This window comes from Alphaproteobacteria bacterium, from assembly GCA_030739735.1.
Classification (GTDB): domain Bacteria; phylum Pseudomonadota; class Alphaproteobacteria; order UBA7887; family UBA7887; genus UBA7887.
The window spans coordinates 57,672-99,621 of the sequence record JASLYQ010000009.1; the positions used below are offsets into that span (position 1 = coordinate 57,672).

Annotated in this window: 39 protein-coding genes (1 of these 39 running past the window's edge); 27 read left to right on the top strand and 12 right to left on the bottom strand. The window is 61.7% G+C overall.

Features of this window, described 5'->3' with window-relative positions; all coding sequences use genetic code 11:
- Positions 1 to 108 carry the 3' end of a histidinol-phosphatase gene (gene hisN, locus QF629_06330; protein MDP6013146.1) on the top strand. It extends 708 nt beyond the left edge of the window, so the window shows 108 of its 816 coding nt (coding positions 709-816); its start codon lies beyond the left edge, outside the window; the stop codon is at positions 106 to 108.
- Here the strand turns inward: hisN and pcaD are convergent.
- Positions 95 to 889, bottom strand: coding sequence for a 3-oxoadipate enol-lactonase (gene pcaD, locus QF629_06335; GenBank protein ID MDP6013147.1), 795 nt, complete (start codon positions 887 to 889; stop codon positions 95 to 97). The two genes, hisN and pcaD, sit on opposite strands and share 14 nt — an antisense overlap.
- A gap of 90 nt (positions 890 to 979) precedes the next feature.
- Between pcaD and QF629_06340 the strand changes: the two genes are divergently transcribed.
- The 4 genes from QF629_06340 to QF629_06355 all read left to right on the top strand — a co-directional run bounded on the left by QF629_06340 (position 980) and on the right by QF629_06355 (position 4,510).
- Complete coding sequence (locus tag QF629_06340; protein ID MDP6013148.1) at positions 980 to 2,602, top strand: electron transfer flavoprotein-ubiquinone oxidoreductase; 1,623 nt, start codon at positions 980 to 982, stop codon at positions 2,600 to 2,602.
- Positions 2,603 to 2,759: 157 nt separating this feature from the next.
- Complete coding sequence (locus tag QF629_06345; protein MDP6013149.1) at positions 2,760 to 2,894, top strand: hypothetical protein; 135 nt, start codon at positions 2,760 to 2,762, stop codon at positions 2,892 to 2,894.
- Positions 2,895 to 2,904: 10 nt separating this feature from the next.
- Positions 2,905 to 3,471, top strand: coding sequence for a peroxidase-related enzyme (locus QF629_06350; GenBank protein MDP6013150.1), 567 nt, complete (start codon positions 2,905 to 2,907; stop codon positions 3,469 to 3,471).
- Between the two features lies 1 nt (position 3,472).
- Positions 3,473 to 4,510, top strand: coding sequence for a class I SAM-dependent methyltransferase (locus tag QF629_06355; GenBank protein ID MDP6013151.1), 1,038 nt, complete (start codon positions 3,473 to 3,475; stop codon positions 4,508 to 4,510).
- 4 nt (positions 4,511 to 4,514) lie between these two features.
- On the opposite strand, the gene QF629_06360 is transcribed toward QF629_06355, so the two are convergent.
- Entirely contained in the window at positions 4,515 to 4,907 is a 393-nt protein-coding gene (locus tag QF629_06360; GenBank protein ID MDP6013152.1) for a cupin domain-containing protein, read from the bottom strand.
- A 76-nt stretch (positions 4,908 to 4,983) separates the two neighbouring features.
- On the opposite strand from QF629_06360, the gene QF629_06365 reads away from it, so the two are divergent.
- The 6 genes from QF629_06365 (at position 4,984) to QF629_06390 (ending at position 11,544) form a co-directional block, all read left to right on the top strand.
- Positions 4,984 to 6,081: a sorbosone dehydrogenase family protein gene (locus QF629_06365; GenBank protein MDP6013153.1), complete on the top strand. Its 1,098-nt coding sequence runs from the start codon at positions 4,984 to 4,986 to the stop codon at positions 6,079 to 6,081.
- A gap of 85 nt (positions 6,082 to 6,166) precedes the next feature.
- Positions 6,167 to 7,786, top strand: a complete 1,620-nt coding sequence (locus QF629_06370; protein ID MDP6013154.1) for a thiamine pyrophosphate-binding protein — start codon at positions 6,167 to 6,169, stop codon at positions 7,784 to 7,786.
- A 2-nt stretch (positions 7,787 to 7,788) separates the two neighbouring features.
- Positions 7,789 to 9,231, top strand: a complete 1,443-nt coding sequence (locus tag QF629_06375) for a mannose-1-phosphate guanylyltransferase/mannose-6-phosphate isomerase (protein MDP6013155.1) — start codon at positions 7,789 to 7,791, stop codon at positions 9,229 to 9,231.
- On the top strand, positions 9,228 to 9,749 hold the full coding sequence (locus tag QF629_06380) for a thiamine pyrophosphate-binding protein (protein ID MDP6013156.1): 522 nt from the start codon (positions 9,228 to 9,230) through the stop codon (positions 9,747 to 9,749). Before QF629_06375 ends, QF629_06380 begins: the two co-directional genes overlap by 4 nt.
- Before the next feature lie 3 nt (positions 9,750 to 9,752).
- On the top strand, positions 9,753 to 10,322 hold the full coding sequence (locus QF629_06385) for a thiamine pyrophosphate-dependent enzyme (GenBank protein ID MDP6013157.1): 570 nt from the start codon (positions 9,753 to 9,755) through the stop codon (positions 10,320 to 10,322).
- A 13-nt stretch (positions 10,323 to 10,335) separates the two neighbouring features.
- On the top strand, positions 10,336 to 11,544 hold the full coding sequence (locus tag QF629_06390; GenBank protein MDP6013158.1) for an MFS transporter: 1,209 nt from the start codon (positions 10,336 to 10,338) through the stop codon (positions 11,542 to 11,544).
- A gap of 317 nt (positions 11,545 to 11,861) precedes the next feature.
- On the opposite strand, the gene QF629_06395 is transcribed toward QF629_06390, so the two are convergent.
- Both QF629_06395 and dksA read right to left on the bottom strand, forming a co-directional pair.
- Positions 11,862 to 12,548, bottom strand: a complete 687-nt coding sequence (locus tag QF629_06395) for a DUF599 domain-containing protein (protein MDP6013159.1) — start codon at positions 12,546 to 12,548, stop codon at positions 11,862 to 11,864.
- A 543-nt stretch (positions 12,549 to 13,091) separates the two neighbouring features.
- Positions 13,092 to 13,457, bottom strand: coding sequence for an RNA polymerase-binding protein DksA (gene dksA, locus QF629_06400; protein MDP6013160.1), 366 nt, complete (start codon positions 13,455 to 13,457; stop codon positions 13,092 to 13,094).
- Between the two features lie 97 nt (positions 13,458 to 13,554).
- Between dksA and QF629_06405 the strand changes: the two genes are divergently transcribed.
- Positions 13,555 to 13,719 (top strand): hypothetical protein, encoded by a 165-nt coding sequence (locus tag QF629_06405; GenBank protein MDP6013161.1) that lies wholly within the window; start codon positions 13,555 to 13,557, stop codon positions 13,717 to 13,719.
- A 693-nt stretch (positions 13,720 to 14,412) separates the two neighbouring features.
- Here QF629_06405 and QF629_06410 read toward each other — a convergent pair.
- From QF629_06410 to QF629_06420, 3 genes are read right to left on the bottom strand one after another with little or no spacing between them, the layout of a single operon-like run.
- Positions 14,413 to 15,216, bottom strand: coding sequence for an outer membrane lipoprotein-sorting protein (locus QF629_06410; GenBank protein MDP6013162.1), 804 nt, complete (start codon positions 15,214 to 15,216; stop codon positions 14,413 to 14,415).
- Positions 15,216 to 17,534, bottom strand: coding sequence for an MMPL family transporter (locus tag QF629_06415; GenBank protein ID MDP6013163.1), 2,319 nt, complete (start codon positions 17,532 to 17,534; stop codon positions 15,216 to 15,218). The genes QF629_06410 and QF629_06415 overlap by 1 nt, the downstream gene beginning before the upstream one ends.
- Positions 17,531 to 18,154 carry a TetR/AcrR family transcriptional regulator gene (locus QF629_06420; protein MDP6013164.1) on the bottom strand — a complete coding sequence of 208 codons (624 nt, stop codon included), beginning with the start codon at positions 18,152 to 18,154 and terminating at the stop codon, positions 17,531 to 17,533. The genes QF629_06415 and QF629_06420 overlap by 4 nt, the downstream gene beginning before the upstream one ends.
- 93 nt (positions 18,155 to 18,247) lie before the next feature.
- Here QF629_06420 and QF629_06425 point away from each other — a divergent pair, with 93 nt between their 5' ends.
- From QF629_06425 to QF629_06450, 6 genes are read left to right on the top strand one after another with little or no spacing between them, the layout of a single operon-like run.
- Positions 18,248 to 19,948, top strand: coding sequence for a SpoIIE family protein phosphatase (locus tag QF629_06425; GenBank protein ID MDP6013165.1), 1,701 nt, complete (start codon positions 18,248 to 18,250; stop codon positions 19,946 to 19,948).
- 56 nt (positions 19,949 to 20,004) lie between these two features.
- Positions 20,005 to 20,337 carry an STAS domain-containing protein gene (locus QF629_06430; GenBank protein MDP6013166.1) on the top strand — a complete coding sequence of 111 codons (333 nt, stop codon included), beginning with the start codon at positions 20,005 to 20,007 and terminating at the stop codon, positions 20,335 to 20,337.
- 10 nt (positions 20,338 to 20,347) lie between these two features.
- Positions 20,348 to 21,184 (top strand): ABC transporter permease, encoded by an 837-nt coding sequence (locus QF629_06435; protein MDP6013167.1) that lies wholly within the window; start codon positions 20,348 to 20,350, stop codon positions 21,182 to 21,184.
- 20 nt (positions 21,185 to 21,204) lie between these two features.
- Positions 21,205 to 21,987, top strand: a complete 783-nt coding sequence (locus QF629_06440; protein ID MDP6013168.1) for an ATP-binding cassette domain-containing protein — start codon at positions 21,205 to 21,207, stop codon at positions 21,985 to 21,987.
- Positions 21,988 to 22,005: 18 nt separating this feature from the next.
- Positions 22,006 to 23,007: an MlaD family protein gene (locus QF629_06445; GenBank protein ID MDP6013169.1), complete on the top strand. Its 1,002-nt coding sequence runs from the start codon at positions 22,006 to 22,008 to the stop codon at positions 23,005 to 23,007.
- Between the two features lie 47 nt (positions 23,008 to 23,054).
- Entirely contained in the window at positions 23,055 to 23,660 is a 606-nt protein-coding gene (locus QF629_06450; protein MDP6013170.1) for an ABC-type transport auxiliary lipoprotein family protein, read from the top strand.
- Here the strand turns inward: QF629_06450 and QF629_06455 are convergent.
- Complete coding sequence (locus tag QF629_06455; protein ID MDP6013171.1) at positions 23,657 to 25,072, bottom strand: aminotransferase class V-fold PLP-dependent enzyme; 1,416 nt, start codon at positions 25,070 to 25,072, stop codon at positions 23,657 to 23,659. The two genes, QF629_06450 and QF629_06455, sit on opposite strands and share 4 nt — an antisense overlap.
- Here QF629_06455 and QF629_06460 point away from each other — a divergent pair.
- The 5 genes from QF629_06460 (at position 25,071) to QF629_06480 (ending at position 32,192) form a co-directional block, all read left to right on the top strand.
- On the top strand, positions 25,071 to 25,805 hold the full coding sequence (locus QF629_06460) for a DNA-3-methyladenine glycosylase (GenBank protein ID MDP6013172.1): 735 nt from the start codon (positions 25,071 to 25,073) through the stop codon (positions 25,803 to 25,805). The genes QF629_06455 and QF629_06460 overlap by 2 nt on opposite strands.
- A gap of 97 nt (positions 25,806 to 25,902) precedes the next feature.
- Positions 25,903 to 27,054 carry an efflux RND transporter periplasmic adaptor subunit gene (locus QF629_06465; GenBank protein ID MDP6013173.1) on the top strand — a complete coding sequence of 384 codons (1,152 nt, stop codon included), beginning with the start codon at positions 25,903 to 25,905 and terminating at the stop codon, positions 27,052 to 27,054.
- Positions 27,055 to 30,291: an efflux RND transporter permease subunit gene (locus tag QF629_06470; protein MDP6013174.1), complete on the top strand. Its 3,237-nt coding sequence runs from the start codon at positions 27,055 to 27,057 to the stop codon at positions 30,289 to 30,291.
- A 236-nt stretch (positions 30,292 to 30,527) separates the two neighbouring features.
- The gene (locus QF629_06475; GenBank protein ID MDP6013175.1) at positions 30,528 to 31,853 is read left to right on the top strand and encodes an amidohydrolase family protein; all 1,326 of its coding nucleotides are present in this window, start codon (positions 30,528 to 30,530) and stop codon (positions 31,851 to 31,853) included.
- Between the two features lie 72 nt (positions 31,854 to 31,925).
- On the top strand, positions 31,926 to 32,192 hold the full coding sequence (locus QF629_06480) for a zinc ribbon domain-containing protein (protein ID MDP6013176.1): 267 nt from the start codon (positions 31,926 to 31,928) through the stop codon (positions 32,190 to 32,192).
- Between the two features lie 124 nt (positions 32,193 to 32,316).
- Here QF629_06480 and QF629_06485 read toward each other — a convergent pair whose 3' ends face one another.
- The 4 genes from QF629_06485 to QF629_06500 are packed head-to-tail and all read right to left on the bottom strand — an operon-like array spanning position 32,317 to position 39,050.
- Positions 32,317 to 34,383: a hypothetical protein gene (locus tag QF629_06485; protein MDP6013177.1), complete on the bottom strand. Its 2,067-nt coding sequence runs from the start codon at positions 34,381 to 34,383 to the stop codon at positions 32,317 to 32,319.
- 5 nt (positions 34,384 to 34,388) lie between these two features.
- Positions 34,389 to 37,154, bottom strand: coding sequence for a DUF4159 domain-containing protein (locus tag QF629_06490; protein MDP6013178.1), 2,766 nt, complete (start codon positions 37,152 to 37,154; stop codon positions 34,389 to 34,391).
- A complete protein-coding gene (locus tag QF629_06495; protein MDP6013179.1) occupies positions 37,151 to 38,032 on the bottom strand; it encodes a DUF58 domain-containing protein in 882 nt (293 codons plus the stop codon). The genes QF629_06490 and QF629_06495 overlap by 4 nt, the downstream gene beginning before the upstream one ends.
- 7 nt (positions 38,033 to 38,039) lie before the next feature.
- Positions 38,040 to 39,050 carry a MoxR family ATPase gene (locus QF629_06500; GenBank protein ID MDP6013180.1) on the bottom strand — a complete coding sequence of 337 codons (1,011 nt, stop codon included), beginning with the start codon at positions 39,048 to 39,050 and terminating at the stop codon, positions 38,040 to 38,042.
- Positions 39,051 to 39,087: 37 nt separating this feature from the next.
- Here QF629_06500 and QF629_06505 point away from each other — a divergent pair, with 37 nt between their 5' ends.
- The 4 genes from QF629_06505 to QF629_06520 are packed head-to-tail and all read left to right on the top strand — an operon-like array spanning position 39,088 to position 41,761.
- Positions 39,088 to 39,654 carry a DUF1285 domain-containing protein gene (locus QF629_06505; GenBank protein MDP6013181.1) on the top strand — a complete coding sequence of 189 codons (567 nt, stop codon included), beginning with the start codon at positions 39,088 to 39,090 and terminating at the stop codon, positions 39,652 to 39,654.
- 2 nt (positions 39,655 to 39,656) lie between these two features.
- Positions 39,657 to 40,262, top strand: a complete 606-nt coding sequence (locus QF629_06510; protein ID MDP6013182.1) for a CoA pyrophosphatase — start codon at positions 39,657 to 39,659, stop codon at positions 40,260 to 40,262.
- Positions 40,259 to 40,534, top strand: a complete 276-nt coding sequence (locus QF629_06515; GenBank protein MDP6013183.1) for a DUF6111 family protein — start codon at positions 40,259 to 40,261, stop codon at positions 40,532 to 40,534. The genes QF629_06510 and QF629_06515 overlap by 4 nt, the downstream gene beginning before the upstream one ends.
- Before the next feature lie 39 nt (positions 40,535 to 40,573).
- Positions 40,574 to 41,761: a CCA tRNA nucleotidyltransferase gene (locus QF629_06520; GenBank protein ID MDP6013184.1), complete on the top strand. Its 1,188-nt coding sequence runs from the start codon at positions 40,574 to 40,576 to the stop codon at positions 41,759 to 41,761.
- The last annotated feature ends 189 nt before the right edge of the window (positions 41,762 to 41,950 follow it).

A 41,950-nucleotide genomic window follows, 5' to 3' on the forward strand; every position in this document is an offset into this window, starting at 1 on the left:
GATGGCGGCCCGGCGCTCGGCAGCAGCCACATCCTCGCCTGCGGCGATGCGGCGTTGCACGCCGTACTGCTACCGCGCTTTGCTGCGGCGGCGCCTATAAGCGGCTAAGAAATTCCAACAGGGCCGCATTGAACGCTTCGGGCTGCTCGACATTGGAAAGATGCGCCGCCTCGCCGACTACCGCCAGCTCAGCACCGGGAATGCGTGACTGAATGGCCTCCGAGGCTTCCACTGTCGTCGCCGGATCGTCGGCGCCGACAATCACCAGAGTTGGCACAGAAATCGACGACAAACGCTCGAGAAAACCGATCTTGACGATCCCGATGGAAGCGCCGACATAGCCCGCCACGGGCGTATTGGCAATCATCTCCGCGACCGCGTCCAGCACCGCCGGGCGGCGCTCTCGGTAGGTCTTGGTGAACCAGCGCTCCAGTGTTGGCTCGACCAGTGGCCCCATGCCCGCCTGCTGGGCAGAGCGCACGCGCCCGTTCCAGATCGCCGTCACCCCATCCGGCCATTTGGCGATGGTGTCACAAAGCACCAACCCGGTGAGCCGTTCGCCGTGCGCGATGCCTAGTTGCTGGCCAGTCATGCCGCCCAGCGATAGGCCACAGAAGGCGCTTTTTTCCACACCGAGTGCATCCCATAGGCCAATCACGTCCCTGGCCAGCATATCCATGCTGTAGGCGCCCTCGCTGACGCCGCTGGCGCCATGGCCGCGGGTGTCGTAGCGCAACACGCGCCACGACGGGATGAGTGCCGGCACCTGCATGTCCCACATGGCGTAGCTGGACGCCAAGCTGTTGCTCAGTGTCAGCACGGGTGCGCCTTTCGGACCATCCCAGCGGTAAGCGATATCGATGCCGTTGACGGCTATGGTCTCTGTCATGCGTCTGCCCTCCCACGCCAGGATGTGCTATCAGACCCCCGCTGAGATTGCCAGAGAGGCCGACGAAGGGTGGAGATGGAAAGGGAATCGATGCCATTCGACGTGGTGATCGTCGGTGCCGGCCCTGCCGGCCTGGCGACTGCGATCCGGCTCAAACAGCTGGCGCCTGACCGCGAAGTCTGCGTGCTCGAAAAGGGCTCGGAGATCGGCGCCCATATCCTCTCCGGCGCGGTACTTGAATCGCGCGCCCTCGACGAGCTGATTCCCGACTGGAAAGACAAGGGCGCGCCGATCACAACCCCCGTTAGCGAAGAGCGGTTTTATTTTCTCACCGGGTCCAGTGGCTTCGGCTTACCGGGCCTCTTCCTGCCGCCGCCCATGCGCAACCGCGGCAACCACATTATTAGCCTCGGCAGTCTGTGCCGCTGGCTGGGCGAGCAGGCGGAGGCGCTCGGCGTCGAAATTTATCCCGGGTTCGCGGCGACCGAAACGCTGTATGACGAAGATGGTGGCGTCAAAGGCGTCGCTACCGGCGACATGGGCATCGCCAAGTCCGGCGAGCCAGGCCCCAACTACCAGCCCGGCATAGAGCTACACGGCAGGGTTACAGTATTTGCCGAAGGCTGTCGCGGCAGCCTCGGCAAGCAGCTCATCGCACACTTCGAACTCGCCGGCGACCAGCCCCAAACCTATGGCATCGGCCTCAAGGAGCTGTGGGAGATCGACCCGGCCAAGCACCGGCCGGGGCTGATCATACACACTGCCGGCTGGCCGCTGGATTCGAAGACCTATGGCGGCTCGTTCCTCTATCACCTCGAGGACAATCTGGTCTCGGTCGGCTTCGTCGTAGGCCTCAACTATGCCAACCCCTATCTCAGTCCCTACGAGGAGCTGCAGCGCTTCAAGACCCACCCCAAGGTGCGCAGGGTCTTCGAAGGCGGCCGGCGGGTAGCCTATGGTGCGCGCGCGCTCAACGAGGGCGGTGCCCAGTGCCTGACCAAGCTCGCCTTTCCGGGCGGCGTACTGGTGGGCTGCGAGGCCGGCACCCTCAACATGGCAAAGATCAAAGGCACTCATACCGCGATGAAGTCCGGCATGTTAGCGGCCGAAGCGATCTTCGAGGCCTTCGAAACCGGCACCGACGAGGAAGCGGGGCCGCTGACCCTCGACGGCTATGCCGAGGCCTTCCGCCAATCCTGGGCCTGGGACGAACTCTATCGTGCCCGCAACGTACGCCCCGCCTTCGAGTGGGGCCTGTGGGGTGGCACGCTCTATACTGGCATCGACCAATTACTGCTGCGCGGTCGTGCCCCCTGGACCCTGCGCCATACCCATACCGACCATGCTGCGACACGTCCGGCCAAAAATTTCAAGCCCATCGCCTATCCCAAAGCGGACGGCACACTAACCTTCGACCGCCTGACCAACGTCTCATTCTCAGCCACCAACCACGAGGAAAACCAGCCCTCGCACCTCAAGCTCGCCGACGAGGCCGTGCCCATTGCCACGAACCTCACCACCTATGCGGCGCTCGAGGAGCGCTACTGCCCTGCCGGGGTCTACGAGATCGTCGACGAAGACGGCGAGCAGCGCCTGCAGATCAACGCGCAGAACTGCCTGCACTGTAAGACCTGTGACATCAAGGACCCGATCCAGAACATCACCTGGACGGTGCCGGAAGGCGGCGGTGGCCCGAACTATCCAAACATGTAGCCTAACTTTGCCTACTAGAGCCCTTCAGGGTTAGATGGAGGGCTACAAATAGCATTCGGACAAGGCGTATGGCGACCGCAGTGAACGTGCGCAAGGTGAAAATCTTGCCGGGCTTGGCTTTGCCGATAGAAACAAGCGTGCCGGTGGTGTCGCCAGCGTGTTATTTCTCAAACTCGATAACGCGAACGTCGTCGCGCCTGAGGCCAAAGCCACGCGTGCCGTCATCGATCTCGCCATCGGCGATGTCGACCGAGATGGTTTCGCTCGCTGGATTGCCGTGAACTTAGCTTGAAGGACCTACGATGAACGGTACCGTCAGTCGTTTTCCTGTGCCGGATGTAGCTTCGCTTCCCGACGATTTGCGGGAGCGGATTCTCACGGTGCAAGAAAAAACGGAGTTCGTGCCAAACGTGTTTTTGGCACTGGCGCACAGGCCTGAGGAGTTGCGCGCCTTCCTAGCCTTTCATGATGCACTGATGGACAAGGAAGGTGGGCTAACCCAGGTCGAGCGGGAGATGATCGTGGTTGCTACCTCAGGGGCCAATGGTTGTCAGTACTGCGTTATCGCACATGGGGCGATTCTGCGCATCCGCGCCAAGGATCCGCTGGTGGCAGACCAGATCGCGATCAATTACCGCAAGGCCGACATCACGCCGCGCCAGCGCGCCATGCTCGCCTTTGCGCTCAAGGTAGCGCAGGACTCGGCGGCAATCGACGACGAGGATTACGCAGCCCTGCACGCACACGGCTTCTCAGATGAGGATATCTGGGATATCGGCGCCATCACTGCCTTCTTCGCGCTATCCAACCGCATGGCTAACCTCATCGGCATGCGGCCCAATGCTGAGTTCTACACGATGGGGCGTTGATATGAGTGAAACCTTCGCTGAGCGTATGGTCGATATCTATACAGGCAGCATGCTAACAAACATGCTCGACATTGGCTACCGCACGGGCCTGCTGGAGGCGGCGGCGCGAGGCCCAGCTACGAGCGCTGAGCTGGCGGCACGCGCGGGCCTCGACGAGCGATACGTGCGCGAGTGGCTAGGATCGATGGCAACGGGCGGCATCTTCACCTACGAGATCGAGGGCAAGATATACACCCTGCCGGAGGACCGCATCGCCGTACTGACGGGCGACCGCGCGGCCAACGTCGCGCCGGTCAGTGGCATCATGAACCATTTCGTCAAGCACGTGCCCAAGCTAGTCGAAGCCTTCCGTCGCGGCGGCGGCGTGCCCTACGAGGACTATTGGCCCGAGTTCACCTGCTTCTCGTCTGACGTCTGGCGGAGAATTTTCGATGAAAAACTGACCGACGGCTTCCTCAGCGCCGTGCCAGGGCTCAACGGTCGCCTGGCCGCCGGTATCGAAGTCCTCGACATCGGCTGTGGCGACGGCCACGCCGTCAATGTCATGGCCGAGGCCTTCCCGGCATCGCGCTTTCGTGGCTACGATATCACGGCCGCCGGGCTCGCGGATGCGACGGCCGAGGCTGAACGCATGGGTCTGAAAAATACACACTTCGAGCGGGTCGATGTGACAGCACTTTCCACTGAGCCAACGTTCGACGTCATTACCGCCTTCGATTCCATCCACGACCAGTTCGCGCCTGACGTGGTACTGCACCGCATTCGCGAGGCGCTAGCCGACGACGGCATCTTCGTGATGGTCGACTTCAAGTTCTCAAGCGACATCGCCAACAATCTCGACAACCGCTTTGCACCGATCCACTACGGCATCAGCGTCATGCACTGCATGACCGTCTCTCTGGCCCAGGGCGGTGCCGGCCTCGGCACCGTCTGGGGCATCGAGAAAGCTTGCGAGATGCTCGCGGAGGCAGGCTTCGGTGATGTCGAAGTCGTGGATTCTCCGCGGCCGCAAAACTGTATCTACATCTGCCGCGCCTGAAACCTCAGGCGGGTGGATCTACCACCCGCGTCTCGAAGTTCGCCGGTGCCACGATCTCCAGCACCTCGAAGTCGTCCGAGCAGACTATCTCGCGGTGAGGTAATTGCGGCGTCTGCAAAATCGCGTCACCCTTGCGGATGGTGTGCTCGCCCTGACTGGCATATTCGAAGCGCGCCCAGCCCTTAAGCACCATGACGAACTGGAAAGTGCAGTCGTGCACATGCCAGTTTTGCACCTCATCCTCCATCTTCCGCCCGTTGGTTTTGACGATATGGGCGATGTAATCGCCATTGGTCCCGGCTTCGATGCCGAGGTCGCGGTAGTCGAAGATGTTGCGCAGGCCCTCTTTCCACTCGGCGTTTGCAGCCTCGTTGTGAACAAAATTCCACTCGCTCATAGCATCCTCTCCCGTATGGTTTGAGGGCGATGCTATAGAAGATTGCGGAATCGACAAGTCGGGAAGAGAGCAGACCATGTTGTTGAGAACGTTTTTGCCGCTCACCTTTATTGCCGGCTGCACCACCGCAGCTGAGCTGCCGCTGGAGCGCATCCGCCTGCCCGAAGGCTTCTCGATCTCGCTCTATGCCGAAGGCGTAGACAACGCTCGGCAGATGGCACTCGGCGCAAACGGCACGCTTTTCGTCGGCTCACGTTCAGCCGGCAACGTCTATGCCTTGGTGGATCGCGACAGCGACCAGCGCGCCGACGAAAGTTTCGTCATCGATTTCGGCCTGCGCATGCCGACCGGTCTCGCTTTTCGCGATGGCGCGCTTTATGTCGGCGCGATCAGCCTGATCCTGCGCTACGACGACATCGAGGAACGCCTTGCCAATCCCCCGGAGCCGGTAGTGGTAAAAGGTGACCTGCCGCGCGATACCCACCACGGCTGGAAATATCTTGGCTTCGGGCCGGATGGAAAGCTCTATGTGCCTGTTGGCGCGCCCTGCAATGTCTGCGAACCGCCGCCGCCCTTCGCGACCATCCAGCGCATGGACCCTGACGGCCGCAATATGGAGACCTACGCCAGCGGGATCCGCAATTCGGTCGGCTTCGCCTTCCATCCCGGGACCGGCGATCTTTGGTTTACCGACAACGGACGCGACCGCATGGGCGATAACCTGCCGCCGGGTGAGCTTAATCACGCGCGTGCAGCAGGGCTGCATTTCGGCTATCCCTATTGCCACGGCGGCAGCGTCGTCGATCCGCGCTATGGTGGCGAGAAGGGCTGCGACAATGGCTACGAGCCACCGGCACAAGCCTTGGGGGCCCACGTGGCACCCCTCGGCGTGACTTTCTACACCGGCGACATGTTCCCGCCCGCCTACCGCAACCAGGTCTTCATCGCCGAACACGGCTCATGGGACCGCTCAGCCAAGATCGGCTACCGAGTGATGCTGGTGCGCCTTGACGTGGCCGGCAAAGCAACATCCTACGAGCCCTTCGCCGAAGGATGGCTCAAGGGTCAGTCCAACTGGGGCCGTCCGGCCGACGTGCTGGTCATGCCCGACGGCGCCCTACTGGTCACCGATGACCAAGCCGGCGCGATCTACCGCATCGCCTACCGCGAGTAAGACTGGCCACACCCGAACAAATTCATGCGTCTCGACAGGGTGAGGTTCGCACGTCTACTCTGCACTGATAGGGAGAGGGAACGTGATGGCGAGTAACGGTAGCGGCGCGGGGAAGACTACGGCGCAGGTGATGGCGGATGTGCTACACGCTTATGGCGTGGCGCGGCTCTTCGGATTGCCCGGTGGCGGCTCGAACCTGGAGATGATCGATGCCTGCGCAGCGCTGGGCATCGACTATGTGCTAGCCCATACCGAATGTGCCGCCGGCATCATGGCCGCGACCGATGGCAATATTGGCAAGCGCCCGGGCGTAGTCTGCACCGGGCTCGGCCCCGGTGCTACGGCGGTCACCAATGCCGTCGCCTATGCGGCGCTCGATCGCTCACCACTGCTGGTGCTTACCGATTCATACCAGCCCGGCGAGCACGACCATATCTTACACCAGACCGTGGACCATGCTGCCTTGTTCGGCACGCTGGTCAAGGCGAGCCGGCGCGCCATGCCAGAGAATGCCGGAGAGACCCTGGCCGAGTTGCTCGACCTTGCCCTGACGCCGCCCGTCGGGCCCGTGCACATAGATTTGTCGGCGGCGGTCGCGGCCACGCCAGCAGCAAACTTCAGCGCCAAACCAAACATTCCGCCACCGGCCCTCGAAGGCGATGCCCACGCAGCGCGCGAACTACTGGGGAGCGCACGCCGGCCGGCCATTGTCGCTGGCATTCAGTGCCGCAGCGACGAAGCAGCCGCGGCTGTGGCCCGCCTTGCCGACCGCCTCGCCTGCCCCGTGCTCACCTCATACAAGGCCAAAGGTGTGTTTCCGGACGGCGCACCGCGCCATGCCGGACTTTTCACGGGCGCCCGCGCAGAAGCCGCTTGGCTCGAAGACTGCGACCTCTTGATCCTCTACGGCATGGATCCGGTTGAACTTGTCGCCTCGCCCTGGCCCTATGACATGCCGGTGCTGGAGCTGGCGGAAGTCGAGATACGGCCCCATTATACCGAACCGGCAGTCTCGCTGTTCGGCCCCCTCCCTGACCTCGCCGATGCGCTCATGGAGGCAGCGCATCCCGCTAACTGGCCAGGCGAGCCAGCACCGCTGGATCTCACCGAGTCCGGCGAGGGCCTAACGCCGCAGGCCGTAGTGCGAGCCGCCATCAATGCTGCGCCCGAGCACACCCGGCTCACCATCGATGCCGGCGCGCACATGCTACCGCCGATGTCGCTGTGGCCTGCTAAAGCACCGTTCGACGTACAGATATCAAACGGGCTTTCGACCATGGCGTTTGCCCTACCGGCCGCCATCGCTACAGCACTGGCTGAGCCTGGCCGTCAGGTGCTTGCGATCACCGGTGACGGCGGCCTTGCCATGTGCCTCGGCGAACTGGCAACGGCCGCGCGAAATTCGGTTCCCGTCACCGTTATCGTACTCAACGATGCCGCACTCAGCCTGATCGATGTGAAACAAGAACAGCGCGGCTTCACGCGCCGTGGCATGCGCTATCCAGAGCTCGATTTCGCCACAATCGCCACAGGAACCGGCTGCCGTGCGGCACTGGCCAATGATGAGGCCTCACTCGCCGCCGCCTTGACCGAAGCGTTCGAGAGCAACAGCCCGATGCTGATCGATGCGCGCATCGATGCCTCGGGCTACCGCGCCATGTTCGAAGCCATTCGCGGCGCTCCGGGCGTCGCTGCCAACGCCTGAGCATGGCGCGGCCGCCCATCGTCTCGGCTCTGCTTGCCGGCGGCCTTGGCTCGCGCCTCTGGCCGCTCAGCCGCGAGACCTATCCAAAACAGCTAATGGCGCTGGTGGGTGAGGAGTCGCTCTTGCAGGATGCCGCCCGGCGCGCACTTCTGGTGAGCAAGCCCGAGCACGTGTTAACTGTCACCACGGAAGCACATTTTCTGCCCGTACGGGATCAACTCCGCGAACTTGATACGGCACTTGCCAAAAATTTGCTCCTTGAGCCAGCCGGGCGAAACACAGCCGCAGCCGTAGCAGTGGCGGCCCTGTGTGCACGCGAGATCGCAGAGGAGGCGACACTCTTCGTCGCGCCAGCCGATCACGCCGTGCGCATGCCCGAGCGGATTCGCGACGCCGTCCGCCTCGCGGCGCAAGCGTCCGAGCACCTAGTCACATTCGGTATCGCACCCGATACACCGGAGACCGGATACGGCTATATCGAGCGTGGCGAACCCCTCGGCGCACCGAACGGTATTTTTGCTGTGAGACACTTCATAGAGAAGCCTGACGAGGAGACAGCGAAGAGCCTGATCTCTGGAGGTGATGTGGACTGGAACAGTGGCATGTTCGTGTTCCGCGCTCGCCTGCTGCTGGACGAACTGGCCGCACATGCGCCTGAGATTCACGCCACCGCGACCGCAGCCTACAGGGCAACAGAGACAGATCTCGGCGCCATGCGTTTCCCGGTCGACGCCTATGGCGCCATTCCAGCTGCGCCCATCGATACGGCAGTGATGGAGCGCTCGGACAAGGTAGCGGTGATCCCCCTGGATCCAGGCTGGTCCGATGTCGGCTCGTGGCGCAAGCTTTGGCAGGCCAATGACCGAGACGGCGACAGCAACGCCCTGCAAGGCGACGTGGTTAGCGCTGACAGCCGCAATTGCCTGCTGCGCAGCGAGTCCCGCCTGCTTGCCTGCGCCGGACTCGAGGATATGGTGGTCTGCGAAACGACTGACGCAGTGCTAGTGGCGAATCTCGCCGCCGACGACGCTATCCGCAAGGTCGTTGAGCGCCTGCACGCCGACGGCCGCCAGGAAGCCCAACGCCATCTCACTGAACGCCGACCATGGGGCACCTTTCGCGTTCTGCTCGACGGGGTCGGCTTCAAAATCAAGGAGATCGAGGTTAGCCCGGGCGGTCAGCTTAGCCTGCAAGCGCACGAGTATCGCAGCGAGCACTGGGTGGTGCTGGAAGGTAGCGCCCGCATCACCTGCCAAAACGTGGTGCGCACGGTGGAGAACAATCAGTCAGCCTATATCCCCACCGGCGCCCAGCATCGCCTGGAGAACCCGGGCGACGTGCCCTTGCGCATCGTCGAGGTGCAATGCGGCGACTATCTCGGCGAGGACGACATCATCCGTTTCGACGACGTCTACGGGCGCACAAAACAGGAAGACAGCCCATGAGCGACAACGCTTGGCCCGACGCCATATACAGAGCTCTGGTGGACGCGCATGTGCGCGTCGTCGGTATCGTTCCCGACGCCGGGCACGCGCGGCTGATCAAGCTCTGCACGGCGGACTATGACATGCGCGTAGTCTCTCTGACTAGCGAGGAAGAAGGCGTCGGGCTGGTCTCGGGCGCCTGGCTCGGCGGCAAGTGCGGCGCCCTACTCATGCAGTCGAGCGGCGTAGGCAACTGCATAAACGCCATCGCCTCACTCACCGTGTCGTGCCAGTTCCCGCTATTGATGCTGGTGACCATGCGTGGCGAATGGGGCGAAGGCAATCCTTGGCAAGTGCCGATGGGCCGCGCGACACCGCGTGTGCTCGACAATCTCGGCATGCGCGTCGCCACGGTCAACCAGTCGGACGAGGTGGGTGAGACCGTCAGCGCCATGGCCGGGCTTGCCTTCAAGGCGCAAGCCGCAACGGCAGTGTTGCTTTCCCAGCGCCTAATTGGCACCAAGAGCTTTCAGGACTAGAAGATGGCGAATTTAGACAGGCGCGCCGCGGTATGCAAGCTCGTGGCCAATCGCGGCGATATGCTGGTGATCGGTGGCCTCGGCGGCACCACTTGGGACCTTGCCGATGCCGGCGACCACCCGCTCACCTTCGGCACCTGGGGCGGTATGGGCAATGCAGCCATGCTGGGCCTCGGTCTGGCCCTGGCACAACCGGACCGCCCGGTGCTCGTGATCACGGGTGACGGCGAGATGCTGATGGGTCTCGGCGCGCTCGCCACCATTGCCGTGCAGGCGCCAGCCAACCTCTCGATTGTTGTCATAGACAACGAGCTTTACGGCGAGACCGGCCGCCAGCCGACCCACACCGGACAGGGTGTCAACTTGGCGGACATGGCGCGGGCGGCGGGCTTCGAGGATGCCGAGACCATAACCGACAGTGCAGGCGTCGGTGCCCTCAAGGCGCGCCTGGAAGAACCTGGTCCACGCTTCGCCTGCATCAAGGTTGGGCCCGAAAACGGGCCGATGGTGCTGCCCGAGCGCGACGGCATCGCCATCAAGACGCGTTTCCGCCAGGCTCTCCTGAGCGGCTGAGTTCACACACCGCATGCCCTATCGAACGCTGCTGCTACTGGCCTCGTTCATCCTGATGTTCGTTGCTACGGGCAGCCTTTATATGGTGGCGGTGGCGCTCAAGGAGATCTCGACAGAGATGGGCTGGCCGCGGGCGGTGCCCTCAGCCGCATTCTCGTTGCAGTTTCTCGGCGGCGGCATCGGTGGCATCGTGATGGGCTGGTGGCTCGACCGCCACAACGCCACGGTGCCCACCGTTTTGAGTGCCATCATGATCGGCATCGGTGCCATGCTCATGGCCGAGGTGAGAACGCCATGGGAGCTCTACGTCATTTACGCGATGATGATGGGGCTGTTCGGGCGCAGCGCGCTCAACGTCCTACTGATGGCGAACGTCGCCGGCTGGGACACGGAAGGCGGTCGCTCCGGGGTCGGCGTAGTGTTCAGCGGTCAGGCCGTGGGCGGCGCGGTGTGGCCGCTCATCTTCCAGTATTCCAACGAGAGCCTTGGTTGGCGCGGCACGGCATTGTGGTACGGCGTCGCCGCGATCGTGCTGATGCTGCCGCTGAGCCTGGTCTTTCGGCGAAAGATGTCGACCGCGACCTCCGCCGAGCCCGTCTATGGCACGCCGGCGCCATACCCGACGATTGGAGCCACACGCGGGCAAATCATGCTGTGTGCCGCAGTGATGGGTTGCTGCACAGCAATGTCGCTACCTTTGGCCCACATCGTGGCCTATGCCAGCGACCTGGACCACGATGCCGCGCGCGGCGCGGAAATGCTCTCGGTGATGCTTCTCGCCGGCGCGGCGAGCGCCTTCTTCTTGGTCGGGCGCGCGGCCCAGCGCCTCGGCCCACTGCGTGCGCTGTTTGTCTTTTCCCTCGTGCAAATGCTGAGCCTGATGCTCCTTGCGGCAAACGACGGGCTTGTCGCGCTCTATGCGGTGTCCATGCTGTTCGGTCTCGGCTACGGTGGCATATTGCCGTGCTATCCGATCATCGTACGGCTACTACTGCCATCCTCGCAAGCCGGACGCTTGACAGGGGTGGTGCTACTGTTTGGCGGCATCGGGATGGCGCTCGGCAGCTATATCGGTGGCGTTTCATACGATCTAGTAGATAGCTACCGACCGGCTTTTCTGTTCTGCATCGCCGCCAATTTCGCCAATCTGATCCTGGTTGTCGGCCTTGTGCGCCACACGGACGCGGTGCTGAAGAAGTCAACCGCGCAGCATCTCCCGTAACTTGGCCACCAGGCCGCGCATGGTCTCCGGAGCCTTGAGGTTGGCCTGGTAGCTGCGCTGTGCCCTGCGTATACCAATCACCTTAATCAGAGAGTTGACATTCAGGTATTAGACATAATCACTAAATCCAAATTTACCCATCGCTTAATACAGAAAATATCTATTGTAATCATGATATTACATTGTTTCTTAAAGTGACGTTGCCCTAACGCATCAACAAAATTGAAATCCGATTTTGGAATTCTGAATTACAATTAGCATTTTATGGCAATCCTCAACTTAACTTCTTTCTAAACACCAACAACACCAAAATTTACTTACGAAATACCACGAATGATTTGTTGTGAGCGGGAATAAAAATCACGTCGGTAGAGAACGATTGCTACCCATGCTGTGGCTACCATGAATGCGATTGGGTGAAGCACCCAAGAGAGCGCTGCCAGCGCAAAGTAAAATGCGCGCAGGCCACGATTGAAATGCCGTGCCGCAAGATTTGCAACTTGAGCAGCGCCCTGCGCTTGGTCCTTGGCCGCCATATCTACATCTGAACTACTTGGAACCGCACCTATGAGGACGGCACAATATGTGTTGAGCCGATACGCCCAGACAAATTTAAAAAATGCGAATACGAAAATCAAAAGAAGTAATAAGATCTTTACTTCCCATTCGAACCTGGAGGTTTCGCCCACAAATGGAAGGGCGGAAAGTACAGCTATAGCTTTTTCTGTGGCCCCCAGAGATGCTACAAGGCCGCCGACCACCAGGATGCTTGTCGACGCAAACATGGCAATGCCGCTTTGTAGGTGATTGAGAATGAGAGCATCCAACATTCGCATATCGCGGCGCAACATCTCGCCCATCCAACGTTGGCGATGCTTATTCATGATTCCCAGTACTGACTTAAGTTGCCATTGATTACTTTCCGCTATCAGCGTGTATCCAACCCATACCGCGAAGAACCAAAGAACGGAGACTATGTCTAACGGTGCTAGCAATGAAAGCATCTAAGGGGTCCCTCTTAAACTCCAAGGAGACAGTTTTTCGTGTGACATTGCTTTCAGCATTTTAAATGCTCTGAACTCTTTAAATTAATTAGTAAGGTAAGTTTTGCTAGTATAGTCAGACTTAGCGTTTTTTGATCTCTGCATGACAAACTCACAAAAGGGGCATCACTTTCATCATTCCGGAGAGCGTTGTGCTACAACCCGGTTAGTTGACCGCCGCCGCAGAAGTTTTCCCGCAGTTTTCGGCACCTGGCAATTTTGTGCATTCTCGCTCTAAGTTCTCATTTTGTTGCTAATTCTACAACCGCACAAGTTCGCCAAAGCTTGCATGAAAGCTTGCTTATGCTCTTTCCGTGGTCGTTGCCATGCATGGCGTTTCGAATACGTGAGACTACTGGGTTCAGTGTTTTGTGCGTCCATCCGGTATTCCGAAAATACGCCCAACGCCACTTTCAACTTCCTTCCTGGAGCCCCTGCAACCGCCCTACGACGCTCGGATGTTCGGCACCCTCAACCGATTCTATTAAAGAGAGCCGGTGACACTCAGTTGTCGCGGTAGGTTTTCTCGAGCCTTTCATGGCGCTCCTGGGCATCGATGCCGAGGGTGGCAATGGGCCTCGCCTCGAGTCGCTTGAGGCTGATCGGATCGCCCGTCTCGATGCAGTAACCGTAAGAGCCGTCTTCAATGCGCCCCAAGGCAGCGTTGATTTTCGACAACAGCTTGCGCTCACGATCGCGGGTGCGCAGTTCGAGTAGACGATCCGTCTCGACCGAGGCGCGATCGGCGATATCAGATTCCTGCGCGCTGTTCTCTTGCAGATGCAGGATAGTCCCACGCGTCTCGGCCAACAGTTCGGCCCGCCAGCTTTCTAGCTTGCGGCGGAAATACTCGCGCTGCTGCACGCTCATGAACTTCTCGTCGTCGCGCGGCCGATATCCTTTCGGCAAACGGGTCCGACTGCTCCTGCGAGGTTTTACCTGACTGACACCATTGACGGACTCCGCCTTGACAGCGGTCTCGGCCGCAGCCTTGGCGGCCCTTACGGTCTTGGCTGGCGTGGATTTGGCGCGGCCGGTCGTGCCCTTGGCGGCCTTTGCCGAGCCAGATTTTCTGACTTTCGCTACCTTCGTTCGCGTCTTGCCTTTGTCTTGCGCTCGCATGCAAACCTAGCTTTTCCCCAAACCCTTATGGCGGCCGACCGGATTTGGCGCGGAGTATATGAATCCGATGCGTAGACTGCAACGGGACAATGCGACACCTCTAGCTCAGAAGCTGAGGCTCAATCACCCCGCTGATGTTTGGTAATTTCCACCCGCGCTCAGAGATCGGTCCCGTCGATGACTGTTGCTAAACGGGGATAGATGAGCTTTTCGCGCTGTGCGGCCAGCGGGTTAACGGGCGCTGAAAATCGTGGCGGGGAAAGGCGCCGACGATCAAAGCTACCTGAATACAGTCGAGATGATCGAGGATATCGTGGATACGCTTCGCCGACCGCCTAGCCGAGATCAATATGACCTCCGAAGAGCTAGCGGTGCCCAACCGCAGCAACTACGCCATCGGCCCACACACCGATGCTACCCATCGCTTCCGGTCACAATTGTTCTATTTTCCACGGGATAATTCATGGAGCATCTCGACGCGTCACTCCACGTGCCAACGGATCACAAGTTCGTCTGCGGTGGCACGATGTCCTGGCGACCCAACAGCGTGCTCGGCTTTCTCAAGACTAAGACATCATTCCACGGAGCCGAGATCATCGCCGACAAGAAAGTGCACCGCCATTTCCTTCTTTACAACATCCGACTGGTCGAAACCGATCGCGAGCGCAACACCGTGGAACTGATGCGGATACGAGCCGCTGGCTCAGCGGGCCCGCTCCAGCGCGCGCTTATCGAAGTCGCGGTCGCCGAGACCGTTGCCAAAGGTGATATTGCTGAAAGTCAAGTCAGTGCTCTTGCCAGTCTGATGGTTGACCATCGACATCGAATGCGAGCGCCAGAAGCGGCCCTGATACTCATTGTAGTCGGCGAAGGTAAGCGTCTTCATCAGCGTATCCTTGCGGTCGTAGAAATCAATCTTCCAGACGCGGTACTCGTCCTGGTCACTCCAGGACTGTTGGCGCGTATAACCTGAGTTCTCGTCCAGTGGATAGCGCTCGATAAGCCAGCAGGTCAACTCCTCCACCCCGGGACAGGGCTCGTCAGCAAGCCAGTTATATGTGTACTTCTCGACCTCCTGACTGGAGAGGTCCTCATAGGCGAACTCGGAGCCTACAAAGGAACCAGACTTGTTCTTCGAACTGATGCGCTTGACGCGCTTTAGCGCCGGCAAGTAGAGCCACTGATCGTCTGAGCCAACCTTGTGGCTATGGGTCAGCACCGCCGTGCCCTTGATGTCGGCGGGTTCGTCGAAGATCGAGATAGACTTGTCACCGTCGTCCTCCACCTCGAGCGTCTTAGTCCGAAAATAACGCATGCTCTCCTCACCGTGACGGTTACGCAGGAGCATGGTCAAATTCGACTCAGTATCGTCGAAGCCAGACTGGTCGGCATCACCCTCCATGGCAATACGCAGACCCTTTTCCTCAAGTGTCTCTGCAGTAGCAACTAGAGGAATAACAATTATTATTGCAACGAGTAGCAATATAGTTAATATGTTATGTATCATTACTTGCGTGTATCCAGTTTCATGATTAGGGGGGGCAGGAAGAGGAAGTCGACGGCAAGCGCTAGCGCGATGGTGATGGCGCTGAGCAGTCCCATCTCGGAATTTACCTTAAAGCCCGAGAAGGCGAGCACCAGAAAACCCAGCGTGAGGCAGACCGAGGTTACGGTGAGCGCCATGCCGACGGTGTTGAAGGCAAAGCGCGTGGCATCGACGCTGTGCATGCCGTGCTCGCGCCGTGCACGCAGATATTTGCTAAGAAAGTGCACCGTGTCGTCGACAACGATGCCCAACGTCATGGCGACGACAACGGCGATGGCGAGCCCAACCTGACCCGAGAAGTAGCCCCAAAGGCCAAAGGCCATGGCCGCCGGAAACAGGTTCGGAATCAGGCTCACCAGGCCCATAGAGAGGCTGCGCAGCGCGACGATCAGCACCGCCGAGATCAGCATCAGGGCGATGATCGAGCCGCCGAGCATAGAGTTGATATTGCGCTCGGAGATGTAGGCGAACATAAGCGAGAGCCCGGTGCCCGGCGCAGCACGGTCGGGGATGTTACCAGCCAGCCAGTCCTGGGCGCGCGTATTGAGTTCGCGCATCTCCTTCGAGGTGATATCGACCACAGTCACCGTCACACGCGTCGCCGACTTGCCGACGTTCACCTGGTCGTTGAGGCTGAGGCCGAACGGCACCGACATCTCGTAGAGCAGCAGGTACTGGGCAACCAGTTGCGTGTTCTCGGGGATGCGGTAATAAGTAGGGTCGTCACTGTGCAGGTTCTCGTTCAACCGCTTGATGGTGTCGGTCAGCACCCAAACGTGGCTAACCTTGGGCTGGGCGCGGAACCACTCGGCAAAGCGCTCGAGATCGGCGAGATATTTCGGATCGGCGACACCACCCTCGCGCCCCGCCGGCACGGAATATTCGAGCACGTTGATGCCGGTGAGATTGTCCTGAGTGAAATCCGAATCCGTGCGGATCGGATAGCGCTCGTCAAAATACTTGATGAAGTCATCGTCGAGATTGATCTGTGTCGTGCCAACACCCATCGCCAGGATCACGGCGCCTGAGGCCCACAGCAGCCAATTGCGATGGCCGATGACGAAGTCGGCGAAGCTCTCCATGGCACGGCTGCCAAAGGTTTCAGCGCGACCTTTCGACGCCGGGAGCACGGCCATCGCCGCCGGGAGCAGCGTGACCGAGAGCACGAAAGCAACCATCACGCCAGTAGCCACTAGGTTTCCGAGCAAGTGAAATGGCGGCGCATCGGAGAAGTTCATGCTGAGGAAGCCGATGGCGGTCGTCACCGAGGTGATGAACACTGGCGCCATGTTAACACGCATTGATTCCACGATGGCGGCATGTTTGTCGAAGCCCTTGTGCAGCCCCTGCTTGGCCGTGACCATGATATGGACACCATGAGCAATGGCGAGGGTGAGGATGATGATCGGCGAGCCCATGGTGCCAGCGTTCATCACGACGCCGGCCCAGCCAGCCATCCCTAGAGTAGTGAACACCGTGAAGATGACCGAGAACAGGGTCAGCAGCGTCCACACAAGCGAGCGCACGGCAATGCCGATCACCACCAGCACCAGCAGGATCATGATCGGAAACAGCGTCAAGACGTCGGCCTCCGGAACTTCCGAAAACGCCATGTCGATCATCACGCCACCGGTCATATAGAGGTCGATATCCGGATAGCGCTCGCCGAACTCGGCCGCGCGCTCGCGCGCGAACATGGCGATCGAGGGTACCTCATCAAGGGATTCGCCGGGCGTTATCACCAGCACGCTAACCGCCGTCACTTTGCCTTCTGGATCGATAATGTTATTGACCAGGGTCGGCCGGTCGAGAACGATACGCCGCGCCCGCTCCACTAGGTCCTCGCCGGCCTCGGCCGCTGCTTTGCTGCCCGGCCACATATCTTCGACCACAAGATCGTCGCCATTGGCATGGCTGTACTGGAAATTTGTGATCGAATCGACGCGGCTTGAATAGGGCGTTTTCCAACTTTCTTCAGTCAGCCAGCGTATGCCGTCAAGCGTTTTGGCGGAAAACACGTCGCCGCTTTTCGGGGCGATGACGTACATCAGGTTATCGTTCTTTGAATAGGTGTTCTCGAACTGGTCGAGCGCCCGCATTTGCGGGTTGTCCTTGCTGAAGAACACCCGACTATCAGGATTGCTGGTCAGCCTGCCCATGCCCATTGCCGCCACCACGACAACAACGATGCTGGTAGCCAGCACCAGCCACCGGTACCGTACCAGCACCAAGCCATAGGCGTAATCGATCGGTGCAGCCGCCGTACCATCTCCCCTCATCGTGCCAGCATTCCCTCAACCATCAGAGCCACCACATTATCGGTTTCTGCCAACAATTCTTGTAAAGGTGCGCCGCGAACCTGGCCATGCTGAGAAAAGGTCTGCGTCGCCACGATCACCGCCGCCGCGATCGTATCGACGTTAAGCGGACGGAACTCACCCCGGCCCATGCCGTCTACAATCAATTGCGCCACCAAGGCACGCTCGCTCGCGCGATGGGCCTCGATCAACGCCTCGCGCTCCCGGCAGACATACTCAATCAGATCTTCAAAGTGCAGGTCGCTTTCGATCAGGCCGTGCAAGGATTTAACCTTGAGCCGGATCATGCGATGCAAGCGCTCGCCGGCACCGAAGTCACTGTCGGCGACGATCGCCGCCATGTCCTGGCGCAGGTTGGCCAGCCACTGCTTAGCACTGGCCGCTGCAATGTCGCCCTTGCAATCGAAATAGCGGTAGATATTTGCGGCCGACATGCCGCAATCGGCGCCGATCTCGGCTAGCGTTGTCTTAGTAAAACCGTAGCGCTTGAAGCGCGCCTCAGCGGCGGCCTGGATGCGCGCGCGCACCTGCACGGACTGGGCCTCGGCCGATCCTTTGTCTCTTTGGACAGCAGCGTTCACAGACACATTACTAAATAATGAAGAATGAATACTCAACATATTATTTAATGATCATGCTCTCGTGACATCCTGCAGACCCGCTATGATGCCGCGATGGAGCAACAAGCACCGCAAAAGCCGGTGGTCGCCGATCACCAGGAATTTGACAATTACCTGGAACTTCTCGCCGTCGTCGGCCAGGATTTCGCCACCTCGCTCGATATCGACGAGACCGTCCAGCTCACCCTGTCGCGCATCGTCAACTACCTCGATGCCGAGGCAGCCTCGCTGTTCATGCTCGAAAACGACGACACCGAGATCGTTTGCCGCGTCAGTGTCGGCCCCTCCGATATCGTGGGCCTGCGCCTCAAATACGGTCAGGGTATCGTCGGTCAGTCGATCTCACAGCAGGCCACCCTGATGGTACGCGACGTCACTCGGGACGCCAATTTCCTGCGCTCCGTAGACGAAAAGACAGGCTTCACTACGCGCTCTATCCTATGTGCCCCCATGAGTCTCAATGACGTCCATATCGGCGCCATCGAGGTGATCAACAAACGTGTCGGCGAAGGGTTGTTCGCGGAGGGGGACCGCGATGCCCTGCGTGTGCTCGCGGCTTCGGCAGCGCTCGCTATCCACAACGCCACCCTGACCAAGACACTGATTACCCAGCAGCGCCTGCAGCGCGAGCTTGAGCTGGTAGCGGAGCTACAGCTCTCTCTGCTGCCGGACCGCCGAGAAACCGATTTTCCCGTACATGGCGTCAACGTACCTGCACGCACTGTCTCCGGTGATTTTTTTGATTTCTTTGCCTTGCCCGATGGGCGCATATGCTTCGATCTCGGCGACGTCGCCGGCAAAGGCATCCAGGCGGCCCTGCTGATGGCCAAGGCCTCAAGCCTGGTGCGCTGCCTCGGCAAGAGCGTGCACCACCCGGGCGATCTGCTGGGGCTCGTCAACCGCGAGATTTGCGAGACCGCGAGCCGGGGCATGTTTGTCACTCTCGTCGTGGGCATCTACGACCCAGCCGACGACAGCGTCATCCTGGCCAATGCCGGCCATGAGCCGGCGCTCCTCGTGGCAACGGATGGTAGCGTGCGCGACTTCGCAGCCATGGCACCGCCAGTGGGAGTGTCGGCCGACCTTCCCCTCGAGCAGCGCTTCCCCGAAATCACTTTCGCGCTCGACGGCGGCAGCCTATATCTCTTTACAGACGGCGTCACCGAGGGCTCGATCGACGGGGGTGCGCCGCTCGGGCCTGAGGGCGTGCGCGATCTGCTGCGCGAGCTTTCCGTGCTGCCTGCGGCCAATCGCGTGGACGAAATTGCCAAGCGCTTTACCCGCTCCGACAAGCCGCTGCACGATGACCTGACCATGCTGGTGGTACAGGCTGCAAAATCACAGGCGCCCTTGGTCAAACGGCGCCTGCGAGCCACGGCCGAGAGCCTCAAGGAGATCCGCGACGTGACGCGCGAGGTAAGCCAAGAAGCAGGCTGCGGCGAAGACTGCACCGAACAACTCGTGCTTGCCGTGAACGAGGCCTGCATGAATATCATTCAACACGCCTATGGAGAGGAAAGCGAGGGCGAGATGGTGCTCGATATCCGCCTGATCGACAACGCGCTAGAGGTGCGGCTGACGGATTTCGCCGAGCCGATGGATCTCGAGACCGTGAAGCCGCGCCCGCTGGAAGAGCTGCGCCCGGGGGGACTCGGCACGCGATTTATGAGCGAATGCATGGATGAGGTTCGCTTTGTGGTACCGCCGCCGGATGGCGCTGGCAATCAGCTGTGGATGCGCAAGCGTATTGCTTGATACTCGTCGCCGCTTTTCGGCTAGAATGGCTGCGGCAGGACCGGAAGGGATCGCCGATGAAACACGAGGTCGCAAAGGAGCACGGTTTAGCTGTCGTCGCGTTCAGCGGTGATATCGACTTCGGCTCGTCTCCAGAGGCTCGGCGCGTGCTACTCGACACGCTGGAGGACGAAGGCGGCCTGTTGGTGGACCTATCGGCCGTCACCTACATCGACAGCTCTGGCGTGGCCAGTCTGATCGAGGCGTTCCAGAGCGCTAAGGGTTCCAACTCCCGCTTCGCCCTGGTGGCAGTCAGCGATGCTGCCATGCGCGTCCTGCGCCTCGCTCACCTAGAACGGGTCTTCCCGATTTTCAAATCGGTGGCCGACGCCGTCGACAACGCTCGCTGATCGGACGGATATGGCGGAACAGACCGCGCCCGGCCATCCACGCAACCTGACAGAGGCCATCGGCCGCCAGGCCATCGCTGGGCTCGCCGCCCTCGCGCGCGGTATTGAGGGTGTTGGTACTGGCGTGGTGTTGCTGGTGCAAAGTATCGCCCTGTTGTTATTCGGCCGCCTGCGCCACCAGCCGGTGCGCCTGCCCTCGGTGATCGCGCAGATGATGGAGATTGGCATCCGCGCCGTGCCAATCGCTTCAGTGCTCGCCTTCATGATCGGCATCACGCTTGCGATGCAGGGCATCGACCTACTCAAGACCTTCGGCGCGGAGAGTCAGGTGGTGCTCGCCGCGGCCCTTTCGGTGACGCGCGAGTTTGCGCCATTAATCATGGGCGTGCTGGTCGCCGGCCGTTCCGGCTCGGCGCTGACAGCGCGCATCGGTACTATGGTCATTAGTCAGGAAATCGACGCCTTGCGCGTCATGGGCATAAGCCCGGTGCGCTATCTCGTCGTACCGGCCCTGCTGTCGATGCTGGTCATGCTACCACTGCTGACCTTCCTTGCCGATATCGTCGGCCTGCTCGGCGCCGCACTCTATACCAATCTTGAGCTCGGCATGTCGTTGCATGCCTTTGCCGACGCCACAGTTAAAGTGCTCACGGTCAACCATCTCATGCACGGCATCTCCAAGAGCGTCATCTTCGGCGGCATCATCGCTCTGGTTTCGGTGGTCAACGGTTTCGCAGTCTCGGGTGGCGCCGAGCAGGTTGGTCGTGCCACCACCAAAACCGTCGTACAATCCATCGCCGGCATCATCATCACCGATATGCTGGTCATCTTTATCCTAACCCGCTGATGACCGCGCCGGATATCGCCATGGCCGAAACGGCCGAGCCGGTGATTGAGGTAAGCTCCCTGGTCACGCACTATCCCGGCAACAAGGAGCCGATCCTCAAGGGCATCGACGTCACGGTTTTCGACCGTGAGATCGTCTGCATCATGGGTGGCAGCGGCTCGGGCAAGAGCACGCTCTTGCGACAGATCATAGCTCTTGACAAGCCGACCAGCGGCAGCATTCAGATCCTCGGTACCGACGTGAATCGCGCCGACCACAACGGGATGCATGCCATGCGCAAGCGCATCGGCGTCGCCTTCCAGGGAGGCGCCATGTTCAATTCTATGACTGTTGGCGAGAACCTCAAGCTGCCGCTGCGCGAGCATGCCAGCCTCGCCGAAGAGCAAATGAACATCATGGTGCGCATGAAACTCGGCTTCGTCAGCCTGCCGCCCGAAACCGCGAACCAGCTGCCGTCCGAGCTTTCCGGGGGTATGCTCAAGCGCGCAGCCATGGCGCGGGCCATCATGATGGATCCGACGCTGTTGTTCTGCGACGAACCTTCGGCTGGCCTCGACCCAGCCGTGTCGGCCTCGCTCGACGATCTCATTCTGCGCTTGCGCGATGCCATGGCCATGACCATCGTAGTAGTCACCCACGAGCGCGCCAGCGCCTTCAAGATCTCCGATCGCATCATTGTACTCGACAGGGGGGAGATCCTCATGGCCGGCTCGCTCGAAGAGCTACGTGAGCACGGCTCCAAGCGGGTGCAGGATCTGCTCGACGGCGTGCCCGAAGAAGCCGAAGTCGCGGGCTGGCTGTAGGACCATTGGGGGAGCAGAATGGGGGCGAATAGGGTCGGTTACTTTGTCGTGGGGCTGTTCGTCGTGATCTTGCTGGCTGGTCTGATCGGCCTGCTTACCGTGCTCGCCGGCCGCGGTGAGCACGCGGAGTCATATGAAACCGTCTATGCCAATGTCAGTGGCCTCAAGTTCGGCACACCAGTGTTCTTTGAAGGCTTCCAGGCTGGACAAATCGAGCATATCGCGCCGATCACTGTCGGGGACCACACCGAGTTTCGCGTCGCGTTAAGCGTCCGCGCCGATCTTTCCATCCCCGATGACAGCGAGGTTCTGATCGTCCAGCCCAATCTGCTCTCGGGCCGGGCGCTGTCGATCAGGGCCGGACGCTCCACGACACTGATCCGGCCGGGCGGACACATCCGCGGTGGTACCACCAGCGGCCTCGCAGCGCTGCCGGGCCTGGTCTCCAGCGGCCAGGACGTGATCGAGAATGCTCGCGCCTTGATGGTCGAGGCCACCGCCACCATGGCCGCCATCAAACGCTGGGTGGCCGAGGACATGGTGCGCATTACCGCCAGCTATGAATCCCTGCCGCTGGTGTTGCAGGCCGAGGCGCAGGCACTGTCGGCAGAAGCCCACGGCATGGCGCTCGCGGCTAATGCGGTCATTGAGCGCACCAACCTTTTTCTCAACGACGAAAACGCCCGCTCCGTCACACGTTCGCTCACCAACGTCGAGACCCTGACCGAGGACCTTGCCAAGACCAGCGCCGATTTGCGTATCCTTGGCAACGACACCCGTGTGGTAGTTGAGCAAATCCACGCCCTGATATCTGACAACAAGACTGACCTTGAAGGCTCCATCGTCGATATGCGCTATACGGTAGAGACAATTGCTGAACGTATCGATGCAGTAACATACAATCTGGAAGGTACGAGTCGGAATATGTATGAGTTCAGCCGCCAAATCCGGATCAACCCGGGCCTGTTGCTAGGTGCTAGCGCCGCCGAAGAGGCCTTGGAAGCCGGCGCTGAGCAGTGAGAGAGGAAAGAGAAATACCGCGGGGATTGCGAACTCTGGCATCGTTAGTGGCAGTGCTAGCACTTATGGTCGCAGCCTGCAGCGCGCCGCCAGTGCCGCGCGACCAGTTCTATCGCCTTAGCGGCGGCAGCCCGACACAGCGCTTCGCGACGCCACCGATCGAGGGCTCACTGGCGGTCAATCGCCTACGAGCCGACGGCCTAGTCAGTCAACGGCCGATCCTCTTCTCCACCCTAGAACACCCGAACCGGCTCGAGCAGCACAATTATCACTATTGGATCGAGATCCCGCCGGTGATGTTGCGCGATTCCCTGGTGGTCTATCTGGAGCAGGCCAACATAGCGCCGTCTATCGCGCTCGGCGATGCACGCCACCGCGCCGGCTGCGAGCTGTCGGCGAACTTGCGCCGCATGGAGCACGTGGTATCCGGCGGCCAGCCCTCAACCGCGGTGATCGAGGTCCAGTTCCAATTAGAACGGGTCAATGATGCGGCCATCCTGCTCAACCGTACCTATCGTGCGGAGCAGGTTGCGCTGGCGCTCACCGTCGATTCCACCGCCGCCGCATTCGATCAGGCGCTGGCAGCTCTCTTCGTCCGCCTCATCAGCGACCTCGCCGCCGCCACGCCGACCTGCCCCGCCCCGGTATCCTAAAGCGCTGCTGCCTGTTCTTGTAGCTGCTGCCACAAGGCGTCGACGTGCCGCGCCTCGGTGTTGGTCTGGCCGATCGAGACGCGGATGGTATAGCGCCCGCCAAGCCGCGTGTGGGTGAGGTACGCCTTGCCGGTATCGTTGACGCGCTCCATCAGCGTCGCATTGAGCCGGTCGAGCTCGTCTTCGTCGTCGCACCAAGGCGGATGCCAACGCAAGCAGAGCAGCGCCAGAGAGCGTGGCGCCAACAGCTCGAAATCGGCCGCAGCATCAATGCAGGCCGCCAGGTTTTCGGCCAGCGCGATGTGGTCAGCGATACGCGCCTTCAGTCCCTCGACGCCATAGCTGCGGATGACGAACCAGAGCTTGAGAGCGCGAAAGCGGCGTCCGAGTTGGATACCCCAGTCACGATAGTTGTGCACCGCCACGTCCTCGCGGGTCTTAAGATACTCCGGCTGGATGGCAAACGCGCCAAGCAGGGCAGCAGTGTCGCGCACGAAATAGACGGAGCAGTCGAAATTGGTGAACAGCCATTTGTGCGGGTTGAAGACGAAGCTGTCGACGCTCTCGATACCGGTGAGCATCGCGCGGTGCTCGGGCAGAATCAGGGCGCTGCCAGCCCAGGCCGCGTCCACATGCAGCCAGATCCCATGGCGAGTGCAAAGCGTACCGATCGAGCCCAAGGGGTCGATAGCGCCCGAGCCCGTGCTACCGAGCGCCGCCACCACCGCAACCGGCTGCCGGCCGGCAGCGATATCGGCCGCGATCGCCTCTCCCAGGGCATCGGCGCGCATGGCAAAGGCGTCGTCGACGGCAACTTTGCGCAGGTTGGCGCGCGCCATGCCGGCAATCTTCACCGCCTTCTCAACAGACGAATGCGCCTCGCTCGAACAATAGACGCAAAACGCCCCCTCATCCGCCACGCCGCCGTCGTTGCCGCGCGCGGCGGTGATGCGCTCGCGCGCGGTGACCAAAGCGCACAAAGTTGCGGTCGAAGCCGTGTCCTGGATGACGCCAGAGAAATTTCCCGGCAGCCCGATCATCTCGCGGATCCATTCCATCACGCGTTGCTCGAGTTCAGTCGCGGCGGGTGAAGTCTGCCAGCTCATGCACTGAGCCCCGAGCGTCGCGGTCAGCATTTCCGCCAGTACCGATGGCGGCGAGGAATTGGCGGGGAAATAGGCGAAGAACGACGGATGCTGCCAATGGGTCATGCCGGGCACGATCAGCGTCTGGAAGTCGGCGAAGATGCTGGTTATCGGCTCGCCCTGCTCGGGCGGCGCGGCGGGCAAGCGTGCCAATATATCGCCGGGCACGAGACGCGGGCACACCACCTGCGCCTCAACGCCGGCCATGTAGTCAGCCATCCAGTCAACCATGTCATGGGCGGCAGCGCGGAACTCTTCGGGGGTCATGAGCTTCTCCTTGATCAGCGGCCCGACCATAGCACCCGCTTTCGGACTCGACAGCGCTGCCGGAATAGGCGATCCCAGTTCCATGTCGTCGAAACACCTGCCCGAAGCGGACGTCGCGCCAGCCCCCTATTGGGTTGAAGCCCGCGATGCCCTGTCTGCCTGCGATCCAGTCATGTCGCGACTGATCGCGGCGGCTGGGGACGGGGCATTGCTGCCCAGGCGCGATGCCTTTTTCTCGTTGGCGCGATCAATCGTCGGCCAGCAAGTTTCTGTCGCCTCGGCCGAAGCGGTCTGGCAACGCCTCATGACCAAACTCGGCGCCGCCAGGCCCGAGTTGGTCGTCGCGTACCGTATCGACGACCTGCGCGCCTGCGGCCTGTCGCGCCAGAAGAGCAGCTACCTGATCAGCCTAGCTGAACACTTTCTCGACGGATCGCTGGAAGTCGCGGCCTGGCCGGAGCTCGCTGACGAGACCGTCATCGCACGCCTGGTGCAAGTCAAGGGCATCGGCCGCTGGACAGCTGAGATGTTTCTCATCTTCCACCTGCTGCGCCCCGATGTGCTGCCGGTTGCCGATATCGGTGTGCAACGGGCTTTCAGCAACCACTATACTGACGGCGAGCGGCCCGACGCGGAACGCATGTATAGCCTCGCGGAGCCTTGGCGGCCCTGGCGCTCCGTGGCTGTCTGGTATCTCTGGCGCAGTCTCGACGTGGTGCCCGTGGATTATTGAATCGATCCCCGGACTTGTAATCGAACAAGCGTTTGATATTTTCCGCGACAACTGCCAAAGCCATTATCGACGGCAAACCAAACGCAAGATCACACATATGCGGTTCTGGATCGGCAATCGCGCGCATGGTGCGCTCGTGTCAGCAATTATCCTGACGGTGGCCACTACGGCAACGGCGCAAAACACTGCGCCTGTGGGCGTGGATACGGTGCTAGCAGAACCTTTATCGCAAACCGTGCCGGTGGCCGGGCGCTTCGTCGCCAGGCAGGCCGGCGCCGTGGCCGCACGCACCGAAGGCGCCATCACCGAGATGACGGTGCAAATCGGTGACCACGTCACTGCCGGTGACGTGCTCGCGGTGTTCGACGTCGACCGCCTGAGCTGGCGGCGCGACCTGGCCCGGGCCACAGCACGCGAGATGGAAGGACGCTTGGCGGCCGCCAATTCCGAGCTCTCAAAGAAGAAGGCGGAGTTGACGCGCCTTGAAGGCATACGCAGCTCCGCTGCCTTCAACCAGGCACGCTACGACAACGCGATACAGGACGTGGCCATCGCCGAAGGCACGGTCGCCGCAGCCGCGGCGGTTCTGGCGCGCGAACGTGCCGCCCTCAAACTAGCCGAGGACGACCTGCGCCACGGCAGGCTCAAAGCACCGTACAACGGTGTGGTCAGCCGGCGCCATACCGAGGCCGGCGCCTATGTCCGCGTCGGCGATCCGGTGGTCTCGCTGGTCAATCAGGATGATCTCGAGATCGAGGCCGACGTACCCTACAACCGCATCCCCGGCCTGGCGCCCGACACCATGGTCAGCGTCAACCTCGCTGATGGCAGTGAGCATCAGGCCATCGTGCGGGCCCTTGGCGCCGAGGAAAACCCGTTAACACGAACGCGGCTGGTGCGCTTCACACCCGTCCCCAACGGAGGCGAGATTGCCAACGCAGTCGGGGAATCGCTCGCGGTCTGGCTACCGCTCGGCGCGCCCCGCCAAGTGGTCAGCGTGCACAAGGACGCGGTTCTCAAGCGCCAGGGTTTGTCACTAGTCTATGTTGTGACGGTCGAGAACATTGCCCAGATTCGGCCCGTCGAGCTTGGCGAAGCCGTCGGCCCGCGCTTCGTGGTGCTGGATGGCCTGGCCCCGGGCGAGCAGGTCGTGGTGCGCGGCAACGAGCGTTTGCGCCCGGGCCAAGAAGTCATGATCTTGCCGCCGGAAGAGCCGGAAACGGCGGCCGAGGCCGGCGGAGACAGCTAGATGAACCTGATTGACGGCGCCATCAAGCGACCGACCGCAGTGATCGCCGCGGTAATGATGGTACTGATCTTCGGCTTCCTCGCCCTGCAGCGCATCCCCATCCAGCTCGCGCCCGATGTCTCCAAGCCGCTGATCAGCGTCACCACCATCTGGCCGGGCGGCTCGCCTTTCGAGATAGAGCGCGAGATCCTGAACCGCCAGGAAGAAAAGCTAAAGGGCATCGAAGGCTTGGTGCAGATGGAGGGGGCGGCTCAGAACGGGCGCGCTGAGGTCAAGCTCGAGTTCGACATCGACACCAATATGGACCGGACGCTACTGCTGGTCGCCAATCGTCTCGACCAGGTTGAGTTCTATCCGGACGAGTCTCTGCGTCCGACCATCTCGACATCCGGCCTATCTGACAATCCCATCGCCTGGTTCATCCTGACGCGCTCAGAGGGCAATGAGCGTGCGGTCCATTCCTATGGCGATTTCGTCGAGGACGTGATCCAGGAGCGCCTGGAACGCGTACCAGGCGTCTCGCGCACCAATATCTATGGCGGCAGCCAGCGCGAGATGCGCGTGACCATCGATCCCGCCGCCATGGCCCGCTTCCGCCTGACGGTACCGCGCGTGGTGCAGGCGCTGCGCGCCGCAAATGCCTCCGTCTCGGCCGGTGAGGTGGACGAGGGCAAGCGCCGCTATACCGTGCGCACCGAGGGCGAGTTCGAGACCATCGCCCAGGTCGAGCAGGTGGTGCTGACCAGCGATTCCGACGAAGCCACCGGACGCATAGGCCGGGTCACGGTCGGCGACATCGCGGACATCGCTTACGCCTACAAGGAACCCAGGGCAACCATCCGCTTCCTCGGCGAGGCCTCGCTCGCCATCAACGCCATTCGCGAGACCGGCGCCAACGTTATCGAGACAATGGACGGCATCAAGGCCGCGATCGAAGAGCTCAACGAGCGCACCCTGCCCGAAGCCGGGCTGGTCATCCGCCACGTCTACGACGAGACCATTTACATCAAGTCCTCGATCTCGCTGGTCCGTCAGAACATCTGGGTTGGCGGCACGCTAGCCGCGATCATCCTGATGATCTTCCTGCGCTCGCTAAGGGCGACGCTGATCGTCTCGCTCGCCATCCCAATCTCGGTCGTCGCCGCCTTCGTCGCCATGGCGGTGCTGGGGCGTTCGATCAACGTAATCTCGCTCGCCGGCATCGCCTTCGCCGTCGGCATGGTGGTCGATGCCGCGATCGTGGTGTTGGAGAATATCTACCGCTACCGCGAACGCGGCCTGCCAGCGGCCGAGGCCGCCTATAAAGGCGCCACCCAAGTCTGGAGCGCGGTCATGGTTTCCGCGCTCACTACGGTGTTGGTGTTCGTGCCAATCCTTATCATGGAGCTTGAGGCTGGCCAGCTCTTCCGCGACATCGCGGTCGCCATCTCGGTTGCCGTGCTGGCCTCGCTTGCCGTCTCAGTAACGATGATCCCAGCGCTGTCAAAATCTCTGCTCAAGCGCAGCAACATCACGGAATCGCGCCTGCGGCTGCCGCTCGTCGATCTTCTGGCCCGCGCCTTTGCGAGCATACTCATGGGCTACGTGCGCAGCATCACGCTCAGCCGCTTCATGTCGCTAATGGTGGCAGGGGGCATCGTCGCTGGCACGGGCTTCGCCAGCTATCACTTCCTGCCAAAGCTGGAATATTTGCCGGAAGGCAATCGCAACCTGATCTTCGGCATCATGCTGCCGCCACCAGGCTATAATCTCGACACCATGACCGAGATCGCGCTCAGGGTGGAAGATCGCGTCCGTCACCTTTGGGGCAGCGTGACCGGGCCAGCACCTGAAGCAGATGGCCCGCCGAAGATCCGCAACTACTTCTTCGTCGCCCTACCCAGCCGCGCTTTCTTCGGCGCCGGCACTTATCCTGAGACGGCAAATCGGGTGGCCGAATTGATCCCGGTACTGTCGCGATCGTTGTTCGGCGAGCCCGGTACCTTCGGCTTCTTCAACCAGCCAAGCCTGTTCAGTCGCGACATCGGTGGCGGCCGTGCCATCAAGCTCGATATCTCCGGCGCCAACCTTGAGGAAGTGGTGATCACGGCACAGAGCGCCGCCGGTCTGGTTGGCACCGCCTTTCCGCGCAGCGAAGGCCACCAGATGCGCCCACTGCCGGGCCTGGAGCTCGGCTCGCCCGAGGTGCGCGTGGTGCCCGATCGCGTGCGGCTTGCCGACAACGGCGTTTCCGCGCTCGAACTGGCGCTCAGCATCGATGCCTTTAACGACGGCCTGCGCGTGGCCGAAATCACGGTTGAAGGCCAGCGCATCGACCTCACCCTGCGCGGGCCGGAAGACCAGATTGACCGCACCCAGAGTATCGAGCACTTGCCCGTCGTCACCCAAAGCGGCCGCATCCTGCCGGTCAGCATGCTGGCAAACGTGGACGTTACCGCCGGCCCCACCGAGATCCGACACTTGGAGCGCGAACGCACCATCACTCTGGTGATCAGCCCGCGCGCCGATATCCCCCTCGAGGCGGCGATCGAGACCGTGCAAACCCAGATCATCGACAAGCTCACCGAGCAGGGCCTGCCGCCTGGCGTACGCTTACGCATGTCGGGTTCTGCAGCACAGCTGGACCTCACCTTCGAGGCCATGATGACCAACCTGCTCGTGGCCGTAGTCATCGTCTATCTGCTAATGGCAGTGCTGTTCGAGAGCTTTATCTACCCCTTCGTCATTCTGCTCTCGGTGCCACCCGCCACCGCCGGCGGCGTGCTTGGCCTGTTCCTACTCAACCAATACATGGACATGGCCGCTTCCGGAGGCTTCCAGGCTCTCGACATGTTGACTATGCTTGGCTTCATCATCCTTGTCGGAATCGTCGTCAACAATGCGATTCTGCTCGTCGATCAGACGCTGCACCACATGCGCGACGAGGGCATGGCCACGCGTGACGCCATACTGGAGGCCACGCGCAACCGCATGCGACCGATCTTCATGTCCACCCTGACCAGTGTGTTTGGCATGATGCCGCTGGTAATATTCCCCGGTGCCGGCTCCGAGCTCTATCGCGGTCTTGGCTCAGTGGTTGTTGGCGGGCTGTCGTTGTCGGCCATCCTGACCCTACTGATCGTGCCGCCTCTGCTGGCAGTCTTCCTGCCCAGACAGGCCGCGCGCAAGGCGGAAGTGGAGCCCACGGCGCCGGCCGCCTCGCCCCCGCCTTCATCAATCCCGCAAGCCGCCGAATAGCCCTCACGACACCTTCCATCTACACGTAGCCATCATGGCATCACGGCCGGCCAACGCCGGCCGCACTTACGCTTTCTGCTACCATTTTGGTTTTTTAAGGAGGATACTGATTGGGGATTGGGTGATGCAGCGTATGATTTTGATCGCTCAGAATGGGGAGTCGGCGACTCATCTGCGCATCTGACACAGCATCCACCGATGGCCCGTAACAGCTTAAACTAAGGGGAGGAAACGCGATGGAATTTGATGTCCTTAGAAATTTTAAGGGACTTGGTGTCGAGGACGGGGTAAATATGGCTGACCCCTACCAACTAGGTACCGCCTTCTTCCGGTCGGGCCAGGATGGTGGCAAGGTTCAGCACCATATGGAAAAGATCGCGGCCAAGTCCGAGCTGCCGCGACGTGAGTTCTTCAAGTCGGCACTCGGCTTTACTGGCGCCATGCTTGCGGTCAATGCTGCCACCGGAATGCGATTCTTTGACGTTTCCGAAGCAGAGGCCCAAGAAGTCGCGGCCCTTGAGGAAGTCCAGGGATCCATTCGCGGCAAGACCGGGTATGTCATCGACATGCACACCCACGTCTGTACCCGCCCCGAAGGGTATGTACTGGGCGAGAACACGACCCAAAAGGGTATGTGGTTTGTCGACCTTCTCGACGGTCTGGGCAAAGCCTTCGGGATGGAGAACGGCGTCCACGACATGAACATCGAGAACTACGGTAAGATGCTGCTCGATGGCAGCGAGACCGATATCGGCGTGTTCAATCCGTTCGGCTTCGCCGAGGACTACGGCGGACGTGACATGGTGCCGATGGACTACCAAAAGCAGGTCAAGGAGGCCAACCCGACAAACACAATAATGCTGGCCGGTGGCCTGACCCCGAACCAGGGTGTGACCGAGACGCTCGAGCGGCTCGAGAAGTACGTTAAGGAAGATGGCGCTTCTGGCCTCAAGCTCTACACCTTTGATTCGACGCCGAATTCGGGCTGGTGGTTCGATGACGAAGAGCGTGCATACCCGATTTGGGAGAAGTGTCTCGAGCTCGGCATCAAGAACATCGGCTGCCACAAGGGCATCCCGTTCGGCCAGTTCATGGCCCGCTACGCCCATGTCGAGGACTTCGACAAGGCATGCGACGACTTCCTGGGCCTTAACTTTATCGCCTTCCACTCGGCTTGGCCGTATCACGGCGAGCTAGGGGCGTTGAAGGGCTTCAAGCCGCAACGTAACAATCTCTTCTGCGAGATCGGCTCGACCTTCGCCGCCACCGTCACCGGCCGTCCGGTGGAGTGCGCCCACGTGCTCGGCTCCCTGGTCCGCGACCTTGGCGCCGGCTCAGTGATGTGGGGCACAGACTCGCTGCTTTGGGGCAACCCGCAGTGGCAGATCGATGCGTTCCGCCGCTTCCGCATTCCGGATGAGCTGATCGACGGTCACGGCTATCCGCAACTCACCGATGAGGTGAAGGCACAGATCCTCGGCAAGAATGCCGCGGCCCTTTGGGAGCTGGAGACAGCGAAGAACGAATACGGACGCGAAGTACCGTTCGTACACTTCGGCTAATCGTCAATCTTACACGGAGGATGGCCAGGGCTACCTGGCCATCCTTTTTTTGAGCCCGAAGAGGGATCCGCCATGCCGACGTATGAGTATCGCTGCGAGCCTTGCCTAAAGATCTACCAAGTGAATCACAGCATGTCTGAAACGCCGAAAATTCTGTGTCCCGAATGCGACCGCGCAACCGAACGTCTTATTTCAGCCCCCAATCTCAGCCTTGGCGGTCATACCAGCCCGACTGCAGCCAGATACGCCAAGATGACCATGTCGGAAGAGATTGCCCGCGAGAAGGAACTGCAAAAGACTTACGAGACAATCTGGCTACCGGAAGAGGTTAAGCGCTGATCTTAAAGCATCCAGGAAAAGGGGGAAGAGCCATGGTGTTTGGTCGCAGATCCCTGATCGGCAGCACGACGGCTGTGCGTCCCGTTCCGCAAGAGCATCGAAATCCACCGGATGATCTTTTCGACTAACGCCCTTCTGTTCGCCAGGCAACGAGCAGACCGCCAAGGGTGAGCGCTAGCAGCAGCCAGGCCGGCAAAAGCGGGTGCTGATCGAGGCCGGTGACCAGGTAGCGGCGGCGCTCGACCAGGCCGAGCCAGCCGCGGCCGGCCGCGGTGCGTCCGGCGCGCACTTTGCGCAGGGTCGGCACGCCACCTTCCGCCAGCCACACTAGGCCGCCGCCCGTAGCCTCGGTAAGCGGGCCGAGAACCGCCTCCGTAGCGCGCACGTCTTCCATCTCGCGTCTATCGGCACTGCCGAGCACGGCGATCGCAGCATGGTCGTCGTGGGTAAAGCGCCAGAGGCCCGGTGGCGCCCCAGCGATGCGCACCGTGGCCGTACCGTCACCGCGCTCTTCCAGCGCCAGCATGCTGCGCGCACCATCGGGAGCGATCACGGACAAGGCCCCTTCTACGGGTGTCAAGCTGCGACGAGTAACAAAGATCTGCCCATCAAGCGCCTCGGCCACCAGGTTCTCTTCCTCGAGGTCCGGCTCCTTCATCAGCCAATGAACCAAGCGCCGTAGCATATCTGATTGCGGCCCCCCGCCTTCGAAGCCCTTGGCCCAGAGCCAGGATTGGTCGGAAAGCAGCTGGGCCACTCGGCCCTCGCCGACGCGCTCGAGCACCAGCAGGGGCATCTCGCTATGCCCCTGCATAAGCGGAATGCCGCCGCGCAGATCGGCGCCTATGTGACGGAACCAACGGCCCCATTGCGGCGTCATGTCGCTTTGCGAACCATTTCCCAACAAAACATTTGTTACGGGATGACGATAGCCGAAATCTGTCAGCCGCGGTAGGAACGGTTGGGAGTGGACCTGCCCGTTGGGTCGCGCCGGCAGCACCGTCCCAAGGGGTGTCGAGGCAAGGCTGAGCGGAGAAGCGAAGGCAGGACCAGCCGCATCGAACACGGCGCCGCCGCCAAGAACATAATCTACGACGTTTTCAAGATAGAGCATGGGCAGAATGCCGCGCCGGTGATAGCTGTCAAAAATCACCAAGTCGAACTTACCGAGATCGGCGGCGAAGAGCTCATCTGCCGGGAACGGGATCAACGAAAGTTCGCGCACGGGCGTCAAGTCCGAGGTGTTGGGCGGGCGTAGAATAGTGAGATGTACGAGATCGACCGAAGGGTCGGCTTTTAGCAGGTTGCGCCAGCTGCGCAGGCCGGCATTCGGCTCACCCGAGACCAGCATGACGCGCAGGCGGTCGCGCACGCCATTGATCACAGCCACCACATGGTTGTTGAGCACCGTCAACTCGTCGTCACTTGCGGCCACGGCCAACTCCACTACCGTGGTGCCGGCGTGGTCGATGGGCACCGTCACGGCCGACGCCTCGTCGACCCTCAGCGCCATATGGCGCTCCAGCCCGCCATCCACCGAGACCAGCAGCGTCACCGGCTCGCCGACAACCGCATCATCTACCACACGCACGATCAGGGTCACTTCATCGCCAACGATGCCATACCCCGGAGCCTGCTCCAGGGCCAGACGGCGATCGCGCTCATCCGGCTCGCCGGTGAGCAGCACATGCAGCGGCCCGAGCGATAACGCCCCATCGCCAACGGGTGCATCATGTACTTGGCCGTCGGTCAGCAGCAGGGTACCGGCCAGACGCTCGGGCGGAACGTCGGCAAGCAGACGCGCCGCAGCATCAAATAGGCGCGTGCCCTCGGCGCCACTACTTTGCGGCAGCACCGCGATCCGGGTCTCGAGATCTGGCAGATTGCCGAGCGCCGCGACCAACGCGGCCTCAGCCCCATCCGTCTGGGCACGCCGCTCGCTGATATTCTGGCTCTCGGAGCGGTCGACGATCAGTGCGAAAACGTCGGGCAGCGGCCGGCGCTGCTCGCGGCTGATAGAGGGACCAAGCAGGCTGAGTAGCAAAACCGCCGCCACCAACGTCCGCCAACCGGAGCCGCGCATCTTGTTCTTTGCCGAAAGCACGAGCAGCGCAAGCGTCGGCAACGCTAGCACAGCTAACAGCCAGAAGGGCAGAAACGGCGAGAAGACAATGGCCATCGCGCTGTCCACCGACGCTACTCCGTGACCTCTGGCGCCGGCCGCCCGAGTCGCCGTAGAATCGCCGGTATATGCACTTGATCCGCCTTATAGTTGCCCGACAAGGCATACATGGCGAGGTTCACGCCGAAGCGTAAGGCCAGCTCGCGTTGGCGCTGGCCGCCTGGCACGAGTTGGTAGAGAGGATAACCGTCTTCGTCGAGAGCCCAGGCGCCGGCATAGTCATTGCCGCCTATGATGATAGACGAAACACCGTCGTTGACGTCGCCCTCGTAGCGCTCGACCCAAAGCTCGCCGCTACGCCATCGGCCAGGAAATTCGTCGAGCAGATAGAACGAGCGCCGCAGCACATGGTCCACAGGTACCAGGCTCAGGGGCGGCACGTTGAGATCGCTCAGGATCGTCGCTAACTTGCTCTGCTGGCCGCCGATACGCCGCCCCAACACGTCGATAGGGGACTGGTCCCGAGTATCGAAGAGGATCATGCCACCGGCCCGCAGATAGGCGTCAATATTGGCTAGAGCATCGTCGGAGAGCGACACCTGATTGTCCGTTACCGGCCAATAGATGAGGGGATAGAAAGCGAGTTCGTCACGGCCAGGATTGATACCGAAGGGCCGGCCGGCCTTCACCGCGGTGCGGGTACGTAGAATCATCGTCAGCCCGCTCAGCCCTTGGCGGCTGATCGTATCGACCTCCTCGTCGCCGGTCACCACATAGGCGAAGTGCATTTTCTCAGCGAGTTCGACAATGCGCGCATCATCGAGCGTCGTCTCCTGTGCCAGAGAGCCCGGTGGCAAAAACGCAAACACGGCAAGCGCCAGCAATGACGAAGCCGCGCCAACCCGTGACAGGCTCAGCAAGGCTCCACGCAGCCCCAGTGCGATGGCCAGGTCGATCATGGCCAGGATATAGGCCACGAGCAGAAGCCAGGGCGCCAGATCAACCTCGCGCCGGGCTTCCAGATCGAGCACCGGTGGCATGCCGGCAATCGACTCGATGGGTTGCAAGGCCAGGGTCGCGGGCGCCAGATTGAGAGCGCGACGGCGCGGCCCATCACCATATTCGCCGGGTGGATGCTCGGGCCCAACCTCGGTCGTGGCAAAGTCGGCGCCTGCGATGGCCGTCGCTTCCACGCTCGGCGCCCCCAGCCTGCCGAAGCCATCGAGGCTCGAAAGGGGCGTCAGATAGGCAGCCAGGCTACCGTCGTCAACACCACTCGCAAGAGCCACGATCCGTTGCAGCATGTCGACGAAGAGTCCCGACAGCGCCAGCGAGGACCAGTCCGCGTTGGCGGTGGTATGAAACAGTACGAGCCAGCCATTCCCGCGCCGCTCTGCGGTCACCAGCGGCGTGCCGTCAGCGAGCCGAGCCCAGGTCTTCTCGACCAGGTCCATGCCAGGCTCGGCCAGCACTTGGCGCTCGACGTACACATCGTCGGGAACGGTAAGCCCGACGAAAGGTGAGGCCTCAGGGAAGGCGTCGAGCGGCATCGGCTGTTCCCAGGTCAGTGTGCCGCCAAGTGCGCGACCACCGCCTAGGCGAAGCGCCACCGGCATTAGATCATCACTGCCCTCAGAGAGATGCGGCCCGGCGAAACGCACCAGTACACCCCCGGCGTCGAGCCAGCCCTCGATACGCGTCTGATCCTGACCGACCAAGCGCGCGACATCTGCGAGCACGAGAACGGAGAGTCCGCTATCCAACAGTTCGGGTATAGACCCGAGCCGCACCTCGCTAAAGGGCCGCAAGGCGCGATCCAGATAGTACAGCTCCGAGAGCAGGGGCTGATTGCGCTCGCTACCGCCGCCCGACACTAGCCCGACGGGACGGCGGCGCCAGCGCTCATCGAGCAGGATCACGGCGCCAGCACTCCTCTCGCCGTCAATATCGAGGCGTGCGATCTCGTTGCGCACCGCCGTCGGCACTTCCAAAATTGCCTCGACGGCGGTAGCCTCAGCATCGAAGATCAGCCGCTGGCGCGCCAAGATACGGCCATCGGAGGCCAGCGCTCGCACCTCGACGGCCTCGTCCGCGCCCGCGGCCACGCGTCTCGCCCGCAGGCTCAAGATCTCGCGGTCGTCGCGCGGTGGCAACAGCACCTTAGCGCGCGCGACCTGCGCCGCAACATACACCGTCAGAGGACCTATATCACGGAGCGCGGACACGAATTTCCCGTCCTCTGCCATGTGGCCGGATGCTAGCCCGTCGCTGAGCCAGGCGACCTGCATGGTTTCGCCTACATCTTCAGCCGCTTCGGCCACGGCCCACCTTGCACTGCCGCGGTCGACCGGCCAAGGCTTCGGCACCAAAGCCAGAACGCGCTCCAGGGCATCCGCCGCAGTGATGAGACCGCTCGTGGGGTTTGCTGTGCCAGGGGCGGTCGTTGCGATCATGACCGCCCGCTCTTGGCGTTCAGCCTTGGCCAGCAAGGCCTCCGCACGTGCCAAGCGCGTCTGCCAGGTTGGTGCTGCGGCCCAGCCGTCATCTACAACCAGCAGCAGGGGGCCGTCGCTTTCGGCCTCGTGCGAGGCATCGAGCAGGGGGCCGGCACAGGCAATAATGACAAGGGCGGCAAGCAACAGGCGCAGCAGCAAGAGCCAAAGCGGTGTGCAGCTCGGCGTCTCCTCGGTCTCGCGCAACCCAAGCAACAGACGTACGGCTGGAAAGGCCAGCTGCCGCGGCGCCGGCGGATTGACGCGTAGCAGCCACCAGATTACCGGCAGCGCAGCCAGAGTTGCCAACAACCAGGGGGTCGCGAAACTGAGCGCGGCCAAGCTCATCGGCGCCGGCTAACTTCGTCCGAAAGGCCTAGATAAAGCGCCAGTAATGCGGTTTCCGGCGTATGGTCGGTACGATGACCGAGAAAACGCCAACCGACCTGACGGCAAATTGTTGCCAACGCGTTGCGCTGCGCCGCAAGGCGCGCGTGATAGGCGGGGCGGATCGCCTCGACACGCCTGATCAGGGGATTGCCCTCACCTTCCAGGCCCTGAAAGCGGACACGGCCCGCATAAGGCAGGCTTTCCTCGGCTGGATCCAGCACCTGCACCAAGCTGCCCTCGGCACCATCGCCGGCGAGCCCACGCACGACCTGCTCGATAGCTTCGGGCGGATCGAGAAAATCCCCGATAAGCACAATCTGGGCGTGGCGCGGCAGGGCTTCGCGGGAGAGAATACCATCGGCGTCACTGGTGTTGCGCGCGATGGCCTCGCCGAGACGTGCCAGGGCTACACTGCCCCGCAACGGCCGCCGGCCGCCCTCACCGAGCAGAGCTACCTGCTCGCCGCCCCGCAACAACAGGTCCGCAAGACCCAGTAAAATGACATTGGCACGGTGCCGCTTAGTGGTCGACAGGCCCTGCGAGGCGAAATTCATCGACGGCGAAGCGTCGCACCAAAGCCAGACAGTGGCCGAGGCTTCCCATTCCTGCTCCCGCACATAAAGGCGATCGGACTTAGCCGAGCGCCGCCAATCAATCATCGCGGCCGGATCACCCGTCTCGTACCGCCGAAATTGCCAGAACGTTTCGCCCGGCCCCGAGCGACGGCGGCCGTGAACCCCTTGCTGGACGGTCGCTGCGACGCGACGCGCCTCGACTAGCAAAGGCGGCAGGCCAGCTGCCGCGCGCTCCGCCTCCCGCCTGGCTTCGAGGCTCATCGCCGCCTTAACCGAGCGGCTCGCACATGCGCTTGATCACCTGCTCGATGGTGATGCCATCGGCGCGCGCGGCAAAGCTCACCGCCATGCGGTGGCGTAAGACCGGTGCCGCCAGCGCTAGTACATCGTCGATCGACGGCGTCAGCCTGCCGTCGATGATGGCACGGGCCCGGCTTGCCAGCATCAGCGCCTGACTCGCACGCGGTCCGGGGCCCCAGGACACGGACTCGCGCACTGTCTCGATGCTCGTGTCCTCCGGCCGACCCGAGCGCACCAAGGTGAGGATCGCCTCCACCACCTTCTCTCCGACAGGTACGCGACGCACCAGACGCTGCGCCGCCATCAGCTCGTCGGCATCCATTACCGCCTTGGCCTTGCTAGTTTCAGACCCGGTGGTCGCCAGCACCATCACTCGCTCCGCATCCAGGTCAGGATAGCCGACATCGATCTGCATCATGAAGCGGTCGAGCTGGGCTTCGGGCAGCGGATAGGTGCCCTCTTGCTCGAGTGGGTTCTGGGTGGCGATAACATGGAATGGCTCGGGGAGGGTGTGGCGCTGACCGGCGACCGAGACCTCGTGCTCCTGCATGGCCTGTAGCAGCGCCGATTGGGTGCGTGGGCTGGCACGGTTGATCTCGTCCGCCATCAGCAGCTGACAGAACACTGGGCCCTTGATGAAGCGGAAGGCGCGTTTGCCGGCCTCGCTCTCCTCGAGCACCTCAGAGCCCACGATATCCGCCGGCATCAGATCGGGGGTGAACTGAACTCGCTTTTCGGCCAAGCCGAGCACGGTACCGAGAATCTCGGTCAGGCGCGTCTTCGCGAGTCCGGGCACGCCGACGAGCAGCGCGTGGCCGCCCGATAGGATCGTGATCAGGACCTCATCAATGACGCGCTCCTGGCCGAAAATAAACTCGCCCACGTGATCGTGAACGTCGCCCATACGTTTGCCAAGGGCGTCGATTCGGTCGACGGCATCGCCGGTGTCAGTAGTATCGATGGCTGCAGAATCGGACATCCTGTTAGCGACCCGTGCTTTGGGTTAACGTATCTGGATGGAAGGAAAGCCAACCAGTGAGAGGTCGGAACTGTCCGGGCTCGATGCCTTGCCAGCGAGCGTGGACTTGGATCCGGTGCTCTGCGGCGACATCGATATCCGCATAGGCCGCGACGGGACGTGGTTTTATCACGGCTCGCCGATCGGCCGCAAACCGCTGGTCCGCCTGTTTGCGTCGGTGCTACGGCGCGAAGCGGACGGCGAGTATTGGATGGTGACCCCGGTCGAGCGAGCGCGCATCCGCGTGGATGACGCGCCTTTCGTGGCCGTAGCCATGACGGTGCTGGGTAACGGCCGCGATCAGTGTCTCCAATTCCATACCAATGTCGATGCTACGGTGGTGGCCGGGCTCCCGCATCCCCTGCGGGTCACCATAGATGCCGAAAGCGGCGAGCCCTCGCCCTATGTCATGATCGACGCTGTGCGTGGCCTCGAGGCGCTGGTGGCGCGCGCGGTGTTCTACGACCTCGTGGAACTGGCGGAAGAGGACACCATGGGCGCCCTCGGGGTGTGGAGCGCCGGCACGTTCTTTATGCTGGGGTCCGCGGTTGAGGAGAATATCTGAGCATGCGGGCGCAAATTACCGAGCGCATGGCAGCGCACGAGGCAGCTGGCGTCATCGATGCCTCGTCGTCGGCAGAGCCGGCGCTGAATGGCACTGTGGCCGTGGCGGCGGCCGTGCTGATGCCTTTGATCGACCGAGCGAACGGCATGACCGTGTTACTCACGCGCCGCAGCGACCATCTCAACGATCACGCCGGGCAGGTTAGCTTCCCAGGAGGGCGTACGGAACCGCACGACCGCGACGCGATAGAGACGGCATTGCGCGAAACGCAGGAGGAGATCGGCCTGCCGCGCCATCGCATCGAGATCGCGGGCACGCTGGATACCTGCATCACCGGCACTGGCTTTTCCATAGTGCCCGTAGTCGGATTCGTCGCACCGCCACTCGATATCGAGCGCGACCTAGTGCTCGACAGCTTCGAGGTGGCGGAAGCCTTCGAAGTGCCGCTCGACCATATGCTTGACCCGGCAAACCGCAAGCGGCGCCGGGCCATCGCCAAAGGCCGCCGCCGCGAGTTCTACGTCGTCAACTACCACCAACACACTATCTGGGGCGCCACCGCTCGCATGCTGGTGAATCTCCACGAGGTGCTGCAGGAGGGGCCTTGAGCAATATCCTGGTCAAGTTACTGCCGCTGCTGCTGCCGATCGCGGCCTATCTCGTCTGGTGGTGGCTAAGCCGCGGCAAGGCCTTAGCGATGGGTCAGCCGCCGCCTGAACTGGCCAAGGGCCCCTGGGCCTATCTGATCGCCGCCGGACTGATCTTGGTGCTGGCCGGCCTGATCTATACGGGTATGACCCAGGGAGAGAAGCCCGGTGGAATCTATGTGCCACCCGCCTTCGAGAACGGGCGGATCGTTCCTGGTCATATTGACCGTTAGCGGATGAAGCCGAGCACGCGAATCGCACCGCGACCGTGGATGGCGGCGCCCGAGACAACAGCGGTACTGGCGGCGCTTGGTGCGCGCGGTGAGACGGTGCGCTTCGTTGGTGGCTGCGTGCGCGACACGTTGCTCGACCGCGCCATCACAGATATCGATATCGCCACGCCGGACCGACCGGAGACGGTAATGGCGCTGGCAGCAACCGCCGAGCTGCGGGTGCTGCCCACGGGACTCGACCACGGCACCGTCACCGTGGTCTCGCAAGGTCGCGTCTTTGAGGTGACTACGCTGCGCCGCGATGTTGAAACCTTCGGCCGCCATGCCCGCGTCACATTCACAGATGACTGGGCGGCGGACGCGGCACGGCGCGATTTTACATTCAACGCCATGTTCCTGGATGCCGACGGCACGCTTTACGACGCCCACAGCGGCGCCGAGGACCTAGCGGCCGGCCGGGTGCGCTTCGTCGGTGAGGCCGTACGCCGCATCAAAGAGGACGTGCTGCGCCTACTGCGCTTTTTTCGCTTCCTCGCCTGGTACGGCAAAGGCGAGGCGGACGCCGAAGCACTCGACGCCTGCGCTACCGCTGCCGGCAGTCTGGAAACCCTGTCCGGTGAGCGCGTGCAGACAGAATTACTGAAGCTGCTCGCAGCTGATGATCCCTTACCCACGCTCACATTGATGGCCGACCGCGGGATATTCCGGTATTTGCTGCCCCATACGCGCAAGGATTGGCCCAGGCGGCTCGCCGCCTTGATCGCGATCGAACGGACGCACGGCAGTAATCCCGTGCGACGCCTGGCAGCATTGGTCGCGAGTAAGCCCGAGGCGCTGGCCGAACGCCTGCGCCTGTCCCGCACCGATGCCGATCATCTCTGTGAGTTGATCACGGCCGATACGCGACCACACGCCGGCATGGAAGCCGTCGCGGTTCGCCGCATGCTCTACCGTCTCGGCAAGCGGCGCTTCAGGGAACTCGCCTTGCTTGGCGCAGCAGATGCCGGGGGCGAAGCACCATTCTCTGCCATGCTCTCACAGGCGGAAAGCTGGGACCTTCCTAGTCTTCCGATCAGCGGCCGAGATGCCCTGGCGCTCGGCGTCCAGCCAGGTCCTGATGTCGGGGCCTTCTTGCGCACCGTCGAGACCTGGTGGATAGAGGGCGACTTCACTGCTGGCCGCGAGGCGGCGTTGGCGAAGCTTAAGTCCCTCGTCGGCGGAGATTGAAATAAAATTCTGAATGGCAATTCATCCATAAATACTCGGCAAAACTTTTCCATATTCCCGTGCGGATGACACGCTGGCACGCATATGCATTCAAGACGAAACGTGCTCACTGTGAGGTGGTCCCAGAAAATCGGACAGGTTGCTAAGGTGTATTCCGCCGGATAACGGAGGAATACGAGATGACAAAAC

What these genes read in the sequence shown, in the direction of transcription:
- pcaD (MDP6013147.1), bottom strand. Translation starts at nt 889, where the DNA reads ATGACAGAGACCATAGCCGTCAACGGCATCGATATCGCTTACCGCTGG.
- QF629_06340 (MDP6013148.1), top strand. Translation starts at nt 980, where the DNA reads ATGCCATTCGACGTGGTGATCGTCGGTGCCGGCCCTGCCGGCCTGGCG.
- QF629_06350 (MDP6013150.1), top strand. Translation starts at nt 2,905, where the DNA reads ATGAACGGTACCGTCAGTCGTTTTCCTGTGCCGGATGTAGCTTCGCTT.
- QF629_06355 (MDP6013151.1), top strand. Translation starts at nt 3,473, where the DNA reads ATGAGTGAAACCTTCGCTGAGCGTATGGTCGATATCTATACAGGCAGC.
- QF629_06360 (MDP6013152.1), bottom strand. Translation starts at nt 4,907, where the DNA reads ATGAGCGAGTGGAATTTTGTTCACAACGAGGCTGCAAACGCCGAGTGG.
- QF629_06365 (MDP6013153.1), top strand. Translation starts at nt 4,984, where the DNA reads ATGTTGTTGAGAACGTTTTTGCCGCTCACCTTTATTGCCGGCTGCACC.
- QF629_06370 (MDP6013154.1), top strand. Translation starts at nt 6,167, where the DNA reads ATGGCGAGTAACGGTAGCGGCGCGGGGAAGACTACGGCGCAGGTGATG.
- QF629_06375 (MDP6013155.1), top strand. Translation starts at nt 7,789, where the DNA reads ATGGCGCGGCCGCCCATCGTCTCGGCTCTGCTTGCCGGCGGCCTTGGC.
- QF629_06380 (MDP6013156.1), top strand. Translation starts at nt 9,228, where the DNA reads ATGAGCGACAACGCTTGGCCCGACGCCATATACAGAGCTCTGGTGGAC.
- QF629_06385 (MDP6013157.1), top strand. Translation starts at nt 9,753, where the DNA reads ATGGCGAATTTAGACAGGCGCGCCGCGGTATGCAAGCTCGTGGCCAAT.
- QF629_06390 (MDP6013158.1), top strand. Translation starts at nt 10,336, where the DNA reads ATGCCCTATCGAACGCTGCTGCTACTGGCCTCGTTCATCCTGATGTTC.
- QF629_06395 (MDP6013159.1), bottom strand. Translation starts at nt 12,548, where the DNA reads ATGCTTTCATTGCTAGCACCGTTAGACATAGTCTCCGTTCTTTGGTTC.
- dksA (MDP6013160.1), bottom strand. Translation starts at nt 13,457, where the DNA reads ATGAGCGTGCAGCAGCGCGAGTATTTCCGCCGCAAGCTAGAAAGCTGG.
- QF629_06410 (MDP6013162.1), bottom strand. Translation starts at nt 15,216, where the DNA reads ATGATACATAACATATTAACTATATTGCTACTCGTTGCAATAATAATT.
- QF629_06415 (MDP6013163.1), bottom strand. Translation starts at nt 17,534, where the DNA reads ATGAGGGGAGATGGTACGGCGGCTGCACCGATCGATTACGCCTATGGC.
- QF629_06425 (MDP6013165.1), top strand. Translation starts at nt 18,248, where the DNA reads ATGGAGCAACAAGCACCGCAAAAGCCGGTGGTCGCCGATCACCAGGAA.
- QF629_06430 (MDP6013166.1), top strand. Translation starts at nt 20,005, where the DNA reads ATGAAACACGAGGTCGCAAAGGAGCACGGTTTAGCTGTCGTCGCGTTC.
- QF629_06435 (MDP6013167.1), top strand. Translation starts at nt 20,348, where the DNA reads ATGGCGGAACAGACCGCGCCCGGCCATCCACGCAACCTGACAGAGGCC.
- QF629_06440 (MDP6013168.1), top strand. Translation starts at nt 21,205, where the DNA reads ATGGCCGAAACGGCCGAGCCGGTGATTGAGGTAAGCTCCCTGGTCACG.
- QF629_06445 (MDP6013169.1), top strand. Translation starts at nt 22,006, where the DNA reads ATGGGGGCGAATAGGGTCGGTTACTTTGTCGTGGGGCTGTTCGTCGTG.
- QF629_06460 (MDP6013172.1), top strand. Translation starts at nt 25,071, where the DNA reads ATGAGCTTCTCCTTGATCAGCGGCCCGACCATAGCACCCGCTTTCGGA.
- QF629_06455 (MDP6013171.1), bottom strand. Translation starts at nt 25,072, where the DNA reads ATGACCCCCGAAGAGTTCCGCGCTGCCGCCCATGACATGGTTGACTGG.
- QF629_06465 (MDP6013173.1), top strand. Translation starts at nt 25,903, where the DNA reads ATGCGGTTCTGGATCGGCAATCGCGCGCATGGTGCGCTCGTGTCAGCA.
- QF629_06470 (MDP6013174.1), top strand. Translation starts at nt 27,055, where the DNA reads ATGAACCTGATTGACGGCGCCATCAAGCGACCGACCGCAGTGATCGCC.
- QF629_06475 (MDP6013175.1), top strand. Translation starts at nt 30,528, where the DNA reads ATGGAATTTGATGTCCTTAGAAATTTTAAGGGACTTGGTGTCGAGGAC.
- QF629_06480 (MDP6013176.1), top strand. Translation starts at nt 31,926, where the DNA reads ATGCCGACGTATGAGTATCGCTGCGAGCCTTGCCTAAAGATCTACCAA.
- QF629_06490 (MDP6013178.1), bottom strand. Translation starts at nt 37,154, where the DNA reads ATGAGCTTGGCCGCGCTCAGTTTCGCGACCCCCTGGTTGTTGGCAACT.
- QF629_06495 (MDP6013179.1), bottom strand. Translation starts at nt 38,032, where the DNA reads ATGAGCCTCGAAGCCAGGCGGGAGGCGGAGCGCGCGGCAGCTGGCCTG.
- QF629_06500 (MDP6013180.1), bottom strand. Translation starts at nt 39,050, where the DNA reads ATGTCCGATTCTGCAGCCATCGATACTACTGACACCGGCGATGCCGTC.
- QF629_06505 (MDP6013181.1), top strand. Translation starts at nt 39,088, where the DNA reads ATGGAAGGAAAGCCAACCAGTGAGAGGTCGGAACTGTCCGGGCTCGAT.
- QF629_06510 (MDP6013182.1), top strand. Translation starts at nt 39,657, where the DNA reads ATGCGGGCGCAAATTACCGAGCGCATGGCAGCGCACGAGGCAGCTGGC.
- QF629_06520 (MDP6013184.1), top strand. Translation starts at nt 40,574, where the DNA reads ATGGCGGCGCCCGAGACAACAGCGGTACTGGCGGCGCTTGGTGCGCGC.